This window comes from Anoxybacillus sp. UARK-01, from assembly GCF_002075365.1.
In the GTDB taxonomy this organism is placed as follows: Bacteria; Bacillota; Bacilli; order Bacillales; family Anoxybacillaceae; genus Anoxybacteroides; species Anoxybacteroides rupiense.
The window spans coordinates 1-57,671 of record NZ_NASY01000041.1 but is presented as its reverse complement, the minus strand read 5'-3'; the positions used below and the strand labels follow the sequence as shown (position 1 = coordinate 57,671).

Sequence of the window (57,671 nt, the reverse complement as noted above, 5' to 3'; positions counted from 1 at the left end):
CTTTGCAAGCGGTGTTTTCACAATTTACAATGGATACTTTTAGTTGGAAACCTGCGCTAATCGGACTTATGTTTTCCATTATTGGCATCCAAGACATCCTTTCACAAGGTTTCATCATGCCAAAGCTTTTGAAAAAACGCAGCGATAAACAGATAGCCATTCTTGGAATGGTTTCAGAGATGATAGGCTACATTCTTATCGCGTTATCTGCTTTATTTTCATTCTATCCTCTATGTATCGCCGGAATGTTTATATTCGGTTTTGGCGATTCGATCTTCGGCCCTTCCTTCAATGGGATGCTCTCGAAGTCTGTCGATTTTAGTCAACAAGGAAGGATCCAAGGTGGCAGCCAATCTATTCAGGCTTTAGCAAAAATAATTGGACCTATTATTGGAGGGCAAATCTATGTATCACTTGGGCATGCCGCACCCGCTTTTATGGGCATGATCCTTATAGCAGCGGCAATACCCGTTTTGTATAAGGGTACGCATATAAATATGTAAACGACCACCTGCTTTATGGAGGCAATGCCCTACCTTCATTTTCGATGATAGAAAGGAACGCAAATGCGCCATATACATCTTCACGTCGAGACAAAGTCGTCTGAAACGCGAAGCTTTTGGTATCAAATGGTTTTCGAACCATTATACTCTTTTTTCATTGGACACGATAAAGGGAAAATTGTGTTGATGGAACTATACTCAATCTAACTCTTCCACGTTAATACTCCTTGAGTAAGTTCCTTTTATTTTTTCCATAACTGACAACATACTGTTTACTCCAACTAGAATTAGTGAAATTTCCCGTATAATTAAACGTAATATTGCTCCCATTCGACCAACTTCTCCAGAAGTTTTATATATTGATTAAGCGATAATTTCCCATGGTTAAAAAAGTTTTTCAAAATCTTTAATTCATAATAGAAAGGCTCCATTAGCTCACCATTCCTATCTTGAGGGAAAAGTTGCATGTTTTAAAATAGCGTTCAGAGCGTTTATTGCAAACTCACGAAAACAATTGTAACCGACGAGAAAAATGGAACAGTTTTCGCTAAATAAGAGTGAACACTTTTCTGGAAATTCCAGCGTAATCTCTATCACTTGACATGGAGCCTCTGCGTACAAGATCTTTCCTAAAAAGCGAGCAACAACAAGAATCAGCCGCATGAAACGAGGCTATCATGTATGCCACTCCATGTAAAGTGCACGCTTCTAACTGGTAAAAAACTGTTCAATTTAATCAATCGAATTTTGTTCAGTGTTATTTAGCGGGTCACAACAATCCTCATGAACCTATTCGTCATTGCTAATGTTATAAGCTTCTTCACCTTCATCCATTTCTTCGCGACAATTTTCACAATAACGAATAATAACTTCGTCGTCACAAGGGTTATCGAGTTTCCAACTTTAGTCAGATTCGATTAATTTGGTGTTCAAACATTTCCCAAGCACAGTTCTAATATTTGACCTAATGGTTTCATCAATAGTACCATAATGTTAGTTAGTGGTAACTAACATATTTAGGAGAGGAATGAGGAATGTGCAAAAAGAGATGAAACAATATATAATTTTAATTATTGGATTGCTAGTAATGGGCATAGGGATTGCAATGGTTACGCAAGCTGAACTCGGTACGACACCAATTGCTAGTATACCGTATGTATTAAGTCTTATTTTCCCTTTAACGATAGGACAATTTACGATCTTCCTAACTGTTTTATTTGTATTAATCCAAGTAATTATTTTAAGGGAAGATTTTCCTAAATTTCAATATCTTCAGTTGTTGATTGGTTTTATATTGGGTTACTTTATCGATTTGGGTATGTTGATTTTTTCTTATTATCACCCTTCCTTATATATTGAAAAGCTAATTTTATTAGTTGTAGGGTGTGTCATGATCGCATTAGGAGTGATCCTTCAATTAGCAGCAAATACGATTCTTAACCCTGCAGATGGGATCATAAAAGTTATTTCCATGAAGTACGAACGGAACTTTGGGAGGTTGAAAATAGCGTTTGACTCATTACAAGTAATCATTGCTGCGCTTATTTCGTTTTGGACATTTGGGGAAATACAAGGGATTAGAGAAGGAACGATTATGTCAGCTTTTCTTGTCGGTTTTTTTATTAATAGAATTAGAAGGATACAACAGTTATATCTAAAAAAAGACAACATTTAAAATAGTATTATACCAACTTTCTTTTATATTTTTTGGATTTATAACGATTGTGAAACGGGTGATGATATGGAAACAAACGAAAAAATTTTAGATTCAGCTATTTCATTAATGGCTTCAAAGGGATATAAAGCTGTAACGATTAAAGAAATAGCAAGACATGCTTCTGTCAGTGAAATGACAGTATACCGCCAATTTGGGAACAAACAAAATATTTTAGACGCCATTATCGCTAAATTTCAATATGCTTCTTTCATAAAAGAACAATTGGAAAAAGAGCTAACATACGAATTAGAACATGATTTATTACTATACTCGACGATTTATCAAAATTATATGATGAAAAACAAACAAATTTACATGATATCTGTTCTCGAGCGAAACACCATGCCTGATCTTCACCTGACTCTTCACAAAAACGTTGAAGAAATTCAGCAGTTTTTATTAGATTACTTTAAGGAAATGCAAAATCGGGGCAAATTGATTAAAGGCAACATCGATTCATTTGTAGCCTTATTTATGCGGTTCAATTATGGTCACTTTGTTTCAGAAACGTTGCTAGGATTTTCAAATATTCCTATTTCAAACGAAGAATTTCTTAAGGATGCTGTCTCTGTTATAGTAACAGGATTAACTCCTAAAGCTTCTACATAAAATCAAGACGTGAGGCATAGAAGCCCCCATATACCTCCAAAGGAATTTTTCGTGAGCTTTAATTCGAAAAATTTTCTCGCCGACAAAAGAAAGCAGCAAATAAAAAGTTTTTTCTTTCTACGGAGGATGGGAAAGAAACCAGATGCAGGCGATGCTTGTTTATGCGGCCATGAATTTGATAACTGCCTATGGAGAAAGGGCCCCCTCCCTTCTTTTGCATTCGAGTATGCATTTATGTTTGTCGTTTCACCAAGAAAAACAACTACGAAAAATGAAACAAAATAGGTGTAAGACAAAAGTCTTACACCTATTTTGTCAACAGTCTGAAAGAGGGGGTTCCAAGCTGCTTTTGGGACACCCTCTTGCTTATTTTCGAAACTTCTTTAACTGTTCATTGATTTCTTTTGTCTGTGCATAAATTTGCCGATACACATGGAATAGCTCTTGATAGCGCTGAGCTGCGTCCTCTTGAGGCTCAACCAGCTGTTCGACTTGCTTAAACGTAGCTGCACACTCTTCCAGAGACTCAAACCAGCCGCAGCCGCATGCCGCAATCATTGCTGCCCCTAAACCTGGGCCTTGTTCATTTTTCAGTTTTTCAATCGGTGTATGAAAAATATTAGCTTGAATTTGTAGCCACTCATGACTTTTGGCTCCCCCGCCGATGGAAACGATCGACTTCATTTTTTTGCCGCTCCGCTTTATGATCTCCACCGACTCATTTAAAGAAAAAATAATGCCTTCCATCACGGCACGCGCAAAATCCCACTTTGTATGCGATGCATCAATTCCGATAAAAGAGGCGCGAATATGCGCATCGGCATGCGGTGTTCGTTCCCCGACTAAATATGGCGTAAATAACAGTCCATTGGCTCCGATTGGCGATTCTGCTGCTTGGTGAATCACTTCTGAAAACGAGATTTCCGGCATAAATGTTCGTTTTAACCAATCAAAACTATATCCGGCAGCCAAGGTAACGCCCATAATATAATACGAGTTTGGCTTCGCATGGTTAAAATAGTGCACCTGTCCAGCAAAATCTTTGGTCGCCGTTTGCTCATATGCTAAAACAACACCCGATGTGCCGATGCTGCACATCGTTGTTCCTTCTGATAAAATGCCAGCTCCGATCGCTCCACACGCATTATCCGCTCCACCGGCAAACACCTTGACATTCGCGGAAAGCCCGATCTGTTCGGCAATATCGGAAAGCAGTGTGCCTACATAGCTAGTCGATTCCACAAGAGGTGGACACAATCGCTCATCAATGTCCAGAAGCTCGCAAATTTCTCGGCTCCATGCTTTCTTTCGTATATCCAGTAATAACGTGCCAGCAGCATCGGAATACTCCATTGCCATCTGCCCGGTCAGCCGAAAACGAACATAATCCTTTGGCAACAAAAATGTGTAGGCTTGTTGGTATAACTGAGGCTCATGCTTTTTCACCCACAATATTTTCGGTAAGGTAAATCCTTCTAACGCGCGATTTTGCGTAATAGATAGCAATCGATCCACTCCGACCCGTTCTTCAATTTCACGGCATTCATTTGCCGTTCTTGTATCATTCCAAAGAACGGCCTTTCGCAGCGCCTCTCCTTTCTCATTTAAGAGCACCAATCCGTGCATCTGTCCGGAAAAGCTTAATCCGCATACGGAGCGCGGATCGATATTGGCTGTTTGTACTACTTGTCTTAACGCAACCATCGTTTTTTCAACCCAATCCTCCGGGTTTTGCTCACTATATCCAGATTGCGGCTGATAGAGAGGGTAAGGCTCCGTCCACTCCCCTCTCACCTGCCCGTTTCGGTCAACAAGCAACACTTTTACCGCACTTGTCCCTAAATCAATTCCGATAACGTATTCCATATGGACCTCTCTCTTTCATTAACGGGATACGCTCAACACGCTGACTTCAAGCAAATATTGGTTGAGCAACGTCTTAAGACGCTCGAGACGGCCGGATGTATTGCGAATCTCACCAAGTTGCAGCGCATATTTTTCTAATTTTTTAAAATCAGCAGTTTCTTCGACAATCTCGCGACCAATGCCTTCCGTATAGCTCTTGTACCGCTCTTCGATCAATTGTTCAAATACGCGGTCTTCAAGCAAACGATGGGCCACTTTCAAGCCGATCGCAAAGCTGTCCATGCCGGCGATATGGGCATAGAACAAATCTTCCGGTTCAAATGATCCTCTTCTCACCTTAGCGTCAAAGTTCAAACCGCCTTTGCCAAGACCATTGTTTTTCAAAATTTCGTACATGGCTAGAGTAGTAGAATACAAATCCGTCGGAAACTCGTCCGTATCCCAGCCTAATAGCGTATCTCCTTGATTCGCATCGACCGAACCAAGCATGCCGTGAATGCGGGCGACTTGTAATTCGTGCTCAAACGTATGGCCAGCCAACGTTGCATGATTGGCTTCAATGTTGAATTTAAAGTAGTCTTTCAGTCCATATGTTTGCAAAAATGCAAGAGCAGTTGCCACATCGAAGTCGTATTGGTGCTTCGTCGGCTCTTTTGGCTTCGGCTCAATCAAAAATTGTCCATCGAAACCAATTTCTTTCGCATAGTCCACCGCCATACGCAAGAAACGGGCCAAGTTGTCAAGTTCCAGCTTCATATCGGTGTTCAGCAGCGTCTCATAGCCTTCCCGTCCTCCCCAGAAGACGTAGTTTTCCGCTCCGAGCCGTTTGGCAATCTCGAGCCCTTTTTTCACCTTCGCTGCTGCATAAGCGAACACATCAGCGTTGCACGACGTCGCCGCTCCGTGGACAAAGCGCGGATGGCTGAACAAATTCGCCGTATTCCAAAGCAGCTTCGTTTTGCTCGTTTTCATGTACTCTTCGATCATGTCGACAATTTCATCAAGGTTTTTGTACGTTTCAGCAAGCGTATCTCCTTCTGGAGCGATATCGACATCATGGAAGCAGAAAAACGGAACGTTCAACTTTTCAAATAGTTCAAACGCCGCCTCGACGCGTGCTTTCGCCAAATCCATGCCGCTGTAATGGTCCCACGGGCGAATCATATTGCCAGCGCCAAACGGATCCGACCCATTTCCGGTAAATGTATGCCAATATGCAACCGAAAACCGCAAATGCTCCGCCATCGTCTTGTCGCCGACCTTTTCTTCCGGATTGTAAAACTTAAACGCTAATGGATTGCGTGACTGTGGACCTTCATACGCAATCGAGCCAATATTCGGAAAATAAGCCATATTCAAATCCCCCTTAGCGGTTAATTGATATCAACACGCAAGAATCATATTGCTTCAGTTCCATTATAGCGCTTTCATATTTGTTTGTCTATCAGATAAACAAAGTTTTATCTTTGTTTTCTTATTCGTTTTTCAATGGTGATTTTGAATAATAAACCTCTTCGCATCTCTGTAAAGGCACCTAAAACAGAGTTATTCACCCTCTGTCACACGAATACTTGACAAAGAGATTCACAGGATTTCCTTCTATTACCAATGCTCTACATCTTCAAGCTACGCGTTCATTGGATATATTCTTCTTTTTTGTCCTCATCCCCATCCATATATTCTTTCAGATGGAGATTAGTCTGCTTTTAAATGATTTTTCCATTCGAAACGGATGAACTTGTTTCATTTTGTAAATGATGAATTACTCTCTGATTTTCTTGAATTTTTTTGAAAACTCCACAACGCTCCTGACATGAGAACAAGCGAAAACGCACTTGCTCCGAAAAATGGAAGGAAGCTAGGAACGTAAAGAAAGAAGATCGTCAGCAAAATGATTCCTGTTAGCATTGCCAGTGTAATAAATGGATTGGCTATTCCGATGAAAAAAGCGCACTTCATATACTGTCTAAAACGCAATTGATAATGAACATAGACAGGAAAAATATAGACAGCCGTAATGACATAAAAGATGAGCGCTATAAAGAAAAACAGCGAAAAGATTGTCTGCAGCCATTCTTCAGCGTTTACTATAAACCAAAAATCTATATATAAAATATAGGCAGTGCCGCCCAACAGCAGCCCGATCATATTGGAAGGGAGAAATTCTTTTTTATAAGTAGCAAAAAATGTTCGAAAAACAGGGAAATCCATCTTCCCCATCATCCATTTTCTCACCACCGTAAATAGAGCAACAGAAGCGGGGGCTACTCCCGCAACAATCATTCCTATGCATGAAAAACAAATCCATAATAGATTAAGATAGGCTAACTTTACAATCCAATCACACGCAGAATACAGCCAATCTTCTCTTCTATTCATAATCCTTTCCAGTCCCTTCTTCCTCAACGATCAATACAATAAGCACCTTTTCTTTTTTAAAATATTCAAATAGTAATAATGAAGAACAAAGAACTTATTCTCCCTCGTTTAACCATAAAATACTCGTCACGCCGCGCGGGTAATATTTGCTGCCGCTAATTTCACCGGCAATTATTTGGTCGCTCCAGCTCCAAATCGATAGCTCGGGATGTGTGAGCCATGCTACATGCGCCGCATCGGCTTTCTTTCCTAATTCATCCCATTTCCATCCTAAAAGATGCCGCGCAATAAATTGGCACAAATAGATTTTGCTGAGCCATGAATTGTTACTTGTTGATGAAATTTTCCATCCGCCATCCGGGAAGAGGCAAATTCCTTCTCGTAACACATAACGCAAATGTTTGCGCAGCGCTTGAATATATCCCCCAAAGCGGCCGTCGTCTTTTAAAGCCTCATGGCAATTCGTGAAATAAGGGAATACAAGCCCCTCAATGGCCGGAATGATTTTCGAATCATTTCCTTCTCCCATTACGGCCGGAATATACCCGTCATCGGTCACATAGCTGACGATCGTCGCCGCGCATTTTTCCGCCTGCTCCCCAGCCAGTGCGGCTCCTTCTTCCTTGCCGACATCACGGAACAATTTCTCAAGCGCTACATAGGCCGCCCAACATTTGCCCGCCAAATATAAGTTGTTGCGTGCTTGGCCAAGAGAAACGTCTAAACTATCATATGTCGTGATTTCCGCTCCCCCCATCGTACGGCTGCTATCAAGTCCCATTATTCCATTCCGCTTTTGCGGCTGGGGATGATCGCGGCGAATCATGCTTTCCAAGCATTGTTCTAAGATGGGGAGCCGCTGTTGGCGCCATGCCCAATCTTTTGTTTGCTCGATGTATACCGCGGCGCAAAGCACCCAGTTGACGAGTTGTTCGTGCGTCATATGCGAAAAGCAGCCGCTGATTCCATATAGCTCATAAGAAGAATACTGGGGACGGGAAAACGTATTGGCCACTCCCATATCATGAGTGAAGCTGATGCCTCCCGGATATTCTGTTTCCTCTCCCGGAAAGCGGACGCGATCCTCATAGCTATACCGTTCAACATATAAATCAAGCACATTTTTAACTGTCCACGGATTCATTTTCAACTCAAAAAACAGCTGGTCAACGGTTAAATCAAAGGTATTCATCATGCGATATTCGCCTTCATTGACGACCCAAATCGGCTTCCCTCCATGCTCAAGCAGCTGGGTGTTGCCGTAATAACTTCGAATGGCATGAGCCATCATAAATTTTTGATCGTCGGAGAGCCATGCTTTTTCAATGAGCTCGTTCGAACGGAACGACTGTTCTTTCAACACCTCCACCTGCTCTAACGCATAAAGGCCCACTTCTTCGATATTGTTGAAAAAACGGGTATAGAAATAAGAAGCATCCATTCCCGCCGTTGCATAACCGCCACGGTAGAAACAAACGGCAAATTGATATGTTTTCTTCTCTCCAGCTGGCACATCCGCAATTAACGCGCCGATTTTCCCAAGTCCGAACGTCCAGTTTTCTTCGAGCGGAGTCGTCAAAATATCTTCCATACTAAAATGCAAAGCAGAGCGGACGCCTTCATCTTTTGATACAATCCCAACAATCCGGCCTTGGCCAACCCCGCACAGCTCCTGGCACGTTTCATCGATTCGTCTCATCGACGTATACGGATCGGTGCCTTCAAATCCGAAAAATGCCCGTCGCGCTTTTGTTCCGTTTGTATTGTCAATCGTCATCTCGACGATAACGGCTGGGACTAACGCCAGCTTCAGCTCTTCAGTGGTCGCCGTTTTTGGATCCGGCACCGCTTTCACCGGAGAATAAATCGTAAACGTTAAATCTTCCGCTTTCCAGGTATCGGTCGCAACGCGAAATTCCCGTTCGATGGCCTCTTTGGCAAACGGAAGGAGAATGTTCGGCTTTTGTGGATTCGGATCCGGATTTTCAATATCATATCGTTTGCTTTCATCTTCTCCTGACATTTCTAAAAACGGTAGGACATGATACAAGCCCGGTTTACTTAACGATTCTATCCCAATCCATACGTTTTGCAGCGGCGGTCGGCCAATTTCAAGATCCAAGCCCCCGCTCTTTCCTGGAAATCCCAACGTAAAGCTGGCAAACGCTCCAACGGGCGAATGATGGGCGTTAAAAAAGATATTTTTAGGCATTGAGCATTATCTCCTTTCTCCCCTAAATGACCTTAAAGCTCGAATGTGAATCATCGACAATCGAGAGCAAATCTATAAAACTGGTTTTGTCGAACAACCAAGATTCAGACAACAGTGATCCATAGCTCCATCAACGAATGTGTGAAGCGCTTCGTTGGCCAATCACTTCTCGATCCCCGAAAAACCGCACACTCCCTTTTAAGCGGAAAAGGCTAAAAAGCTTCGTTTGCTTGCTCAATCGTTTTCAATCTATTCGTTCTCTTATGCCATCAAACTCTCTTTATCCCTTAATGGCACCGGCCGTAATCCCTTCGACAATTTTGTCACTGAGAAAAAAGAAAGCGATTAAAATCGGCAAAACACTAATCATCAGCGTGGCACCAATGGCTCCCCAATCGGTCGTATATTGCCCAATAAAGTTTTGAATTCCTACAGTCAAGGTTTTATATTGCTCAGAGCTAATAAATGTATTAACAAACACAAATTCATTCCAGTTGTAAATCATATTAATAATGGTAGTCGTGACAATAACAGGGGATGTCATCGGCAAAATCACTTGGAAAAACATCCGATGGACAGAGCAGCCGTCAATAATAGCCGATTCCTCCAATTCGCGCGGCAAGGAATGGTAAAATCCGAGTAAAATCATGATCGTAATCGGCAAATTAAACCCGATATTCGTTAAAATGATCGACATTGGATGGTCAATTAATTGAAGTTTAGTAAAAAAGCCGAATAATGGAATTAGTGTGGAATGCACGGGAATCATCAACCCAACGATAAACATCCCTAGCACAACATGTTTCAGCCTCCAATGCATGCGCGTCAGCGCGAATGTGGCAAAGCTCGCCAACAAGACCGTAAAAATGACTGATACGGTAGTAATCCAAACACTATTGAAAAAATAACGGCCAATGTCTCCCTCCACCCATACTTTCACATAATTTTCCCAGCGAGGTGGAGACGGAAGCGCCAATAACGGCGTATTAAAAACCTCTTGATTATTTTTAAGCGAAAAGAATAACAGCCAAACAAGAGGAAGGATTTGAAAAATAGCTAAAATGATTAAGATGGCATAAAAAATGGACATCCCTATTCTTTTCCCTAGGGCTCGAAAGGATGATAACGAAGCTTCCGTTTTTCCTGACACTAGTGCTTCCCCCTTTTGTGCTAATACTGGATTTCTTCATTTGAACGGGTAAGTTTTCTAATCAACCATGTCACTAAAACGCAAATCAGCAGCAATGAAAAAGCGACGGTGCTTCCATATCCGAAATTAAAACTGCGGAATGCCTTTTGGTACATATAAGAAGCGATGACTTCACTCGCGCCGTTTGGCCCCCCGCCCGTCATCACATAGATTAAATCAAAGTATTTTAACGAACCGACAACAGCTAGCACAATCGTGACTTTAACGACTCCCGCAATTAACGGAAGCTTGATTTTATAGGCGAGCTGCCACGGATTAGCACCGTCGATTATTGCCGCCTCCATAATCGATGCGGGAATGCTTTTTAAAGCAGCATAATAAATCAAAATATAAAATCCGGCATATTGCCATATAATCGGAACAAAAATGGAATATAGGGCAATCGAAGGATCAGCCAGCCAGTTTGGCGGATCATCTATTCCTAGAAACAGGAGAAAATGATTTAACATCCCGTTCGATGGGTGATAAATCCGTAACCATAGCTGAGCAATGGCAACTGAAGACAACAGCATCGGAATTAAATAAATTTTTCTTAATAAATGGGCTCCCTTGATTTTTCCTGACAGTACGAGAGAAACCGCCAAATAACCGGCGAGGCTGATCACGGAAAACACCGCCAGCAAAAAGGAGTGGTATACGCTTTTCCAAAACATCTTATCTTTTAGCAGCTCTTTATAATTATCGAGCGCGATAAACTCCATGCGTCCGATGCCGTCCCATTTCATGAAACTGTAATAGCCCGTCATCACGATCGGAATGTACACCAATGTCAAAAGCAGCAGCAAAGACGGCAAAATATAAAGCGCAATGATTTTTTTATCGGACATCATTTTATTCATGCTGTCTCCTCCTTTCGCATTGGACAAAAAGGACATATATGACATATGCCCTTTTTGTCGCCCTTCTTTTCCCTCATCATTGCGTCTTAGACAGCACTTCTTGATGCTGTTTAGCGAAGTCTTTCGGTGTCACTTCTTCACCAAATAACGATTGGATTAAATTTAAATGTGTTTGCGCTGCTTCCGGGTTCATTTGCACATCGGCAAATAATGTAATATTGCTAGCTTTGTTTAATTCATTGAGCACATCGATATACATTTGTGGCAGATCGACATTAGCCGTGTTCACTTTTGTTGCTGGAATGACACCCGCTTTCGTGACTGACTGCTCGCCCCATTTTTCAACGAAAAATCTTACAAACTTTTTCGCTTCCTCCTTTGCTTTCGAATTTTGCGCTACAAACAATCCGACTCCCGGTCCTCCGACCCAGCTATCCACATTTCCTTTTTCGCCTTCAACAACAGGAAACTTAAAGAATCCGACTTTGTCGCGAAACTCCTTTGGAATATCTTCATTTGTTGTAAACTGCGGCAAATCCCATGTTCCCATTAAATACATAGCTGCTTTTTCGTTGGTAAACTCCGCTTTTGCTTCATCGTTCGATAAACCGTTAAATCCCTTGATAAACGCTTTCATTTTGACGAGGTTTTGGACTTCTTCCGCCGCTTTGATTAATCCTGGATCTGCAAATGTACCGCTTCCGTTTATCGCGTTTTTTAACGTGTCAGCGCCGCCGATTCGGTCGGCTAAATACATATACCACATCGATCCTGTCCAGCGATCCTTATTGCCTAACGCGATTGGGGCTACGCCATTTTTCACAAGCGTTTGCACCACATGCTTGAATTCTTCATATGTTTTAGGGACTTCTAAATGATATTTCGCAAAAATTTCTTTATTATAGTACACAGGAGTGATGTTAAGCTCCAATGGAAGGGCATACGTTTTGTTGTCAACCGCATATGCTTCTGTTGTCCCGGAAACAAACTGATCTTTAAGACCACCGTCTAAAACATCATCTAAAGGTGCAAATAAATTCCCTTTCACGTATGGCTCTAAAAATCCTGCCGCCCAAGTCATCCCAACATCAGGAAGCTCATTGGAAGCTGCTAATACTTTTAGCTTGTTTTTATATTGTTCGTTTTCGAGAATTTCCGTTTTGACTGTTACATTCGGATTTTCTTTTTCAAACTCTTTAATAATGTCATTAACAATCATATGGTGCTGCTTTGAGCTTCCGGCAGGCCAAAGATGCATAAATGTAAGCGTCACTTTTTTCCCGTCTTCGGGTGAAGCTCCATTTTCATTGCTTGAGCTGGAGCTAGAGCAGCCTGTGACGGCTAGCGCCAATACGAACATCATGCTGATCAGCCATGAATGCGCTTTCTTTTTCAACAAAGCCATTTCCCCCTTTGAATCTTTTTGGTTTGCTAAGATTATATCATTGGCTGATGGGGAAATAAGGCCACACTCATTGCCTAAAATTCTACTTTTTTTAGATGTTGCTTTCTGAAGCGATAGGGAGTCATTCCTTCAAATTCTTTAAATACTTTAATAAAATATTTCGCTGTTTGATAACCGACAGATTCGGCAATTTCTTCAACAGATAAATCGGTTGCCACCAGCAAGCTCTTGGCTTTCTGTATCCTGCATCTTGTCACATATTCACTAAAGGTCATATCTGTTTCTTCTTTAAAAAGGACACTAAAATAGCTTGCATTCAAATGTACATGCCTAGACACATCGCGCAGGCTCAATGGCTGATGCAAATTTTTATGAATGAACTGTATGGCTTCCCTTACGGAAGAAGAGCGGATATGTTCTTGAATTTGAATGACTTGATGATCGATCATCTGTGCCAGCATTTCTGATTTTTTTCGCTCTTCCAATATCGCCAGCGCCTGTTCCACCGCCTCAATGAGTTTATGTTTGCTGACCGGTTTGAGAAGATAATTGACCACTCCTAATTTGATTGCTTTTTGGGCATAGGCAAATTCAGAGTAAGCGGAAATAATAATCACAACTGGCTTATGCTTGTGCTCCGCAAAGGCCTCGATCAGCTGAAGCCCCGACATTTGCGGCATGCGGATATCTGTTAAGATTAAATGAACGGGGCGCTGTCTCAGAAGCTCGATTGCTTCATCCCCGCTGGCCGCACAAAGAATCTCGCATGTTCCCATCGCCCAAGCATCCAGCGTTTTTTTCAGTCCGATTCGCGCTCTCGGTTCATCATCGACGACTAAAATCGTCTTTACATCCATCATCTTTGTTCACCACGCTTAGGGATTTTCATAGAAACGTGCGTTCCTTTTCCTAATTCACTATGAATGAACAGCCTTCTATCTTCTCCATAATAAAGCTGCAAGCGCCGATTGACATTGATGATCGCCATGCCGCTCCCTTTCAAAAGGGAAAACTCTTTATCATAGAGACGCTTACGGATCTCTTGAACGGTTTGTTCCTCCATTCCATGTCCATTGTCCGTAACTTTAATGATTAAATCAGAGGAATCGCTGTCTTCCTCGATGGTGACCCAAACAGAACCCGGCTCCGCCTTATTGCCGATGCCATGCAAAACAGCATTTTCTACTAGAGGTTGAATCAGTAGCTTAGGAATAGGAATCTCTAAATATTGAAAAGGAACAACCATATTCCATAAAAGGCGGTCTCCCCACCTTAATTTCATGATCTCAAGATAGCGGCGAATATGTTCAATTTCCTCGCGAAGCGTTACCCATTCATCGTTCTTTGAATGGCTAATCGTATAGCGAAACAACTCGGACATATTTAGCACAAATTGCGATAATTCCTCTTCTTCTTTATCGACAAGTGACCAATATAGAGCATCGAGCGTGTTAAAAAGGAAATGAGGGTTAATTTGCGCTTGCAGCGCCTTTAGTTCAGTGCGGTTACGTACCAATTCTTTTTCATAAACAACTTGAATCAAATGATTGATGTTGTCTACTAATGAATTGTACGTATTGTTTAATTCATTAATCTCAATAGTAGAAAAAATAGGCGGACTCGGCTTTAATGTCCCGTTTTTTCCTCGCTTCATGATTTTGGTTAGGCTTAAGATCGGCTTGGTGACTATGGTCGAGAGAATAAAGGAGAAGATGAGAAAAATGAGAAAGCCGATAGCTCCTGAAAGTAGGATCGCATTTTTTAAGATCGAGAGGCCGCTTGTCAGCACCTCTACTGGTGTCATCATAACAAGCAACCACCCGGTCAGGGGAGATCGCTGTTTGACCACAATATACTCCTTTCCATCCTGCTTGATCACCCGCTGTTGGGTATGCAAAATAGGAGTAGGATCTCCTTGAAAATTAGAAAAAATAGATTGGAAATCATGATCGACAAGCAGCATATAGCCTTTTTCCTCTGTTTCATTGCTATAAACGTCCGTTAGTTGAAAATAGTCGCGATTCACACGTACTAATAAATACCCTCCTGGAGAAAACCAGCGGTCCATTAAGCGAATTTGCCGAATCGCTAAAAAATCTGAAGAGGCTGGATCTCGTCCAATCCAAACAATCCTCCCCTTCGCATCATTCGCTCTTTGAATCGATAAAGCTCCTATGCGATTGACCAAATCCATTTCATTCAGCGGGAACACTCGTTTGTAATGATTCGTATAAAGTTCAAAGGAATGAATACCTTGGGAATACGTTTGGTACGAATTGACGATTTGCATTAAATATTGCCGTTCGCTAAACCCAAGCAAATGGCCTCCAGCCTCTTTTAAAAGCAATTTTTGTACATACGCGTCTGTCGCCACTTGATTGGTCAATGCATCCAGTTGTCCATAAAGCGCTTCCAATCTGCCGTTTGCCTGAATGGCTGTTTGGCGAATTTGCTCCTCGGCATTTTGTTTTAATAACACCGATACGAAATGAAATGTCATCATTCCTACGAAGAGCAAGACAAATGTCATGACGAATATAAAAACGATTAGAATTTGGTTGCGAAGAGTATTAAAGCGATTCAATTTTTCTCTTATCTTCATATTCAGCAAGACACCTACCATTTATGACGCACATATTACATAGATGAAAGATCGCTCGCAGGATCAGAGCAAATTATAGATGTTTGCGACGGTAGGAGACAAATCACAGACTTGTCTCCTACCGTCATACCTGCATATTGGCGTAGGAAATCGTAACACGGGATGATGCCGCTAACAGAAAGATTCACTCCGTTCTATATCGATGCAGCCCATGGATTCACTCCCCCCGTCGACAGCTTCGTTTTTACAAGCTCACCTATTCTTTCATCCAGCATTTTGAGCAAAAAAGTCGTTATTGCTGAACAAGTCTAAATGTTGCAAAATTTAATTTTATTATACCTTTTGTTTGTTTATGTGACAAACAAAGTTTGCCAACCATCTAGAATTGCCGTATAAATTATGATACATTGGTACATAGGGTGATTCATTTGACAAAAGTAACGGGAAATCCACATCTAATTAAAAAAATTAATAAGTCGCTAGTGCTTGAGATGATAAGAACACAGGGTCCTTTGTCGCGAGCTGATATAGCACAGCGTTCCGGACTGAATAAAGGGACGGTTTCTTCCTTAGTCAAAGAATTAATCGAGGAAGAGCTCGTATATGAAATAGGCCAAGGAGAATCAAGCGGCGGACGGCGGCCTGTTCTGCTGCTGTTTAATGAAAAAGCCGGCTTCTCGATCGGCATCGATTTAGGGGTTCACTACATTTTGGGAGTGTTAACAGACCTCCAAGGAAACGTCATAGCCCAAAAGCGAGTGTCTTTTCAAAATAAAGGGTATCAAGCGGTATTGGTTCTTATCAAAGAAACCGTTCTCTCTCTGCTTGAACATATGCCAAAGAGCCGCTACGGATTGGTCGGTATCGGAATGGGCGTACCAGGAATTGTTGATAAAACAGGGACGGTGCTGTTTGCTCCGAATTTATCGTGGAAGGATATCCCTTTAAAACAGGAAATGGAGGCTGTCTTTCATGTTCCTGTCGTCATTGATAATGAAGCCAATGCGGGAGCATATGGAGAAAAACGCCTCGGCGCCGGACAAGAATTCGACCACATTCTTTATGTGAGCGCTGGCATTGGTATCGGTGTCGGTTTGGTGCTTAACGGTGAGCTTTATCGAGGAACGAACGGCTTCGCAGGCGAAAGCGGCCATATGACGATTGACATCGACGGACCCGTTTGCCGCTGCGGAAATAAAGGATGCTGGGAGCTGTACGCCTCAGAACAAGCCATTTTGGAAAAAGCCAAACAGCAGAATGTTGTTTCTGAAACAAAAGAAGTTTCTTTGGAGACTTTATTAAGCTTGGCCAAGCAAAATGATCAAAAAGCCATTCAGTTATTTGCTGAAATTGGCCGCTATTTAGCGATTGGAATCAATAACCTTCTCAACACCTTTAATCCACAGCAAATCATCATCGGCAACCGCCTTTCGATGGCAAAACAGTGGATTAAGCCGGCGATTCAGCAAGCGCTCTCTTCTCGCACTTTGCCGTTTCAGCCAACCCATTTAAGCCTTCATTTTTCTAAGCTATCCATTGATTCAACGGCACTAGGAATGGCTTTGTTTGTCATTGAAGATTTTTTGAAAAAAGGAGAAAAAATACAAGTGTTTCTATAACCAGCTCTCATCGACCGTTGAGAAGCAAGTGACGAGCTGATAACAAACAAGGGGATCCCAGCATGTTTTATGGGATCCCCTTTCTTTTAGTTAATACGCCCCTCGAATAAACGGATGCACTTCGTTTCGATAAAACTCGGCTAATTTTTCCTTTTCCTCTGGGCTAAAGGAAGGAACCATGGCAGCTTGCAAATTGTCCTCCACCTGTTTAATCGTCTTAAATCCTGGAATGACGCATGTAATTGAGTCATGATCTAAAATCCAGCGAAGGGCTGCTCTTGTCATATTTCCTCGGCCATTGGCAATCCACTCTAGCTGTTCGCTGAGCTCTACCCCTTTATGGAACTCAAGGCCGGCAAATGTTTCTCCGACATTGAAATGCTCGCCATTTCGATTAAAGTGGCGATGGTCACCTTCTGCAAACGTTGTCGTTTTTGTAAATTTTCCTGTCAGCAATCCGCTGGCCAGCGGCAGCCGCGCCAATATGCCTACTCCCTGCTCTTTCGCCTGTGGAAGCAGCTTTTCTAAAGGCTTTTGCCGGAAAATATTAAAAATGACTTGCAGCGCTTTGACGTTCGGATTGGCCAAACAAACGAGCCCTTCCTCTACCGTCTCAACACTGACGCCGTAATAACGGATCTTCCCTTCTTGCTGCAATTGATCAAGCACTTCAAACACACGCCCATCCTTCAGCACTTCCAGCGGCGGGCAATGAATTTGATAGAGATCAATCCGCTCACGCTGCAGGCGCTTTAAGCTTCCTTCACAATACTTGCGCACCTGTTCCGCAGAATATGTGCGGAAATCATGAATATCGCCCGCCCGGCAAAATTTTGTGGCGATGTAGATGTCGTCTGCTTTTCCTTTTGTCGCTTTCGCTAGAAGTTCTTCACTGCGTCCATCTCCATATACATCGGCTGTATCGAAGAAATTTACACCAGCTTCAATCGCCCGCTGCAACCCTTTTAGTGCTTCTTCTTCATCCGTCTGTCCCCATGATCCGCCAATCGCCCATGTCCCAAAGCTAATTTCACTTACCTCAAGCTCGGTATTTCCTAAACGGCGATACTTCATGACTTTCTCCCTCCATATGTAAGCATCTATTTTTTTAATCAGCTACGCCAATCTTATACTTCGTTACAGAAGAATAGGTGTCACCTGCACGCAAGATCGGGCTAGGAAAATGCGGATGATGAACAGCGTCCGGCAGTCCTTGTGTTTCTAGGCAAATGCCAAGATATTTCCTTGACGGCACGCCGCCCAAATCCACCCCTTCCGGCAACTGGTTCGACGTGTACACAACGACGCCGACTTCATCCGTCTCAACCGTCAATACCCGGCCGCTCTCTCTGTCATAAAGCACAATCTCGTTGTCATGATGCCGATCCAACCAAAACGGGTGGTCATACCCCCCACCAACCAACTCGATTTGCGGATGTCCGGATGCGACAGCCTCTCGTATGCTCTTTCCTTGCCGCAAGTCAAACGGCGTGCCAGTGACATCTAAGACGCGGCCCGTGGGAATCAGCTCCTCATTCAACTCCAGTACGCGCGAGCTTTGGATCATCAACATGTGATCCAAAATATCACGTTTGCCGTTGCCGCTTAAGTTAAAATACGTATGATTGGTCAAACTCAACGGGGTATCCTGATCGGCGACAGCCCGATACGCAATGCTCCATTCGTTCGCATGATTCAGCGTATAAGTGACTTGGACATGCACTTGGCCCGGATATCCTTCTTCACCATCAGGACTCGTATAAGAAAATTGCACTCCGGCCTCATGATCAGCTTCAATGACTTTCGCATCCCAAATCACGCGATGAAACCCGTTGATCCCCCCATGTAAATGGTTTCCATTCTCATTTTTATGAAGCGCATAGGTTGTTCCATTCAACTCAAAAGACGCTTGATGGACTCTGCCTGCTACCCGCCCGATGACAGCGCCGAAATACGGTTCATTTTTTATATAAGGAGTAAAGTCATCAAAGCTAAGTACGATATTTTCATAGTTTCCATGACGATCCGGAGCGATTATTTTCGTAATAATACATCCATAATTAAGGCACGTCACCTCTACGCCGTTGTCATTGATTATCGTAAAAGCGACAATAGGGCGCTCTGACAGCTCTGCCCAATTTTTCTCAATGATTTTCATCGCCGCAGCCCTCCTCCTCTATTAGTAAAAAACGCTCGACACTCATCATGCTAGCGGTACTTTTCGTCCCGTCTCTGCCGATATCCGGCATGCCTCCAGCACTCTAGCCTGCTGAAGCATCGCCTGATGGGAGTAGCTTGGCTGCTTTCCTGTCAAAATACATTCAGAAATGTGTTCAACCTCAAGCACATATTGATCTCCCGCCACTATTTCCTCGCGCACTTCGCCAGAAGCGGTTTGCATGACAATCAATCCCTTGCCATCGTGCAAATCGGGCCGATATGCCCGCGGCACGGTCAGCTTTCCCTTTGTTCCAATGATTTCATATTCATTGCGCCAAACGGCTTCAAAACTACAGTCAAATAAAGCATGAACACCATTGTCCATTTTCATCCATCCGCTTGTCGCTACATCAACCGAATGCTGGTTGTCATAGCTGGAATGAACGGCTAATTCAACCGGCTCCGCATTTAATAGATAACGAATGGAATGGACGCAGTAGCAGCCAATATCGAACAGGCTTCCGCCGCCTAATTGTGCATTCATCCGGATATTATTTTTGCGTTCCTGAAGATCAAACGAGAAGCCCACTCGAATGGTCTTTATCTCTCCTATTTCATCTGAAGCAAGAATATCTTTCACTCTTTGATGCTGCGGATGAAACTGATACATAAATGCTTCCATCAAAATGACTTGATTCTTTTCACAAGCCGCTACCATATTGCTGACATCTTTCTCACATAAAGCGGCCGGTTTTTCGCACAGCACATGTTTTTTATGTTCTGCTGCTTGAATGGTCCATTCGGCATGCAGACTATTAGGAAGTGGAATATACACAGCATCAATATCAGGATCGTGAAGCAAAGCTTCATAGCGATCATAAGCCTTTGCAATTCGCAGTGGACGCGCCACTTCATGCGCTTTTCCACTCTCGCTTGCAATCGCTACCACTTCAGCATTTTGCGAACGCTGAATCGCAGGAATCAACGTTTCTCTTGCAATCGCAGCGGTGCTTAAAATCCCCCAGCGGACTTTGGAACTCATCTTCCTTCACCCCTTTTACTAATCAAGACCTATGGTTAGCAGTCGCCTAGCCAACAATATCGCGTTGTTTGAAATTTCTAAAAACGAATCGTAATACTTCCATCATAGCAAGGTTTAGTTAGTTTGTACAGTAAACAAACTAATATATTTATCGACAGGTTCTTTCAACAAACAAAACTAAAAGATCTGCAAATAAACGACCCTTCCCCTTGCTTTATCTGTCTTATTTTTCTAATTCTGTTCAAAATATCAATCTTTATTAATCTCCACCTATTCTCTTCTAATCATCAATTCCCCAATCAATGAGCCCTGGACTGATGAATAAAAAAGACATGAGAAGCAATTTCCTCCCCCATGTCTTTTGATTGCGTTCACTTCAACATCTTAGCGATACCGCCATACTACTTCATTCCACATGAGCTCATTTTTGATCGTTTGCGGTGAAGTGCGCTCATCGATAACTACACATTCAATGCCGCCCATTTCCGCAAAATCTTGCAATTGCTCCGTTGTGACGGCAAACGAGAAGCATGTATGGTGAGCGCCTCCGGCTAAAATCCATGCTTCTGCGGAATCGCGAAGTGACGGGCGTGGTTTCCATAAAACTCTTGCAACTGGGAGATTAGGTATTTCCTTTTCTATTTTAACCGCATCCACCTCGTTCACAATCAATCGGAAACGATGTCCAAGATCAATTAGGCAAGCATTCACCGCTGATCCCGCATCACCATCAAAAACAAGACGGGCCGGATCCTCTTTTCCTCCGATCGACAGAGGATGAACTTCAATTCTCGGTTTTGTTGCGGCAATCGTCGGGCACACTTCAAGCATATGGGCGCCGAGAATCATTTCGTTGCCCGGCTCAAAGTGGTACGTGTAATCTTCCATAAATGACGTTCCTTTGCCATTGGCCATCACTTTCATAAGCCGAACAAGCGCAGCCGTTTTCCAGTCTCCCTCGCCGCCGAAGCCGTATCCTTCCGCCATAAGCCGCTGAACTGCGAGCCCTGGAAGCTGCTTCATGCCGTGCAAATCCTCGAACGTCGTCGTAAAGGCAGTAAAGTTCCCATCTTGTAAAAAGGCTTTTAGTCCAAGTTCAATCCGCGCCTGTTCACGGATCGACTCGCGAACAGGCCCTTCTTGGCGGCCGGCTGGTACAATGTTATACAGCTCCTCGTATTCATCAAGCAGCTCGTTCACTTTTTGTTCGGAAATATCGCGGATGTATTGGACTAAATCCCCAACGCCATAGCCGTTGACCGACCAACCGAATTGGATTTGCGCTCCAACTTTGTCCCCTTCAGTAACTGCTACTTCGCGCATGTTGTCGCCAAAACGGGCCACTTTTAGATTTCGGCTTTCCGCAAAAGCGACAGCCGTCCACATCCATCCTGCCATTTGCTTACGAACATCCTTCTCCTCCCAATGACCAACGATCACTTTCCGGGCGATCCCCATTCTCGCGCCGATAAATCCGTATTCCCGATCACCGTGGGCTGATTGATTTAAGTTCATAAAGTCCATATCAATGCGATCCCATGGAATGTCACGGTTAAATTGAGTGTGGAGATGCAATAGCGGTTTTCTTAGCTGCGACAGACCGCCAATCCACATTTTCGCTGGAGAAAATGTATGCATCCATGTGATCATCCCCGCACAAGCGTCATCGGCATTCGCTTCTATACAAAGCCTACGAATGCCATCTGCCGTTGTAGCAATTGGTTTCAACACTATTTTAAATGGAAGGGCGCTATCCTGATTGAGCCCTTCCGTTATTCTGTTGGCATGAACCTCCACTTGGGATAATGCCTCTTCCCCGTATAAATGTTGGCTTCCTATGACAAACCAAAATTCATATGGACGTAACTGTAGCATCCAATCTCTCCCCTCATTGATTAAACATTGGATTCTTCTAATCTTGCGTTTTCTTTCAATGCTTTTAATCGCTTCATCACATGATTTCCGCCGCGCCCAAAATAGTCATGAAGCTTTACATACTCTTGATAAAGCTGCTCATAAATAGCCACATTTTCCCGTATCGGCTGAAATACTTCATCGCGGACCCTTCCCATTTTTTGCGCCGCCTCTACAATCGATTCATATCCGCTGTTTTCTTTGCCGGCAGCGACGGCTGCAAACATCGCTGCTCCAACAGCCGGGGTATGCTTAGAAGCTGCCACTTTAATAGGACGATTCGTTACATCGGCATAAATTTGCATAAGCAATTTATTTTTTTGCGGCAGTCCACCGCACGCATAAAGCTCCTCCACTTTGACACCGCTTTCAACAAAAGCATCGATGATTCTCCGTGTGCCAAATGCCGTCGCTTCAAGCAAAGCTCGATAAATTTCTTCAGGTTTTGTCAGCAATGTATAGCCAACGATGAGCCCCGTTAAATCGGCATCGACCAGCACCGAACGGTTGCCGTTCCACCAGTCCAAGGCAAGCAGCCCGGTTTCTCCCGGCCGATAGGCAGCAGCCCGCTTTTCGAGCCATTCGTGGACGTTGACCCCTTCTTTTTCCGCCGCTTCTTTGACATATGCCGGAACGCCTTGTTCGACATACCAAGCAAAAATATCACCGACCGCTGATTGTCCTGCTTCATAACCGAGATAGCCAGGGATGATTCCGTCTTCAACGACACCGCACATTCCTTCCACATGTTTCTCTTCTGTTCCGAGCAGCATATGGCAAATAGAGGTTCCCATCGCCATGACAAGCTTTCCGGGTTCTACCACACCAACTCCAGGTACAGCGGCATGGGCATCGACATTTCCTACGGCGACCGCTGTTCCTGGAAGCAATCCCATCATTGCCGCCATTTCATTGCTCAGTCCGCCCGCTTTAGTTCCGAGAGGAATGATTTCGCCGCGCAACTTCGTTTCTGTTAAGTGTTCCAGCCGCGGATCAAGCGCTTGGAAAAACTCCTTGCTTGGATAGCCGTCTTGTTTATGCCAAATCGATTTGTAGCCTGCCGTGCAACTGTTCCGCACGATTTGTCCCGTCATCTTGAAAACAACCCAGTCAGTCGCCTCTAAAAAGAGGTCGGTTTGCTCGTAGATGTCCGGCGCCTCATTTAAAATCTGCCAGATTTTCGCAATCATCCATTCGGATGAAATTTTCCCACCGTATCTCGGCAAAAATGCTTCTCCTCTTTTGGCAGCGATCTCATTTAACTTGTTCGCTTCACCTTGAGCCGCATGATGCTTCCATAATTTGACCCAACTGTGCGGCCGATGCTTAAAGTTCGGTTGGAAACAAAGCGGCTCGCCGAAAGCATCAACCGGTAACATTGTACATGATGTAAAATCAATGCCAACACCAATCACATCCTCAGGGCGAACACCCGACTTTTGCAAAACGGCAGGAACCGCCGTAGCTAATACTTCGATATAGTCTCCGGGATGCTGGAGCGCCCAGTCTGGCTCCAGCTTTATATTCGATTCTGGCAGTGCTTCATCGATCACTCCATGAGCATATAAAGTAACATGATCGGCGATTTCGTTTCCCTCTAAATCGACAAGAACCGCTCGCCCAGACTCCGTTCCATAATCAATGCCAATCACATATTTCATCATGATATCCCCTCCGTCATTGCCCATAGTAAGCGTTTACTCCATGCTTCCGAAGATAATGCTGATCTAATAAAGATTGATCTATTGTCTGGACATTTGGATTCAGCTGATATGTTCTCGCTGCCATTTTTGCTACTTCTTCAAGAACGACGGCATGATAAACGGCCTGATTAGGATCTTTCCCCCAAGTAAAGGGACCATGGCCATGAACGAGCACTCCAGGTACTTGCATCGGATCAAGAGAATGGAACGTCTCCACAATGAGGTTTCCCGTCTCTAGTTCATACGCTCCTTTAATTTCCGCTTGCGTCATTTTTCTCGTGCAAGGAATTTCTCCGTAAAAATAGTCGGCATGTGTCGTTCCTAACGCCGGAATCCCTTTTCCAGCCTGTGCCCAGATCGTCGCCCAAGGAGAGTGCGTATGGACAATGCCGCCAACCTGAGGAAACGCTTTGTATAAGACTAAATGCGTAGGAGTATCAGATGAAGGCTTTAAGTTCCCTTCGACAACCTTTCCTTCTAAATCAACAACAACCATATCCTCTTTTGTCATTTTTTCATAAGCGATGCCGCTTGGCTTAATGACCACAAGACCTTGCTCACGGTCAATGCCGCTGACATTTCCCCATGTAAACGTGACCAATTTCTGTTTGGGAAGCTGTAAATTCGCTTCCCAAACAAGCTGTTTTAACTCGTCAATCATCTTCCCCACTCCCTAATAAAAATGATGTCACCTCCATTATAATTTTGTACGTACAATTTCTCTATAGTTTTTTGAAAATTTTATTCAAATATTTTAAACTCTTTTCGTCGAATCACGAATAATCAGTTCAGGCTGGTATACAATATCCTCTACTTCTTCATGTTGCTTTTCAATCATTTTCACGAGCATTTCAGCTGCCCTCACCCCCATGTCCACTTTTGGATGGCGAATGGTGGTCAACTTCACTTCTGTCGCTGTAGCAAATGTCGAATCATCAAAACCAACGATGGAAATGTCGTTAGGGACACTGAGCCCTTGCTGCCGAATGACATCTAATAGTTTGACCGCCAGTTCATCATTGTAGCACACAAACGCAGTTGGCCTTGCTTCTTTAGGCTGCTGCAAAAAAAGGCGTGCTGCTTCTAATGGCTTCGTGTCTCTTTCCTCTGTCATATAAGAGATAAGATGGCCTGTCGTCAGCGGCATGCCATGCTCTTGATGTGCTTGAATAAAGCCTTTGAGTCGATTGACACCTTGCAAATCATCCGTTTTGAAAAACCCCGCAATCCGTCGATGCCCAAGCTGGATTAAGTGATCGGTAAGCAAATAACCACCACGCGCATCATCCATTTTTATGTACGGACAATTCATTTCCAAATATCGCTCGTTAATCATCACGTAAGGAATGTGCAGATTGTTAAGCACTAAATAATAGTTTAAATTAGGGTTCCCTTGGGCGCTTTTTGTCGGTTCGATGATGAGGCCACTTAGCGGCTGCTGAATCATCGCCTCTAAATGTTCCCGTTCCTTATCCTTATTATTGCCTGTGCTGGCTAAAAGCAGCCGATAGCCTTTTTCATAAAGGGCTTCCTCCGCTCCTCGAACAATGTGGGGGAAAATATAATCAGAAATATACGTCGTTAAGATCGCTACCGTTTTGGTGGTTTCTTGTTTTCCTATTGATTTGGGCTTAGAAACAAACGTTCCGCTTCCTTGGATTTTATATAGCCATCCTTCATGCTCAAGTTCCCCCAACGCCTGGCGAACGGTATGGCGGCTTAACTGAAATTGGGTTACAATTTCATATTCTGTCGGTATTTTTTCATCCGGTTTTAATTTCCCTGACTTTATCCAAGATAAAATTTCATTTTTTAACTGCAAATACTTTGGTATATTTTTATCCTTCATATGTTCACCGCCTTATGACCAAATATCGATTTGCAAATGGGCTCATTCACTATCCAGATTGTCTTGCTTAGTTTCAGCATTCCGTTTCATTTTGCAACGGTCGAAGCATCGGCACCATCTATCATTCATTATAACAGTTTTTATTTGTACGTATATATAACATGGAATTTTTTTCATAATAAAAGAGGGGGCTCCCCCCTCTCTTTCACACACTTGTCCCTAAGCTGATTTGTTTTTATTATAAATATCGAAAGCGACAGCCGCGAGCAGCACAAGTCCTTTAATCGCTTGCTGCCAATCAATTCCTAAGCCAAGCAGCGACATCCCATTGTTCATGACGCCCATTACCAAACCACCGATAATCGCTCCGCTTACACTTCCGATTCCCCCGTATGCCGATGCTCCGCCAATAAAACAAGCAGCAATGGCATCTAGTTCAAATAAATTCCCAGCTTTCGGAGTGGCTGCGTTTAAACGGGCAGCAAAAATTAATCCGGATAATGCGGCTAAAACTCCCATATTGACAAATACCCAAAAAGTGACTCTTTTCGTCTTTACACCTGACAGCTGTGCCGCCTTCTCATTGCCGCCGATGGCATATATATGACGGCCAGCAATGGTCTTGTTCGCAACGAAGGAATAGACAGTAATCAAAACGGCTAAAATTAGCAAAATATTAGGAATTCCCTCATAGGTAGCTAGCACGTAAGCAAAAAGATTAATAACCGCCAGCACCCCAATTAACTTCGCGATAAACACAGCTTGATGTCCTACTTCAAATCCGTATTTCTTCTGCTCGTTTCTTTTTCTTATTTCAAGCCATAAAAATAGCAGGGACAATAGAGCGGCCAGCACCATTGTGAAAATATGAAGGCTGTCTCCATGAAATACGTCTGGAATAAAGCCAGAGCTTATATTCTGAAACGATTTTGGAAACGGGGCAATGGACTGTCCTTCTAAAATAACCATCGTCAATCCCCTAAATAATAGCATGCCCGCAAGCGTAACAATAAAAGCAGGAATTCTCACATAGGCGATCCAAAAGCCTTGCCACGCTCCAATCAATGCTCCCAGCAGCAAACAAACCAGCACCGTCGCCGTCATGGAAACATGATGTTCAACCATTAAAATGCCAGCTAAAGCCCCTACAAAAGCTGCTACCGAGCCAACGGATAAATCAATGTGTCCGGTAATAATGACAAGCATCATGCCGATGGCTAAGATGAGAATATAGCTATTTTGGAGAATTAAGTTGGTTACGTTTAAAGGACGCAATAAAATACCGTCTGTTAAAATTTGAAATAAACCGATAATAAGTACAAGTGCTACGACCATGCTGTAGCTGCGAATATGATTTTTGATTGTTTGTGCAAACAGCCTTGTTTTGCTTTCATTTGCGGCTGAATGATGTGAAGACATTTTTTGTGTTGGTACTTGCATGCTGTCTACCCCCTCACCCTTGTTTTGGTCATGAGTTTCATCAAGCCTTCCTGTGTCGCCTCATATCGATCTACTTCCCCGGTTATTCTTCCTTCACTCATCGCATAGATTCGATCACACATGCCAAGAAGCTCTGGCAGCTCCGATGAGATCATTAAGATCCCCTTTCCTTCTTGAGCCAGCTGGTTCATGATCGTATAAATCTCATATTTCGCTCCAATATCAATCCCGCGTGTCGGCTCATCTAAAATCAAAATGTCCGGTTCCGCAAACATCCATTTTCCTAATACAATCTTTTGTTGATTTCCGCCGCTTAGCTTTTCCGCTTTTTGAAAAACACTCGGTGTTTTAATTTTCAATCTGTTTCGGAACTTTTCAGATTCGATGATTTCCAGATTCTCATTGACAATAAACCACTTCGCGATTTTATTTAGACGAGACAAGGTCATATTTTTACGAATATCCGCCATTAAAATCAGACCGTTTCCTTTCCGATCCTCTGTTACATAAGCAATGCCCTGCTCAATGGCCTTGCTAACATTCCGAACATCAATTTCCACGCCATTTTTAAAAATTTGTCCGCTATTTTTTTTTCCATAAGATCGCCCAAAAAGGCTCATTGCGAGTTCGGTTCTCCCTGATCCCATCAAACCAGCAATGCCGACAATTTCTCCTTTACGGATATATAAATGAACATCATCAATTACTTTTCGTTCATGCTGAAAAGGATGATAAACGTTCCAATTTTTCACTTCAAATATGACTTCGCCAATTTTTGATTCCCGTTTGGGATAACGGGCTGTTAAGTCCCTTCCAACCATTCCTTTAATAATCCGATCTTCTGTCACATGATCTTTCTTCATATCTAGCGTTTCGATCGTTTTTCCATCCCGCAAAATCGTAATGGAGTCAGCAACACGTGCGACTTCGTTTAGCTTATGAGAAATAATAATCGCGGATACTCCTTGCTTTTTCAATTCTAATAAGAGATTTAACAAGTTCTCGCTATCAGCCTCATTTAAGGCAGCAGTTGGTTCGTCTAAAATGAGCAATTTCACTTTCTTTGCTAACGCCTTAGCAATTTCCACAAGCTGCTGCTTCCCCACTCCGAGAGTCCCCACTAACGTATGAGGCGATTCATCTAATCCGACTTTACTGAGCAATTCTTTCGTTTTAGCAACCGTTTCATTCCAGTTGATGATCCCTCTTTTTGCCTGCTCATTTCCTAAAAAAATATTCTCTGCAATTGATAAGTACGGAATTAAGGCCAATTCCTGATGAATAATCACAATTCCTAGCTGCTCACTCTGCTTAATATCTTTAAACTTGCATACCTCTCCCTTAAATAAAATCTCTCCATCATACGTTCCGTACGAGTAGACGCCGCTTAACACTTTCATCAACGTTGATTTTCCTGCCCCATTCTCCCCGCAAAGCGCGTGAATTTCACCTTCCCGTACTTTTAAATTCACATTATCAAGCGCTTTCACCCCAGGGAATTCCTTTATAATCCCCCTCATTTCTAAAATAAACTCGGACATATGTCTTCCTCCTTGCGAGAGAGTACGGATATAAGGGGGATCAATGCCCTTGTATCCGCCTTTCTCTTCGATCTATTTCTCTAAGTCTTCTTTTTTGTAATAGCCGCTGTCCACCAATACTTTTTCGTAGTTAGATTGATCCACCGAAACAGGCTCAAGCAAATAGGATGGTACTATCTTTACCCCATTGTTATATGTTTTTGTATCGTTAACCTCTGGCTTTTTTCCTTTTAATACAGCATCCGCCATTTCAACAGCTTTTTTCGCTAGTTCACGTGTATCTTTAAATACTGTTTGCGTTTGCTCACCAGCGATGATCGATTTCACCGACGCTAATTCGGCATCTTGTCCAGTTATAACAGGCATCGGCTTGCTGGTTGTGCCATAGCCAACTCCTTTCAGCGATGAAATGATACCGATGCTGATGCCATCATAAGGTGACAAAACAGCATCCACTTTTTCATTCGTATAATGGGCACTTAGCAAATTGTCCATTCTTGCTTGCGCAGTTGCTCCATCCCATCGTAACGTGGCTGCTTGATCAAATTTTGTTTGACCGCTGCGAACCACCAATTTTCCGGAATCAATATAAGGCTTTAATACAGACATCGCCCCATCAAAAAAGAAATAGGCATTATTATCGTCAGGCGAGCCCGCAAACAGTTCAATGTTAAATGGACCTTTCCCTTCCTTCAATCCTAGTTTTTGTTCGATGTATGTCCCTTGCAATACTCCAACTTTAAAGTTGTCAAATGTCGCATAGTAATCGACATATTTGCTGTTTTTAATCAGACGATCGTAAGAGATGACTTTAATTCCTTGTTTATGCGCCTTTTCAAGAACATCCGTCAATGCCTCGCCGTCAATCGGAGCAATAACTAAAACATTGACTCCTTTTGTAATCATGTTTTCAATTTGCGATACTTGATTTTCAACGACATCTTCGGCGTATTGCAAATCGGTTTTATAACCAAGCTTTCGAAATTCCTTTTCCATATTTTTTCCGTCACTAATCCATCTTTCCGATGATTTCGTCGGCATTGAGATGCCTACAAATCCCGCTTTGCCATCGCCTGCTCCATTTCCACTACATGCAGTCAACGCAAAGGCAAACATAAATAAAATCATGAATGACAACCATTTTTTCATAGCTTTTTTCTCCCCCTTTTATAAAGTGATTGAATAATTACCTAAAATATAGCACCAAGATAATTTTCAGTCTTTTCAATAAAATAACTATTTTTATAAAAATTTGACTTACTTAAAGCGCTTTCAAAAAAAAAGAAGAGCTATTAATAGCTCTCACTTAACCAATGGAAACTTACGCGGATCCCTTATAGTAAGTTTTCATGAATTTCTTTAAAAAGGAAGGCCCCCTTACGATATTGATTTGGAGGGATTCCAACTGTTTTCTTGAAAGCTGTGCTAAAATAATGCTGTGTTTCATATCCTACTTGTTCGGAAATTTCATAAATAGGGAGTTCGGTAGAAGTCAATAACTGAATAGCCTTTTTCATTCGGGCTTCTGTTACTAAATTAACAAATGATACTCCAAGCTCTTGTTTCATCATGCGGCTTAAATAAACAGGAGACACGTTTAAAAATTGAGCAACAGATTCCAATGTTAGCTTTGGATTCGAAAAATGCTCTTGAATATATTGTTTGGCGCGGCGCACAATCGGAGAAATATTCGTTTCTTTATAAATTAGTTCTTTACAATGCTGATAGGCCTCAGCTACCTTTCTCATCCCTCCCTCGATGCTTTGTATGTAAACGTTAGTCTGTACATTCAAATATTGTTTCAGTGTTTTTTCAATGGTTCGGATCATCCCTTCATCAATTTGCCCCCAAATACAAGCGACGATAAATCCAGCAGTATCTCGAAACATTACATGACAATCAGTAGACAGCAATTCAGACGCAATGTTTTCGATTGCAAAAAAGAGCAGCTGCTTATCCCGGTCATTGAGCAATGGCTGATGATTAAAAAAATCTTGCCAATAAATCATTGCTAATTGATTCGGGGCAGATGAAGGAAGCTGGAAAAAGGAAAGTTGCGCCATAATTTCTTTCTCTGTCAGCTCGCCATGGATCCATTTTAAACAAAATTGTTGCCGGATGAGCGAAAAGTTTTTTTGAACCTGCTCCGACAGCATCCTGATGTATTCGTTTTGCTTGAACCCTTGTTCCAGCGCTTGTTTTATTTTCATTACGACCTCTCGCAAATGCTGAGGATGAGTCGGCTTCAATATATAATCGTCAACCTGCAAACGAATCGCTTCTTGTGCATAAGTAAATTCATCGTATCCGGTAATAACCACCATTCTGCATGCAGGCAGTTTTTCACGAATCTGCCTCATTAATGTAATGCCATCCATCATTGGCATATTCAAATCAACAAAAAGAACGTGAATCTCATGATATACAGCCAGTTCTAACGCTTCTTCTCCATCCTCAGCTTCCGCGATTATCTCCATGTCAAATTCTCTCCAATTGATTGCCTCTCGTATTCCTTCGCGAATAATCGGTTCATCATCAGCAATTAACACCTTCCACATCTCTCTTTCCTCCTACATCGCTTGTCTAACAATTGGATGGATCATCGTCACGGTCGTTCCTTTTCCTTCTTCACTGTCGATCCATAAACCGTAAGTACTCCCAAAGGTTAATTGCATTCGCGCTTGCACATTCAACATTCCATATCCCTGCACCTTTCCTATCTCCTTTTCTTTGTCACGAGCCGTAAAATCAACCGTTAAGTCTTCACGCAAAGATGACAATAATTCTTTTGACATTCCGACACCATCATCATGAATGCGAATGATCAGCTTTCCATCCTGTTCCTCAGCTTGAATCAAAATATGGCCAGGTCCTCTCCGCTGCTTGATACCGTGATAAATCGCATTTTCTACTATCGGCTGCAAGACAAGCTTTAAAATATATAAATCTTGAACGTTAGAAGCGATGTCAAATGTATAGTTCAACTTGTCTCGATATCTCGTTTTTTGAATGCTTAAATAGCTTTGAATATGTTCCATTTCTTCCGCAAATGAAATGATATCCCTTCCTTTGCTTAATCCGATGCGAAATAGCTTTGACAACGCTTCCACTACTTGGGCTACATCCTCGGCTCCTCTTTTTCTAGCCAGCCAATGAATCGTATCTAACGTATTGTAAAGAAAATGAGGTTTAATATGCGCCTGCAAGCTCCGAAGCTCCGCTTCCCATCTTTGTCGTTCCTTCCACTCTACAAGAGAAATGAATTTTTGGATTTGATCGAGCATTCGATTAAAACTTCTTCCTAACATACCGATTTCATCTGCACGAACACTGTGATAGCGACTCGTTAAATCGCCTCCCTCTACTTTTTTCATAAATGAGATCAATTGTCTGATCGGTCGTGATAGCGAATGAGCCAAATAGTAAGAAGCGCCGATACCAATAAGACAGACCAAAAATACAAAACAAGTGACATAAAAACGGATTTCCATGATTTCTAACGCTGATTCTTGATTGGAGAAGACCCCAATCGTTGTCCAGCTTGTAAACGGTGAACGCTGATAAATAAATTGCAAATATTGTCCATCTACCTTCTTGCTAAATGTTCCGGAATCCCGATTGCCAAGCCATTGAGCCGGGATATTCGCGATAAGCGGATGGGCAGGTGAATAAATATTTTCGCCGCAATGATCGATAACCATTAAGTATCCTGATTTTCCTAAACGAACACTTTTCACGGCTTCCGCAATAACACGCAGCTTTAGGTCGATTAAAATCACTCCTTCTACCTGCTGAGTTTCTGGATTTAAAACGGCTCTAACAACTGACACCACTTCCTCTCGTTTATAATTCGTGTGTGTTGTTACATTACGTTTCTCCGGGTGGCCAATAATTTTAAAAATGCCTTTATTTTGTACAGCCTCCTGATACCATCCTTCCTCTGTGAGCGGCTTAGCTGAACGGGTATACATTTCGTTGCTGATATACTCTCCTTTATGATTAGCAACAAGAATACCCGCAACTTCAGGATACAATGTTGTTAATCCGCGCAGAAATTGACGAATTCGATATTCATCGCTCGTTTCACCAATTCCTTGCATCCTCTCGTTTCCTTCTAAAAACTTTTTTATTTCTGGATTAAATGCTGTTAAATAGGTAATATTTTGCATATTATTCAAGTAAAACTCGAGCGTTCGATTTACTTGGTTAATCACTTGAAGTGTATTTTGATTAATTTGCCGATCAATAATCCGATCAACTGTCCAACCTGTTACGCTCCCAAGTCCGATGGAGGGAAAAATGATAATGAATAAAAAAAGGAAAATCAGCTTATAGCGAATAGGTACATTATTAATCTGAAAATATTTCATTTGCTTCAATCCTGATCCCTCATTTCTAGCATCCGCATTCTTTCCCTTATTTCGCATAAAAGCTATCCACGTTTTCTTTCGTTACAACTGTAATTCCAGTGTCCATATACGCAGGCAATAAAGGATAGCCAGATGGCAAAGAAGGAGTTAAGCGATGGTGAAGGTGAAATAAAAATTGCAATGACCAATATCCCATATTCCATGTTCCTTGAGCCAATGTGGCTTCTATCATTCCTTGTTTCACCATATCCAATGTTCGTTTATCGGTATCAAAGCTAATAATTTTTACTTTCTTCGCTGTTGCAAACGATGCAACGGCTTCACCCACTCCGACTCCTCCATTGGCCTCGGTAACAAAAATACCTGATAGCTCTGGATATTGTTTTAACAGCTCTAGAGCGGCTTGCTTCGAGGCAAGGGCATCTCCTTTCCCATCCTTTACTATTACGACTTCCATTTCCGGATATTCTTTATCAATCGTTTCAATAAACCCTTTTGTCCTTTGTTGGTGATTTAACTGATTGGGAAGCGTAATAACCGCTACTTTCCCTTTTTTTCCTAACAGCTCTGCCATTTTATGCGCCGCTGTCACTCCGGCATTATAATTATTCGTTCCTAGGAATGAAAACGCTTTACTAGAAAGAGCATCGGAATCGAATAATACAACTGGAATTCCCTGTTCCACAGCTTTATTAATCGTTCCAGTCAGTTTATTTGGATCTATTGCAGAAATCGCAATGCCAGCTGGTTTTTTAGCAATTACTTGCTCAAGCACCGTCACCTGTTCATTTACGTCATATTGTGTCGCCCCCCGATACTCTACTGAAACATTGAGTGCTTGAGCCGCATCCTCAAATCCCTTTAAACAATTTTTCCAATAGTCAATTCCAGATAAAAAAGTGACCATTACATACGTCTCCTCGATTTTTCCTTGTAAAGTTTGCTCTTCTTGATTAACAGTCCGAATACGGGAAGCTTGCAAATGATAGTTATATACATAAATGAGAAAGACACCGATTAAAAAAACATAAACCAATAACAATTTTTTCATGGCAATCCCCCTGCCTACCATCACTGTAAAATAAAAAAAATTACAAAAAAATGGATTATTCCCACCTTTTTTATAAAATTGAATCAGTGTCTAAAAGATAGGAAACTTTCTGTATATTTATATGGCCATAAGTTTTTATAAATGTAGCGATCAGGCGCTAAATAAACCCAAAACAAAAATATGGTTTCGCATTCGCTTTAATTTGTACGCATCAATAAACAAAATAGAAAATTCGTCCCTTTCCGTCTCCTTATAAAACATAAAATCCACATATTTTTTGTTCGTACAATTTTATTGTACCATGAATAGAGAATAGTTAACTATTGAATTTCAAATCGTTTACGATGTAGCTTTAGGAAGAAACGTGAAGAATCCTTTTGATTTGGAGGGAGCCATCTCTCAAGCAAACATATTCCGAATCAAAAAAATGAGCTGTTTAGGACAGCTCATTTTTTACATACAACTTACCGATGGCCCAGGCGACGAAATAAAGAGAAATTTGTGGATTTTCCTTCATCATGAAAACGAGTGGTAAAGGTTCGAATGCGTTGCTTTTCCACCGTATTGATGAGGACGTTGTTCCGGCAGACGCCTGATTAAACTCCCAACGTTAACCTCAAAGCTCTGGAAATACTTTCGCTCATCAATAAAGAAAGCTGACACATTCAACGGTGATAAATTTTCCTCATGAAAATTTATCACCGTTTATTCCCTCACTTCAATTATATGGATTTTTTTGAGATGGGAATCCATATTTCGCTCTTGAAAGTGGGCGAGTGGATATTTTTATTCTCATTCCACAAAATTTCCGGCCCCTCAGCCGCTTCATAATGGGTTGAAGGAAACCATTCAGAATAAATACGTCCCCATCCTTCTTGCAATGCTTGGGGAAAGGGTCCCACTACTTCAAATACAGCCCATGTCGAGGCAGAAACCTCAAGCTTCGTTAGATGATCTGGGCATTCTTTCGTTGTCGCCACGCCAATATAATGGTCCAATTCTCCCTTCTCTTCCATTCTTCCCTCAGAAAAGTTCACAGAGGCGCTAAGCAGCCCTAAAGGTTCCACATTTGAAAGCCGCTTCAACTCATTGATTGTGTCATCATCTAAGCTTTTCCACATGGAGGCAATCTCCGGATTGACTCCATGAAAAATCAGCGGAACTCGTCTCATGATGCCAACGATGCGAAACGGTCCTTTTTCTTCAATGCGATAGTTCATTTCATTTCCTCCTCTTACAGATAACTGGAAGGTCATGGACGGATAAGCTTTCAATGAACAGCCGCCATTCCTAGCTTCCGATGGTGTGATCCCATGCAGCCCTTGAAATGCTCGGGCAAATGAATCCGGGGAGCTGTATCCATATTTCAGGGCTATATCAATAATCTTTGCCTTGCTCTCCTTGAGCTCCAAAGCGGCAAGCGTCAGACGTCGGCGCCGGATATATTCGGATAACGGAATCCCCGAAAGAAAAGAAAACATCCTTTTGAAATGGTATTCTGAGCAAAGTGCCAGCTTTGCTGCTTCTTTAAAATCAATTTCTGCCGTCAAATTGGCTTCAATGTACTTCATCGCTTCGTTCATATTCTTAAGCAAATCCATCTTGATGACCTCCTTGCCCATAGAATAACAGGAATGAAGGAACGCCGCCCGACATTTCGTGCCCAATCATGCAGGGAGCTTCCCGGATGGATCCATTGTCCCCTTTTCGCTGCAGACACGGCTGATCATGTTCAGAGCCGCCAAAATCGATCGAGCTTCGCTGCTTTTTTCCCATGTTTATAATATGGGAGCCAATACAAGCATTCATTCAAACCTGCTATCAAGCAAGCTGTCCTACCGCTTTTTAAGCAAAAAAACTGTGCCGTCTAAAAGAAACGGCACGGTTGCTCCTTACTGATTGCGATTGAAAATCACAAGTTTTAACTCTGTCATTTCTTCGATTGCATAGCGGATGCCTTCACGGCCAAATCCGCTTTCCTTGACGCCTCCATATGGCATATGATCCACCCGGAACGTCGGAATATCATTGACAAGCACTCCGCCGACATGCAGCTTTTCTGCTGCTTTCCACGCGACATGGACATTATCTGTATAGATGCCGGCTTGCAAACCGTAACGTGAATCATTGACCAATTCAATCGCTTCATCAATAGATGAAACTTTATTAATCAAAACAATCGGCGCAAACACTTCATAGCACGATACTTTCAACGTAGGCGCTGCATTTAAAATGACCGTCGGCAGCAAAATATTTCCTTGCCGCTCGCCGCCGATTGCTACTGTCGCACCGCTTTGTTTCGCTTCTTCAATCCACTGCAATGACCGCTCGACATCTTGAGGTGTAATCAATGCTGAGACATCTGTACTAGCATCAAGCGGATCGCCGATTTTTAACTGCTGAGCAGCTGCAATAAATTTTTCTACAAATTCGTCATATCGTTTTTCATGAACATAGATGCGCTGAAGGGAAATACACACTTGTCCTTGGAAAGAGAAAGCCCCAAAGACACAGCGCGGGATCATCCGGTCGATGTCTGTTTGTTCATCGACAATGACGGCCGAATTCGATCCAAGCTCCAGCGTCACACGCTTAAGCCCGGCCTTATTGCGAATGCCAATCCCTACCTCTGGGCTTCCCGTAAATGTCACCATACTGACGCGCGGATCCGTGACGATCTGATCGCCTACAGTTCGGCCGCTTCCCGTTACTACATTGAGCGCTCCTTTTGGCAGTCCCGCAGCTTCAAACAGCTCAGCAATAAAATAGGACGAAAGCGGAGTTTGGCTTGCCGGCTTTAATACGACCGTATTTCCGGAGGCAAAGGCCGGTCCGAGCTTGTGCGCAACAAGATTCATTGGGAAGTTAAAAGGAGTGATCGCCCCGATGACTCCAATCGGCTCTCTCGTCGTAAATGCGATTCGGTTTTCCCCACCCGGCGCCGCATCTAACGGAATGGTTTCACCATGAATACGCTTCGCTTCCTCCGCAGCAAATTTATAGGTTTGAATGGTGCGAGCCACTTCCGCTTTTGCTGTTGTCAGCGGCTTCGCAGCTTCTGTTGCGATGATTCGCGCTGCCACCTCTGAACGCTCCTGCAAAAGTGACGCCACCTTTTCTAAAATAGCCGCTCGTTGGTAGGCTGGCATTTGCTTCATCTTTCCCCGCGCTTCATATGCAGCCGCAATCGCTAAACGAACCTCTTCCTCCGTCGCAGCTGGAATTTCGGCAAGCGCCTCGCCAGAATAAGGAGACCGCAATGTCGTATACGCTCTTGCTTCCACCCACTCCCCATCAATATATAGCTTCTTTTTTTCAAAAGTCGTTTTCATCGTACTCCCACCCTTTCCTTTTAATTGCACAAACGACAGGTTGCCTCTAACACCCTTTCCGTTCTCCTCAATAGCCATAACATGCTAACACAACCACCATTATCTTTATTCGTCTTTTTGACGGAAAAGTCCTGCTGTTGATGATTCTCCACTTCTAAGGATATAGGCAATTTTTAACCTCACATTTTCTCTTTCATCTTTTTATTCACTATTTTCAATAGGTGTTGTACAATTACAATCGAAATAAGTAAACGTTTACTTCTCAAACATCCATTCACCAATCATTGAATTCACCGTCAGGAAGCCCCGTTTGCTTATTCCTTTTGGATCATGTTTTATAGCATATTTATACTATTTTTACATTTATTATAGTTGCAAAGGGAGCGAGCACACATGAGCTTTTCAATTTTTATGAGAAAAAAGGCGCAGCCCGCCAGCACAAGCCATATCAATCCAAACGTTCCAACTAGGCTGGTCCGTCTTCAGAATCCTTCCATTAACAAACAAATCGAAATGGTTGAGCTAACCGAACGGGATCTGGCCATACTTCAAGCGTTAAAGCCGTTTATTGAAGAAAAAATCGATACCATTGTCACCCGCTTCTATGATGTGCTTCAAACAGAGCCTTCACTGCTCGCTATTATTCAACAGCACAGCTCTGTTGAACAATTAAAACAAACGTTAAAGGTCCATGTCATTGAAATGTTCAGCGGAAGAATTGATGATGAGTTCATCGCGAAACGCAGGCGCATTGCGATCGCCCATTTGCGCATCCAGCTTCTCCCAAAATGGTATATGTGCGCCTTTCAGCAATTGCTGTTGGCTCTATTAGACGTCATTTTTCCTCATATTTCTGAGCCGCATGCGCTAATGGAGGCCACTAAATCGATGACCAAAGTACTAAGCCTTGAACAGCAAATTGTGTTAGAGGAATATGAAAAAGCAAACGAAAGAAACCGGATGCAAATGGAGCAAATAAAAAATGAAATGAAAGAACAGCTTAAAGCGATGGTTCAAGAGCTTTCCACTGTATCAAGCGAAGTCAGCTCCTCGGCTAATGGATTAACAACTCAAGCCAAGGATATTTTGCACTTTGCTAAAGAAGCCGTTCAAATTGCGGATACGAGCGAACAACAATCGGTCAAAGGCCAAGAAAAACTACAGCGCCAGCAATCAACGATTCGTAATTTTCAACAGATGATGAAAAAAATTCAGACGGAAGTACATAGCCTCCAACAATCAGCTGCGAAGATCGAAAATATCAACAGCCTTGTCACGGCCATCGCCGACCAAACCAATATGCTCTCGCTTAACGCTTCGATCGAGGCTGCCCGGGCTGGAGAGCACGGAAAAGGGTTTGCGGTCGTTGCCAACGAAGTTCGCAACCTTGCCTCGCAAACGAAACAGTCGGTTTCGAGTGTAGCGGACATTTTAAACGAGCTCAACTCAAAGGTTCATACGATCTCGCAATCATTGGATGCCATGGCTTCATTAATTGCGGAAGGTACAGATGATATGGAGAAAATCAATCAATTTTTCAATGAGTTCGGCTTGTCCTTAAAGCAAATTCGCGAACAAAATCAACGCATTGATCACGAAATGAAGCAATACGTTCATGTTGTGTCAGAAATGAGCCAAGCCATCGCCGATGTCGCTGCATCTGCTGAACAGGTGGAGAAAGTGGCCTATGATCTGTAGAGAAGCCAAATCGGTGCTACCGAAAGATATCGGTGCGCTCCGCCATCTGGCAGCCAAAGCCCCGATTACCCGAACCCTCGCTTCGAATAACGGGGCTTTTTCCTATATGACCGACACTGATAAATCCACACCTACTACACCGACAATTTGCTGCTGATGCAAAATAGGCGCAGAAATCGTCAGGCACGGCTTCTTCGTTAACGCTGAAATATAAACGTCTGAAATAAACGTGTTTCCTTTGCTTGCCTCGATAAACCAAGGACGTGCCTTCGCGTTGACAAGTCCCGCGGAAGGATTGGAATAAACGAAGGTCCCATCTAAACGATTCGACCAGACCGCTTCAATATTAGAATGAGAGCGCAAAAATTCGTTCAAATATTTTTGGTGCTGCCGCTCGTCCAGTTTATATAATGGGCACGCCTGCAAAAACGTAAACAGCCGCTTTTTCGCTTCTTCGATCATTTGTTCATCAAGAGAAGCAATCGTTATCGCATGATCTTTTTTCATCATGCCTTGTAATTCATTGGAGGTTTGCTCTAAAGCTTCATTGATTCGCATGATTTGCTGGACATTTTGGTGCTGACGATCCATATCCTTTGCTACTGCCTGAGCATATTCTTTATTTGCTACCGACATATTGGAGATTTCATCAAGCAATAACGCGATTTCTTGAATGCTTTCCGTTTGTGCCTCTACCGCTTGTGTCGAATCCGATACCATGCCTGTAATTCCGCTTAGCTTCCCCTTAAATGTATCAAGAATGTAAAGCACATCCGTCATTTCTTTTGAGCCATGTTCAATTTGTTCCGTCTCCTTTTTCACCATGTCTGTTGATAAAGCAATTTCTTTTTGGATCAATGATAAAATTTCCCGCGTTTGTTCAACCGCTTTTGATGTTTGTCCAGCTAAATTTCCGACTTCATTGGCTACTACCGAAAACCCTTTGCCGTGCTCCCCTGCTCGCGCCGACTCAATGTTGGCGTTTAATGCCAAAATGCTCGTTCTTTGTGAAATAGCACCAATCGTCGCAAGAATTTGATTGATTTCCTGCGATCGAGTGACAAGGCTATCCATTTGCCGCAGCAGCATTTGGTGACTGCTCCGAAGTTCCGCCATTTCTTCCTGTAATTTTTTGAGCGACTCCCATGAATGAGCCAGCTCTTCATAAAACAATTGGCTGCTGGAATGAATTTCTTGGGAAACAGCGGAAATTTGCACAGCCGCCGCTTCGATTTTTTTTATTTTTCCCGCCACACTTAACACATCATTCACTGTTTTTTCAAGGTGCGCCGTTAATCCAACCGTGCTTTCCTTGCTTGACGAAGATGTTTCATCGAGAGAATGAGCAGCCAGCTTCATTTGTTCAATAATTCCTTTTAACTGATCAGCTGCTACTTGGATCTGTCCCATGACATGTCGATCATCCGCTTCACCGGAATGATGTAACAAATCGTTTTCTTTCAAACGCCGCTTTAATAAAAACATACAATCTCCCCTTCGATGTTATATTTTATAACAAAATTATAACATTGATTTTAAAAAACAACCGAATCCTTTTTGAATATTCTTTATTTTTTGTTTAGTATCCATTTTCCATCACTCGATGAACCTTCCTGTCTCACTGATGATCCACTATTCTTTTCCATACATGATTTCTCTTGATTCGTACACATTAATAACTGTTTAAACCGATTCATTTAACCGTTTGTATATATTGATGAAAGAGGAGTGTAAACAAAATGAACCTGTTACGTCTATTTAATTTCGGACGTAATCGCATGATGTGGAAGCAAGCATTACGTCTAATGGGGCGGCGAAACAATAACCGCATAGCGACTTGGAGCATTCTTAGCTTCGGTTTAGGAATGGCGTTAACGGCTGTTTTGAATAGGAGAAAAGCTCGAATCTCTGCATTTTCCCTCAAACAGCCACTTCAACAAGCCATGAATAAAATGAACAGCTTAATGAACCGAAATCGAGGAATGAAACAGCCGAGTTTAGCAACGGTGGAGCTTTCACAGGAGCTTATGCAAAACCAAACGAGCACGACGCCGACAAATAACCAACCGTCTTAGCAATCCCTCTTATTCCGCGCAAAATCTCTCCTGCCTTTTATGAAAGAGGCGGGAGGTTTTTCTATACGTTAATTAACCATTTGCTTCTTAACCGTTGTGATATATGTCAAAATAACCGCTTGATGACGGGAATATACTAAAAAAATCCCCCGTCTTTGCATGGTCTAAACTCCTTCTACCCCCAGGTTTGCTGACGTTTTTCTAACTGAATTCACATGATTTTATTAAATAAAAACCTTCACAGGAATCCTTTTTGCTAATGTTTTCGCAAAATCCAATAAAAAGACTTTTCATCTCTACGGAACTCGTTAGCCAGACAGCAAAGCTCTGATAGATAAAACTTGTGATTCATCGATATTTGATATGAGCAAGGGCATGCCCCATTTTCTCCGGTCGAAAGGCACATGTACAGACTTGTGTTCTGACCATGAGTTTTTATACCTTTCTCCTATCGATTATCGCCTAAGGATAATCGATGGATCGATTGCATCGCCCACCAAGTCCAATCATAAAAAAAGAACCAATACATTGGTCCTGGTTTCCATCAGCGATTCATCTTCGATACAACGCCATATAAATATGACGCTTTTTTCATCCTTTCTCTCTACCCTTTTTATCGCGCCACTGCCGTCAGCTTTTAAATGAAATAGCTAATCGATCATTGCGCGGATTTTGCACGAATTTTCCGCCAATCTTGAATCAGGCGCTGCTGAACTTCGCCGTACAATTCATCCACCGTGCTGCATCTTACCATTTCTTTATCAATTAATGCAAATGGACAGCGTTTGCATGTCTTGCATTTTCCTAAACAGTCTTTGCGCTTAATTTTAATGTTTTTATAGGTATCTTTTAAAAACACATAAAGCTGTTTTGATTCAAACTTATTTTTCTTACAAAAACAGATCTTCTTCATTTCTGCCTTCCAAACCTCCGCAATGATAAAAATTATCATTTTCATCTACTCTAATAATACCAAAAAATTTTCATCGCGAAACAACAAAATTATTTTTTCTCGTTGTTTTTTGTAGATTTCAGTAGATTGTTCTTTATAGTTTATTCAGAAAAAAATAAATTTTTCAAAATCGTTTTAAAGGGGGGAAATCATTGATTCATTTTCGTCAAGTGAACAAACATTACGGCAGCTTCCACGTTCTAAAAGATATCAATCTTTCCATTGAACAAGGAGAAGTTGTCGTCATTATCGGTCCATCTGGCTCAGGAAAAAGCACCTTAGTCCGCTGCATTAATCGTCTTGAAACGATCACAAGCGGCGAATTAATCGTTGACGGTGTGAAGGTGAATGACAAGAATGTCGACATTAATAAGCTTCGCCGCAATATCGGCATGGTCTTCCAACATTTTAACTTATACCCGCATAAAACTGTATTGCAAAATATTACGCTCGCACCTATTAAAGTTTTAGGCGTTTCAGAAAAAGAAGCAAAAGAAACAGCTATGTATTATCTCGAAAAAGTGGGGATTCCAGATAAAGCAAACGCTTATCCCGCTGAATTATCCGGCGGTCAGCAGCAGCGGGTCGCCATTGCCAGGGGCCTCGCCATGAAGCCGAAAATTATGCTGTTTGACGAACCGACATCAGCGCTGGATCCCGAAACCATTGGCGAAGTGCTAGATGTAATGAAAACATTGGCTACAGAAGGAATGACCATGGTCGTTGTTACGCACGAGATGGGGTTTGCTCGTGAAGTGGCAGACCGAATTGTCTTTATGGACAAAGGACAAATTCTCGAAGAGGCCTCGCCGGGAGAATTCTTTGCCCACCCGCGCGAGGAGCGAGCCCGCTTGTTTCTGAGCCGTATTCTTAGTCATTAGATAACAAATAGGGGGAATTTTTATGAAAGCCAAAAGAATGTGGAAAAAAGGAATCGGACTTGTATTGGCAGCCATACTCTGTTTATTCGCTTTAGCCGGCTGCAACAGCAGTGAAACAGCAGCCACAGACAGCAAAGGAGACGGATCGAAGCAAACAGAATCAGCTCAAAGCACCCTAGACAAGATTAAAGAAAGAGGAAAGCTCGTCGTCGGAGTAAAATATGATTTGAATCTTTTTGGGTTAAAAAATCCAGAAACTGGTGAAGTGGAAGGTTTTGATATTGACATCGCCAAGGGTCTCGCCAAAAAAATTCTCGGTGATGAAAATAAAATTGAATTAAAAGAAGTAACATCGAAAACGCGAATTCCGATGTTAAATAATGGCGAAATTGATGCCATCATCGCTACGATGACGATTACAGAAGACCGGAAAAAGGAAGTCGATTTTTCTGATGTTTATTTTATGGCTGGACAATCCTTGCTTGTCAAAAAGAACAGTAAGATTAATGGAATAAAAGATATCAAAAAAGGAGTTACCGTTTTAACCGCAAAAGGGTCCACTTCTGCGCAAAATATTCGCGCCAAGGCTCCAGAAGCAACCGTCTTGGAGTTTGAAAATTATGCGGAAGCCTTTACAGCATTAAAAGCTGGACAAGGCGATGCCCTCACCACCGATAATGCATTGCTTTTTGGCATGGCGAAACAGGATCCGAATTTCCGGGTTGTGGATGAGACATTTTCTGAAGAGCCTTACGGAATTGCTGTGCGCAAAGGAGACAAAGAGTTTGTCGATCTCATTAACGAATATTTGCGCGAAATTAAGGAGAATGGCGAATACGATAAAATCTATGAAAAATGGATTGGAGAAAAGCCAAAGCAATAATAGCCATTTGAACGGATGAGCGGGCATATTCCGCTCATCTGCTATTCTATAGAAAGACCATTGGGAAACGGAGCGAATGAAGACAACAACCAGAGGTAAGCCACAAACTCTCCTTCTGCCACGCAAGTTGTGCGACAAAAGCCTAGCTTGCCATCTATTCGCATATCAAAAACAACCTTGTATCAAGCATAACGAGGAGGTGCAATCATGCCTGATTATTCAATTTTAATCGAACATTGGGATCTGTATATGCAAGGTTTTCTTCATACGATAAAATCCAGTGTTCTTGCCCTAATCGGCAGTTTACTTATTGGAACGGTGATGGCCATCTTTCGCATTGCGCCGGTGCGTCCATTGAATTGGATTGGAGCGGCATATGTTGAATTTATTCGCAATATCCCGCTCATTTTAATTGTATTTGTATTTTTCGTCGGGTTGCCGGCTCTTGGCATTCGTTTGGACTCCTTCACCGCCGGAACATTGGGATTAACCGTTTACACAGCTGCCTTTATCGCCGAAGTCATCCGTGCCGGGATTCTTTCTGTGCCAAAAGGACAGATGGAAGCCGCACGATCATCGGGATTAACTTATTTGCAAGCCATGTGGCATGTGATTTTGCCTCAAGCTATTAAAATTGTCATACCGCCTATGGGCAACCAATTTATCAATCTCGTTAAAAACTCTTCTGTTCTAGGCGTTATTGCAGGATTAGATCTGATGTATTTTGGTGATTTAATTTCCTCCGAAACGTTTGTCACTTTTGACGTCTATATTTTTGTTGCCATGTTTTATCTAGTGTTAACCATTCCGCTTAGCTTAGGCGTTGGCGCGCTCGAACGCCGCTTAGCAAGAAGTCGATAAGATGATAGAAAAAGGTGGGGTGAGAAATGGACTTTATCGGCGCCTATTCTCCAGTTCATTTTAAATTTTTACTTGAAGGATTTGCCGTCACGCTTGAAGTAGCTTTTATTTCTATTGCGCTTAGCTTTGCGATCGGCATTATCGTTGGGGTATTGCGTTATGGGCAGATTCCTGTCGTTTCCCACATTCTCGCAATCCTAGTTGAAGTCATCCGCAACTTGCCGTTATTATTGATTATTTTCTTTACTTATTTCGCTCTTCCTGAGATCGGCTTTAAGCTCGATAAGCTTTATGCCGCGATTTTGGCGCTTGTTATCTTCGAATCAGCTATGCTATCAGAAATTGTGAGAAGCGGATTAAATTCCATTGAAAAAGGGCAAATTGAGGCAGCGAGATCATCAGGGCTGACGTATTTGCAAACGCTATGGCATATTGTCCTTCCCCAAGCGTTAAGACGCATGGTGCCGCCCATTGTCGGACAATTTATTTCTTTATTGAAGGATACATCGCTAGCTGTTGTGATTGCCCTTCCTGAATTAATGAATCATGCTCAAATCATTAACGGAAGAAATGTCAATTATGTCATTCCGATCTTCTTGCTCGTCGCCATCATGTATTTTGTCGTGAATTATTCATTATCACTGCTTTCGCGAAAGCTTGAATATAAGCACCGATAAATAAAAGAAAGGATGAAGAATCAGGAGTGCTGATCATCCAGTAAAACTCAATGAACAGTACTGGATTCCTTGCTTTTTTGCTGAAGTAAACAAGCGGGTTTGCTTGCCTACCGGGCATGCTATAGGCATGCCCTTCAACCATAGATTCACAGACATCGTTCGTTCAATCTTTAAATTTATACGGCCGACTTCTCCACTCTTCTCCCATCGGAAACGTTTTCTGTCACTCGAAATGCTGAGCATAAAAAAGACGATTCTTCATCCTATGAAACAGATTGGAAAATCCATTTAGTTTTATATAAAATATAATGATAAGAAATCCATACATTTTCTTAATACCCTTTTATTGTATAATAATATGATAGAATGGGAGAAGATTTCCTGATAGACAGAGGGGAACATGATGCGTGAACGAATTTTAACCTTATTGCTTCTCATCTCTGCTACAGCTTTTCTTGGAGAGATGAAAGTAAATCCATTTTCCAGTTCTTTCCGATTTTCTTTAGGAAGTGTCGCTTTTTTCTTTGGACTTGTTTGGCTTCGTACGATTCCTCTATGTCTGACTGGCTTTTGTGTTGGGGTGTTTGTCACCGCCTTTCGCGTAATGATTGATTGGTTAACCAAACAGCAGCCATTGGCTGATAGCTTATTGATTCATTTGCCTGCAGGCATTTATTACATTTTCTTTGCTTGGCTTGTATATATGACAAAATTCCGCCAGCATCTGGACCACCCTATCCACGTCGGAGTGCTTGGGGCAGCGATTGATTTTACAGCTAATATCGTAGAACTGTTCATTCGTCAGCTGCTTGGTGAGTCTTTCACCATCGCACACGAAACCGTTTTTATGCTGCTTTTGTTTGCAATTTTGCGAAGCTTCTGCGTAATAGGACTATATAACATTTTAACCATTCAGCATATGCGGGCTTTAGGAGAAGCGCGAAGACAAGAGCTGGAACGCCTTGTCATGATTAATACAAGCCTTTATGAAGAAGCATTCTATCTGCGAAAATCGATGAGCCATTTAGAGGAGATTACGCACAAAAGTTATGAGCTGTATACACAGTTGATGGAGTCTAAACAGGCCGAGCTAGGCACCGCCCTGTATATCGCTGAACATATTCACGAAGTTAAAAAGGACTCGCAGCGAATTTTGGCCGGATTGTCTGATCTGATTAGCCAAGAACAAGCAGAATTGAATTTGCCGATCAAGGAGCTTTGCCGCATGGTCATTCGCACTAACCAAAAATACGCAGAACTTCTCGGCAAATCGATTCATTTTCATGAAGCATGTGACATCGATTTACCGACCTATCATGTATACGCCCTTCTTTCTGTCCTAAACAATTTAGTCGCCAATGCCGTCGAGGCGGTGCCAGATTCCGGATGGGTCTCTCTTCATGTGCAATTTGAGCACAATGAACTGGTGTTTCGCGTAACTGACTCAGGTCCTGGAATTCCCGATGAGGATCGGGATTGGATTTTTCAGCCGGGATTTACGACAAAATATGATGAAAATGGCAACCCTTCCAACGGGATTGGATTGACCCACGCGCAAGAAATTGTTCATAGCTTTAAGGGGCACATACAACTGGCATTTGACGAGCACAACCGAACACAATTTCAAGTCAGAATTCCAGGCAGTCAGCTGCTGCGAAAGGAGGAAGCCGTGTGATGTCCCTTCGTTTTTTTCTTATTGAAGATGATGCTGTTGTCCGAAAAATGCTAGAAAAAATAATTGTAGAAAGCGGACTTGGCGAAGTGGTAGGTCAAGCGGAGGATGGCTTGCATGTATCAATCGATCAGCTCTATGCCGTCGATGTTATTTTGATTGATCTTTTGATGCCGGGCTTAGATGGGATACAAACCATCAAAAAATTAAAAGCGCAAGGATTTACCGGTCCTTTTATTATGATTTCACAAGTAGAACATAAAGAAATGATCGGACAGGCTTATCTTTGCGGAATTGATACGTACATCCACAAGCCGATTAATCGATATGAGGTCATTTCGGTTCTCAGACGCGTAGCCGACTATATGGCGGCTGTTTCTTCCCTGAATTCGATCCGCCGTTTATTGCACACTTTGGATCAAAGCAAAAAACATGACATGTATCCTTCTCCGCCGCAGCATACGGCTCATTATGAAAAAGTGAGCTTGGAGCAAAAAATTGAACAACTCCTTTTAACATTAGGAATTGCTGGCGAATCGGGCGCAGCCGATTTGCTGCACATTATGCAATGGTTTGCTGAAGCGGAACATAAAGGAGCGACTATGCATGATTTGCCACCGTTAAAAGAGCTATATCGGCAAATTATCAAGCGGCTGCACGGCTCAGAAGAGGAGCCATCCCTTCAAAAAGAAATTAAAGCGATGGAGCAACGGGTTCGCCGAATGATTTTTCAAGCTTTTACCCATTTATCCTCACTCGGATTAACCGACTATACAAACCCTACCTTCGAGCATTTTGCGCCGCGTTTATTTGATTTCAAGCAAATTCGCCTTCGCATGAAGGAGCTGGAAGCCGGTAAAAAAACAACGAAATGCCGGATTAACGTAAAGAAATTTTTATCCGCTTTTTATATCGAAGTAAAAGGAGCATAGGCGTCTATGCTCCTAAGCAGATAGCCAAAACCCATTTTGACTTTAGCTATCATCCGAAGTTTCAAAAACGCTTGGCGGATAAGAAACGCAACTGAATGCAGGCACAAATGAAATGAAACCAAGACGTTCATAAACGATCGAGCGAGTTCAGTGACACAGGAAAAAGCAGTGATCCCCCCTCCTCTAAAACTCTGAAGCAAATGCCATTTTAATAGTTAACATAATATTAATTATGTTTGCTAAATGCGATTTGTATTCCAATAGACCCCAATAATACCGCCTTGACTCGATTGATTCGCTTGGCGACCGATGAATGGGCAAGCAACACATGCCGCAGTTTTTCAGCCCCCGCACTGACAGCGACAAAAATAACAAGAGCTTGGATCAGAAAGATCAGCCCCAAGATGAACATTTGCAGCGCTGCATGCCCTATCGATTTATTGACGAACTGTGGCAACAGCGCTAAAAAGAATAGCGAGACCTTCGGGTTTAATAAATTCATCAAAATGCCCTTTTTGTATAGAGCTTTGTATTCTAAAGATTGCTGGTTATCTAAATGAAAGCCTTCTTGCTTTTCGAGCCACGCCTGCCACGCCAAATAGAGCAAATAAGCAGCACCGGCATATTTTACAACAGCGAATGCTAGAGCTGATTGATAAATCAATGCCGAAACGCCAAGCGTAGCGGCTGTTATATGGACAATGAGTCCTGAGCATAGACCAAACGCTGTGGCTATTCCCGCTTTCTTATTTTGTGAAAGGCTTTGAGCGATCACAAATAAAATATCCGGTCCCGGCATAAGCGTCAATAAAACGGCGAATCCTAAAAAAGATAGGATCAACGTCAAATCCACATTCCCCACTCCTTTTCTAATCGCTCCCCCTGCTTATAATTTTGTGCGAATATTCCATAATTCAGGGAAGAAGCGATGATCAAGCACTTTCTTTAAATACGTGACACCCGATGAACCTCCTGTCCCTATTTTGTGCCCGATAATGCGTTCCACTGTTTTCATATGCCGGAACCGCCATTGCTGAAGCCAATCTTCAATATCAACGAGCTTTTCAGCCAGCTGATATAATTCCCAATATTGGTCCACCTTTTTATATACATCTAACCAAGCGGCTTCCACCGTCGAATCTTCTTGATACGGCTCTGAATAATCCCGGTCCAAAAGGGATGGATTAATCGCAAATCCAGCGCGGGCCAGCGCCTTTAAGGCGACATCGTAGATGCTTGGAGCATATAGCGCTTCTTTTAGCTCCTCATACAAAACTGGATCCTTCTCGTAAATTTTTAAAATATAGTCCGTTTTGTAACCAAGAGCGAACTCAATCATGCGATATTGGTAAGACTGAAAGCCGGACGCCTGTCCTAATTGATCGCGAAACTCCATATATTCGGATGGAGTCAATGTCGCCAGTACGTCCCAGGCATGAATGATTTGCGACTGAATTTTCGACACTCTCGCCAGCATTTTAAAGGCTGGATCCATTTCATTCCGTTCAATGGCTTGAATCGCTGCTTTTAGTTCGTGAAGAATCAGTTTCATCCATAATTCACTCACTTGGTGAATGATAATAAATAACATTTCATCATGGTGATCGGACAGACGCTTTTGGCTTGATAGAAGCGCATTCAACTGCAAATAATCACCATAGGTCATTTTATTTAAAAAATCCGTATGAATGCCTTTTTCCGCCGCTAGCTTTTGATTTCTTTCTGATGAACTGTGCATGATAGAACCCCCTTCTTATCTATGTTGCCATCGGCTTAATAACTGCGCGCACCGGGCTTCCGTCAGCATCCTTTAACGGAAGCGGCAGTGCGATAAGCTCATAGTCGCCGCATTCGACATGGTCAAGCATTACATTTTCTAAAATATGCACACCGTTTTTGGCAAATGAATGGTGCGTCTTAAGATCTTTGCTGTCAAGCGGATCGACTGACGGAACATCCACTCCAAGCAACACAATCCCTTTCTCTTTGAAAAACGGGCCTAAATCTGGATCAAGCAGCGGAATCGACTCAGGAAACCGCTCTGGCTGGTTCGGAACATTCGTTTTTAATAATAGACGCTGAACGCCGGAAAGATCGAAGGATTGCAGCACAGCACTATTAATAATGGAGAATGGTGATACATCAATCACACGCGCCGGTCCAATAAAAACATCGATCGCCAAATCGATTATTTTTTGACCATGATCGTCAAAATGAAACGGTGCATCGACATGTGTGCCAATATGGACGCTTGTTGTCATTTTTCCGATATTGACTGAACCCGTTTGTTCTTTTGTAAAAGATACCTCATACGCAAATGGTGTGTCCCCCGGCCAATGAGCAATCGAATGAGAAAGCGGCTGTGAAATATCGATCCATGAAGAGGAGGTTTTTTTTGTCATGCCACCACTCCCCGTTCGTTCGGAAATTTTTTATGCTTTTCTTTCTCCATAATCTCCTTTAAAATATGAACTGCTTGCCAAACATCTTCATACGTGTTGTATAATGCGACCGGAGCCAAACGAATCCCATTCGGCTTACGAAAATCAGGAATGACCCCTTCTGCCTTCAACGCTTGGCAAATTCTCGCCGCTTCTGGATGCTCTAAATAAACATGTCCTCCTCTGCGCTTATCTTCTCTTGGATTCCCTATCATAAATTCGTAGTTTGCCAATTCACGCTCGATCAGCGCCATCATATACTCGGTGAGACGCAATGATTTTTGGCGAATATTCTCCATCCCGACCTCGCAAAATAGAGAAAGAGAGCCAATCAGAGGAGCAGTGCTTAAAATATGCGGTGTGCCGATTTGAAAAGCGCCAGCATGCTCTTCAGGAGTCAGATCCGGCTCCATATCAAACTGCTTGTTTTTCTTTGAGCTAAACCAGCCGCTTAATCCAGGCTCTCTCCCAAAATGCCTTTCGTGAACATACAGAGCCGCCACACATCCTGGGCCGCCGTTCAAATATTTGTAATTGCACCAAAAAGCAAAGTCAACTCCCCAGTCATGGAGCTGATGCGGAATGGCGCCGACGGAATGACATAAATCAAATCCGATCATAATTCCACGTTTATGCGCTTCTTCTGTGAGCGTTTTCATGTCAAAAAGCTGGCCGCTGCGATAAAGAACACTTGGCAGCACAATGAGAGCAATCTCCTCTGTCATCGCTTCAATCAAATCGGCCTCCTCGATGGTTTTTCCATCCCTGCTTTTGACGAGCACGAGATGCTCCTTCGGGTCGTATCCTTTTAGCTTAAGTTGGCTCTTTAATGCATAAATATCCGATGGAAACGTCAGTTCATCGGCTAAAATTTTCGTTCTTGCAGCTGTCGGTTGATAAAATGTAGCCACAAGCTGATGAAGGTTAACCGTCGTGGAACCTGTAACCACCACTTCCTCCGGTTTGCAGCCAACAAGATAAGCCATGCGCTCTCCCAATGCTTCTGATAAATAAAACCATGGATGGTGTCCGTTTGTCCACCCGTCAATGCCGTATGATTTCCATGAATCTAGAATTTCCAGCAATGACCGTTCCGCGCGTTGTGAAAGCAAGCCAAGTGAATTGCCATCCAAATAGATCGTGCCTTCCTGAAGATAAAATTCCTTTCGATACGATGCCAACTTATCTAGTCGATCAAGCTGGCGTGCTTCCTCTCGTGAATACATTTTCCCACCGCCTTGTTTGTTGTGTTTGAATTTTCTATATTTTTAGTTAAAATATATAGGTAAGTTGACACAATGTCAATGACAGATTATCACCAACATACAGAAAGGAAGATAAGCGATGAAAAAGCTTTCTTCAAGACAGCTTCAAGCAATGGAAACAAGACAAAAAATTATCGCTGCATCCTACGACGTATTTTTAGAAAACGGATTTCAGAAAACCACCATTTCGCAAATTATCCAAAAAGCAAATGTGGGCTATGGAACAGCGTATGTGTATTTTAAAAACAAGGATGACATTTTTGTTGAAATGATGGAAAAAACGATGAGAAAATTTTACGAAGTAGCGGAAATCCCGTTTGCTCCCCGAACAAAAGAAGAAGCCCGCCATCTCATTGAGCATCAAGTCCGCCTTTTTTTACAATTGGCCATCCAGGAGCAGCGGCTGCTTCAGCTAATGAAAGAAGCGATCGGCATTTCCGATTTAGTCGCGAAAAAATGGAAAGCAATCCGCGAACAATTTATCACCCGCATCGCACAGGATGTTGCCTATTCGCAGGCAAACGGACTAGCAAAATCACATTTGCAGCCAAGTTTGGTCGCACGAGGTTGGTTTTACGCTAACGAAATGTATATGTGGGAATTAACCGAACAAGAGGTTCCTTTTTCATTGGAAGATGCCGTTTATCATTTAACAGAAATGTACACAAACGGCATATACGAATAATACGTTTTCACAAGAAGGTGAAATAGATGCTTTTAGCAAAGCTAATGCTTGATTCAAAGCATACAGTCATATTGACCGGGGCAGGAATGTCAACAGAAAGCGGATTGCCCGATTTCCGCTCCGTACAGACAGGATTATGGCAACAAAAGGATCCACAGCGCTTAGCAAGTACGCATGCGCTTCAATATCACCGAGAGGACTTTATCTCCTTTTATCAATACCGCATTCGCACACTCCGGCAATGTCAACCCCATGCTGGTCATCGTATTCTCGCTGACTGGGAAGCACGTGGGCTTATTCAAACTGTCATCACCCAAAATGTCGACGGATTTCATCAGCAGGCCGGCAGCCGAAAGGTCATCGAACTTCACGGTTCACTTCGGACGGTCCGTTGTGCGCGCTGTAATCAGTCTGATGAAAGCGAGGCTTATCTTGATGATACCTTTTACTGCACATGCGGCGGCTTTTTGCGCCCCTCCGTCGTTCTGTTTGGCGAAGCGCTGCCGGCGGAAGCGGTAGAACAAGCATGGCGCGCCGCCGAGCAAGCCAAACTGTTCATCGTGCTCGGTTCTTCCTTGCAAGTATCGCCCGCTAATCAGTTGCCGCTCATCGCCAAACGAAACGGCGCCCAACTCGTCATCGTCAACCTAGAGCCGACCGAACTGGACGAATGGGCCGATCTTGTCATCCAAAATCGAAAAATCGGCGATGTACTGGCAGAGACGGATCGGCAGTTGGAACGAAGAATATAAACAACAGAGCGTGGCCTCTATTCTATAAAGAGGACACGTTCATCCTTTTCCTTTGGCGATCGATGCCTAACTCCACTTTTCTCGTTCGAACTGCTAAGCAATCGTTTTGCCATTTCAATATATCAAAGCGATTAGTCATCGCGATCACTATTTTTCCTTCATGATAACACTCCATAATATTCATAGCATGAACCTATCCAAACCAATAACGGTATCGTCACCTTATAGCAATGTCTTTCAATCCATAGTTTTCTATACCAGTCTAAATCATCTGTCTTTTTGCAATATCACATGGTTAATTAATCGAGTATCATCATGATCCACATTCATCCACTACCCGGCTCACGGTAACCATATCGGTGATCAACAAAAAACATAGGGCCCGTTCATATGAATGAGCCCTGTGTGGATACACAATGAATCATATAAATATACTACTTTATTTCTTCAAGCGCTCCCGTCAATGTTTGCACTAAAAAGGCAGCATCCTCGCTTTCAATCGTCAAAGGAGGCGACAATGTTAACACATTATTAAAGCCAGCTACCGTCACACCGTTTTTGCCAATCAACAAGCCGTTGTTTTTGCAAATATTGATGGCTTGATTGACAAGCGACACATCCAGCGGCTCTTTTGTAGCTTTATCTTTCACCAGCTCGATCCCAATCAGCAAGCCCCTGCCGCGAACGTCGCCGACATAAGGATGGTTTTGCAGTTTATGCTTCAACTCATTCAACAGCTGTTCGCCAGCTTCGCGGGACCGGTCAAACAAACGCTCTTTTTCCATAATTTCTAAATTTTTTAAGGCAAGGGCGCATGCGGCCGGATTTCCGCCAAACGTATTTATATGACGGAAATAATCATATTCCTCTTCCCCTTTGAATGCCTCATAAATTTCTTTGCGGACTGCAGTGGCCGATAGCGGCAAGTAAGCGCTTGTAATTCCTTTCGCCATGGTGATGATATCCGGTTTCACTCCATCATGCATAAAGCCAAACGGTTTGCCTGTTCGGCCGAACCCGCATATCACTTCATCGACAATCAGCAAAGCTCCGTGCTTTTCACACACTTCCTTCACCGCTTTCATATAGCCATCCGGCGGAATGAGCACTCCCCCGCCTGTGATCATCGGTTCCATGATGACCGCGGCGATGGTTTCACTTAATTCCCATGTCATCACTTGATCAATCGCTTGAACGGATTTTAAATTGCGCGGATTTTCCGCTGTCTCGTTATCGCGGTAGCAATCGGGAGGAGCGACATGAATAAAGCCCGGTGCCAAAGGTTCGTATTTATATTTGCGCTGCGCCTGTCCAGTAGCCGCGAGTGCTCCCATCGAGTTTCCATGATACGCCCGATAACGGGAAATAATTTTATAGCGGCTATGCTCTCCTTTTTGCTGATGATATTGCCGGGCCATTTTAAAGGCGGTTTCATTAGCCTCGGAGCCGCTGTTAGAGAAGAAAATGACATATTCGTCTCCTAGCAGCTCGTTCAATTTCTCTCCCAGTTCAACTGCCGGTGCATGGCTTTGCGTCAGCGGAAAATAAGCAAGCTTCTTTAGCTGCTCATAAGCGGCCTCTGCTAACTCCTCGCGACCGTAACCGACATTGACGCACCAAAGCCCAGCCATGGCATCTAAATATTTTTTTCCGGTATGATCGGTTACCCAGCATCCCTTTGCTTCCTCGACAATCAATGTTGATTTAGGATTGTACGGCTTCATGGCATGCCATATATATCGACCATCTTTTTCCAATAAATGTTGACTTTGATCTGTTTGAACCATTCTGTTCCCTTCCTTCTGTGAAAATTAAAAATCAAATCGGGAGGTAATCATTTTTTTTCGTGTATAGAAATTCACGCCATCTTTTCCATTGACATGAAGATCGCCATAAAATGAATCCTTCCATCCTGAAAATGGGAAAAAGGCCATCGTCGCTGGCACACCGACATTAATTCCTAACATTCCGGCATCTGCTTCTTCGCGAAATTGACGGACGGCTTTTGCATCCTTTGTATAAATGGTCGCTCCATTTCCATAGCGGGATTGGCGGATATATTCAAGCGCTTCATCTAAATCAGCCGCGCGAAGCAAGCTAAGGACAGGGGCAAAAATTTCTTCTTTGGCAATTGTCATTGTTGGTGTTACATGATCAAAAATCGTTGGCCCGAGGAAATTCCCTTCCGAAAGCTCCGCCATTTCTTTTCGTCCGTCGCGAATCAGCACAGCGCCTTCTTCCACTCCTTTTTCGATGTAACCAAGCACTTTCTCCCGATGTGATTGGCGAATGACCGGGGTCAGCAATACGTCCTCATCCATTCCATTGCCGATCACCAGTTCATCCGCTTGCTTTTTTAACGTTTGGACAAACTGTTCATTATCTCCTACAACAACGACGGCACTGCACGCCATGCAGCGCTGGCCTGCACTTCCGAAAGCGGAGTTGATGATATGCTGCGCAGCAAGCTCAACATTGGCATCGGGCATCACAATATGGTGGTTTTTCGCCCCGGAAAGAGCCTGTACGCGTTTGCCTCTTGCAGCCGCTTGCTCATACACATATTTGGCTACAGGCTGGGAACCGACAAAGGAAATAGCCCGAATATCTTCATGGGCAATCAGCGCGTTGACCACATCGTGGGCGCCGTGCACAATATTTAAAACCCCTTCCGGCGCACCGGCTTGCGTAAATAACTCGGCTAATTTATTCGCTAAAATGGGCGTGCGCTCGGAAGGCTTTAGCACAAATGTATTTCCGCAGGCAATCGCCAATGGAAACATCCAAAGCGGTACCATCATCGGAAAATTGAACGGTGTAATTCCCCCGACAACTCCTAACGGATAGCGAAGCATTTCCGAATCAATGTCTTCCGCAATTTCTGCAAGCGTCTCGCCCATCATTAAAGTCGGAGCCCCCGCTGCAAACTCGACGCATTCAATTCCGCGTTGAACCTCGCCATACGCTTCTTTATATGCTTTTCCGTTCTCTTGCACGATCAGCCTTGCCAATTCTTCATGATGCTCCGTCAACAAATGGTGGAACTTAAACATGATGCGCGCCCGTTTTGGAACAGGAGTGTTCTTCCATGAAGCAAACGCCTTTTTCGCCGCTTGTACGGCACGCTCCACATCTTCTTTTGTAGAAATCGGAACTCTAGCCAGCACTTCCCCTGTCGCCGGATTCGGTACTTCCAGCGTTTCCGCTCCGCTCGAATCTACCCACTTTCCATTAATGAAATTTTTTAAAACAGCGGTTTCGTTTCTAACCAAAGCCATGGCGTTCCCTCCTATTGATTGATGGTGCGAAATATTCATTGATCGCCGCGTTGATGAACCAAAAGATTCGTTGCGGTCGCTTAGCGGCTGGACTTCCTGCTTCCTTAAATAAAAGAGCGGATCATCAACACTCGTCATTCATTTCCATTATCGCTTAGTTCGTTGACGCATTCATTAGACATAATGTAAAAAGTGCGTTCGTTCCCATTCCACAATATGACAACTACTTAGACTTTATGACGCAAAATGAAAAGGGGCTGTCCAAAAAGTCAGGGTAACTGACTTTTTGAAGCCCCTCTCATTTTTTTCATTTTTTAAAAAAGTACACAAAAAAATCGTCCTATCCTGTAAAATGAAGGTACCACCACAACATTCCAGAAAGGACGATTTTTATGAGCAATCAAATGATTACTACTGAAAATTATAACACGCAAATGACACTTTTTCCAGAGACAGAGGAAAAAAAGCCCTCTAAAAGACCATTAGCCCCTACTTTTAAACCCTATGACAATCGTCAAACTCAAGTGATTTTTGATATTGAAGCCCTTATACCAGAACATCACGTCGCACGAGTAGTGGACGAAATGGTGGAATCTGTACCAGATGAGCTATTGTTTTCTCATTATAAAGGTGGTGGCAGAAGTTCCTATCATCCCAAAATGATGCTTAAAATCATTCTGTATAGTTATTCCCAAAAGGTTTATTCCTGCCGTGGAATCGAAAAACTAATAAAAGAAAATCTTCCTGCCATATGGTTAGCTGCGATGCAACAACCAGATTTCCGCACGATCAATGAGTTCCGCGGAGAACGGATGAAAGCCTTGATGGATGAGTTATTTGAAGCCATGATTCTAAAATTGATTGAAGAAAAGTACATCACAATGGAAAACTACTTTTTGGATGGCACCAAGATGGAAGCCAACGCCAATAAGTATTCTTTCGTGTGGAAAAAATCAACAGAGAAATGGGAAGCAACATTAAAAGAAAAAATTCAAGAAACACTTGAGTACATTCATGAATTGACACCATTAGAAGCTGGAACGGGAGAAAAGGAAACCGAACAACGTGAAGAGATCACCGAACATCATTTAGAGACAGTCGCTAAGGAGATAGAAGAAAAAGTTGAAACGCTAACAGAGGAAATAGAAAAGGAACCAGAGACAAAGATTCGTAAGGAAAAGCGCCAAGAATGCAGGAAATGGAAAAAACCTTTAGAGCTGATTCGGGAAAATTTCTTACCACGACTAGCTACATAC

The 57,671-nt window shown here is 42.8% G+C and carries 48 protein-coding genes (1 of these 48 running past the window's edge); 15 read left to right on the top strand and 33 right to left on the bottom strand.

All coding sequences use genetic code 11. From position 1 onward, the window contains the following. The 3 genes from B6A27_RS09025 to B6A27_RS09015 form a co-directional block, all read left to right on the top strand. Positions 1–503: the 3' end of an MFS transporter gene (locus B6A27_RS09025; RefSeq protein WP_080861776.1), read on the top strand. Its footprint begins 733 nt before the window's first position; the window shows 503 of its 1,236 coding nt (coding positions 734–1,236); its start codon lies beyond the left edge, outside the window; its stop codon occupies positions 501–503. A gap of 1,036 nt (positions 504–1,539) precedes the next feature. Next, positions 1,540–2,178: a YczE/YyaS/YitT family protein gene (locus B6A27_RS09020; protein ID WP_236631826.1), complete on the top strand. Its 639-nt coding sequence runs from the start codon at positions 1,540–1,542 to the stop codon at positions 2,176–2,178. A gap of 66 nt (positions 2,179–2,244) precedes the next feature. Then, a complete protein-coding gene (locus tag B6A27_RS09015) occupies positions 2,245–2,829 on the top strand; it encodes a TetR/AcrR family transcriptional regulator (protein WP_080861770.1) in 585 nt (194 codons plus the stop codon). A 366-nt stretch (positions 2,830–3,195) separates the two neighbouring features. On the opposite strand, the gene xylB is transcribed toward B6A27_RS09015, so the two are convergent. The 9 genes from xylB to B6A27_RS08965 all read right to left on the bottom strand — a co-directional run bounded on the left by xylB (position 3,196) and on the right by B6A27_RS08965 (position 15,342). Next, a complete protein-coding gene (gene xylB / locus B6A27_RS09005) occupies positions 3,196–4,695 on the bottom strand; it encodes a xylulokinase (protein WP_080861764.1) in 1,500 nt (499 codons plus the stop codon). 18 nt (positions 4,696–4,713) lie between these two features. Next, a complete protein-coding gene (xylA, locus tag B6A27_RS09000; protein ID WP_080861761.1) occupies positions 4,714–6,048 on the bottom strand; it encodes a xylose isomerase in 1,335 nt (444 codons plus the stop codon). 390 nt (positions 6,049–6,438) lie between these two features. Next, entirely contained in the window at positions 6,439–7,074 is a 636-nt protein-coding gene (locus tag B6A27_RS08995; protein WP_080861758.1) for a YesL family protein, read from the bottom strand. Between the two features lie 94 nt (positions 7,075–7,168). Next, positions 7,169–9,286 carry a glycoside hydrolase family 52 protein gene (locus B6A27_RS08990; protein WP_080861755.1) on the bottom strand — a complete coding sequence of 706 codons (2,118 nt, stop codon included), beginning with the start codon at positions 9,284–9,286 and terminating at the stop codon, positions 7,169–7,171. A 280-nt stretch (positions 9,287–9,566) separates the two neighbouring features. Then, positions 9,567–10,376: a carbohydrate ABC transporter permease gene (locus B6A27_RS08985; RefSeq protein WP_080862006.1), complete on the bottom strand. Its 810-nt coding sequence runs from the start codon at positions 10,374–10,376 to the stop codon at positions 9,567–9,569. Between the two features lie 80 nt (positions 10,377–10,456). Further along, positions 10,457–11,335 carry a carbohydrate ABC transporter permease gene (locus B6A27_RS08980; RefSeq protein WP_080861752.1) on the bottom strand — a complete coding sequence of 293 codons (879 nt, stop codon included), beginning with the start codon at positions 11,333–11,335 and terminating at the stop codon, positions 10,457–10,459. Positions 11,336–11,411: 76 nt separating this feature from the next. Further along, entirely contained in the window at positions 11,412–12,731 is a 1,320-nt protein-coding gene (locus B6A27_RS08975; protein WP_080862005.1) for an extracellular solute-binding protein, read from the bottom strand. A gap of 83 nt (positions 12,732–12,814) precedes the next feature. Further along, positions 12,815–13,600, bottom strand: a complete 786-nt coding sequence (locus tag B6A27_RS08970; RefSeq protein ID WP_066147613.1) for a response regulator transcription factor — start codon at positions 13,598–13,600, stop codon at positions 12,815–12,817. After that, a complete protein-coding gene (locus B6A27_RS08965; protein ID WP_236631825.1) occupies positions 13,597–15,342 on the bottom strand; it encodes a sensor histidine kinase in 1,746 nt (581 codons plus the stop codon). Before B6A27_RS08965 ends, B6A27_RS08970 begins: the two co-directional genes overlap by 4 nt. Before the next feature lie 419 nt (positions 15,343–15,761). Between B6A27_RS08965 and B6A27_RS08960 the strand changes: the two genes are divergently transcribed. Continuing rightward, on the top strand, positions 15,762–16,961 hold the full coding sequence (locus B6A27_RS08960; protein ID WP_311975613.1) for an ROK family protein: 1,200 nt from the start codon (positions 15,762–15,764) through the stop codon (positions 16,959–16,961). A 90-nt stretch (positions 16,962–17,051) separates the two neighbouring features. Here B6A27_RS08960 and B6A27_RS08955 read toward each other — a convergent pair whose 3' ends face one another. The 16 genes from B6A27_RS08955 to B6A27_RS08880 form a co-directional block, all read right to left on the bottom strand. After that, positions 17,052–18,035 carry an aldo/keto reductase gene (locus B6A27_RS08955; protein WP_080861748.1) on the bottom strand — a complete coding sequence of 328 codons (984 nt, stop codon included), beginning with the start codon at positions 18,033–18,035 and terminating at the stop codon, positions 17,052–17,054. 34 nt (positions 18,036–18,069) lie between these two features. After that, positions 18,070–19,119, bottom strand: a complete 1,050-nt coding sequence (locus B6A27_RS08950; protein ID WP_080861745.1) for an aldose epimerase family protein — start codon at positions 19,117–19,119, stop codon at positions 18,070–18,072. Positions 19,120–19,164: 45 nt separating this feature from the next. Further along, positions 19,165–20,163 (bottom strand): Gfo/Idh/MocA family protein, encoded by a 999-nt coding sequence (locus tag B6A27_RS08945; protein ID WP_080861742.1) that lies wholly within the window; start codon positions 20,161–20,163, stop codon positions 19,165–19,167. A 384-nt stretch (positions 20,164–20,547) separates the two neighbouring features. Further along, positions 20,548–22,038 (bottom strand): L-arabinose isomerase, encoded by a 1,491-nt coding sequence (gene araA, locus B6A27_RS08940; RefSeq protein WP_080861739.1) that lies wholly within the window; start codon positions 22,036–22,038, stop codon positions 20,548–20,550. A gap of 20 nt (positions 22,039–22,058) precedes the next feature. Further along, entirely contained in the window at positions 22,059–23,744 is a 1,686-nt protein-coding gene (locus tag B6A27_RS08935; RefSeq protein WP_139788108.1) for a ribulokinase, read from the bottom strand. A gap of 10 nt (positions 23,745–23,754) precedes the next feature. Continuing rightward, positions 23,755–24,441, bottom strand: coding sequence for an L-ribulose-5-phosphate 4-epimerase (gene araD / locus B6A27_RS08930; RefSeq protein WP_066147597.1), 687 nt, complete (start codon positions 24,439–24,441; stop codon positions 23,755–23,757). 93 nt (positions 24,442–24,534) lie between these two features. After that, positions 24,535–25,629, bottom strand: a complete 1,095-nt coding sequence (locus B6A27_RS08925) for a GntR family transcriptional regulator (RefSeq protein WP_080861736.1) — start codon at positions 25,627–25,629, stop codon at positions 24,535–24,537. Between the two features lie 219 nt (positions 25,630–25,848). Next, positions 25,849–27,069: a multiple monosaccharide ABC transporter permease gene (gene mmsB, locus B6A27_RS08920; RefSeq protein WP_080861734.1), complete on the bottom strand. Its 1,221-nt coding sequence runs from the start codon at positions 27,067–27,069 to the stop codon at positions 25,849–25,851. A gap of 5 nt (positions 27,070–27,074) precedes the next feature. Then, positions 27,075–28,610 (bottom strand): multiple monosaccharide ABC transporter ATP-binding protein, encoded by a 1,536-nt coding sequence (gene mmsA, locus B6A27_RS08915; RefSeq protein ID WP_080861732.1) that lies wholly within the window; start codon positions 28,608–28,610, stop codon positions 27,075–27,077. A gap of 72 nt (positions 28,611–28,682) precedes the next feature. Continuing rightward, positions 28,683–29,759 (bottom strand): multiple monosaccharide ABC transporter substrate-binding protein, encoded by a 1,077-nt coding sequence (gene chvE / locus B6A27_RS08910; RefSeq protein WP_044745419.1) that lies wholly within the window; start codon positions 29,757–29,759, stop codon positions 28,683–28,685. A 185-nt stretch (positions 29,760–29,944) separates the two neighbouring features. Beyond that, a complete protein-coding gene (locus tag B6A27_RS08905) occupies positions 29,945–31,168 on the bottom strand; it encodes a response regulator transcription factor (protein WP_044745420.1) in 1,224 nt (407 codons plus the stop codon). 12 nt (positions 31,169–31,180) lie between these two features. Continuing rightward, the gene (locus B6A27_RS08900; protein WP_080862001.1) at positions 31,181–32,980 is read right to left on the bottom strand and encodes a cache domain-containing sensor histidine kinase; all 1,800 of its coding nucleotides are present in this window, start codon (positions 32,978–32,980) and stop codon (positions 31,181–31,183) included. Between the two features lie 46 nt (positions 32,981–33,026). After that, complete coding sequence (locus B6A27_RS08895) at positions 33,027–34,031, bottom strand: substrate-binding domain-containing protein (RefSeq protein WP_080861729.1); 1,005 nt, start codon at positions 34,029–34,031, stop codon at positions 33,027–33,029. 722 nt (positions 34,032–34,753) lie between these two features. After that, positions 34,754–35,632 carry an AraC family transcriptional regulator gene (locus B6A27_RS08890; protein ID WP_044745422.1) on the bottom strand — a complete coding sequence of 293 codons (879 nt, stop codon included), beginning with the start codon at positions 35,630–35,632 and terminating at the stop codon, positions 34,754–34,756. Further along, entirely contained in the window at positions 35,619–35,840 is a 222-nt protein-coding gene (locus B6A27_RS08885) for a hypothetical protein (protein WP_080861727.1), read from the bottom strand. Before B6A27_RS08885 ends, B6A27_RS08890 begins: the two co-directional genes overlap by 14 nt. A gap of 83 nt (positions 35,841–35,923) precedes the next feature. Further along, positions 35,924–37,363, bottom strand: coding sequence for an aldehyde dehydrogenase family protein (locus B6A27_RS08880; protein WP_080861724.1), 1,440 nt, complete (start codon positions 37,361–37,363; stop codon positions 35,924–35,926). Positions 37,364–37,756: 393 nt separating this feature from the next. On the opposite strand from B6A27_RS08880, the gene B6A27_RS08875 reads away from it, so the two are divergent. Beyond that, positions 37,757–39,061: a globin-coupled sensor protein gene (locus B6A27_RS08875; RefSeq protein WP_080861721.1), complete on the top strand. Its 1,305-nt coding sequence runs from the start codon at positions 37,757–37,759 to the stop codon at positions 39,059–39,061. A gap of 102 nt (positions 39,062–39,163) precedes the next feature. Here the strand turns inward: B6A27_RS08875 and B6A27_RS08870 are convergent, their stop codons facing one another. Next, positions 39,164–40,546 (bottom strand): methyl-accepting chemotaxis protein, encoded by a 1,383-nt coding sequence (locus tag B6A27_RS08870; protein WP_080861718.1) that lies wholly within the window; start codon positions 40,544–40,546, stop codon positions 39,164–39,166. 254 nt (positions 40,547–40,800) lie between these two features. Here B6A27_RS08870 and B6A27_RS08865 point away from each other — a divergent pair, with 254 nt between their 5' ends. Continuing rightward, positions 40,801–41,136: a hypothetical protein gene (locus B6A27_RS08865; protein WP_080861717.1), complete on the top strand. Its 336-nt coding sequence runs from the start codon at positions 40,801–40,803 to the stop codon at positions 41,134–41,136. Between the two features lie 658 nt (positions 41,137–41,794). Here the strand turns inward: B6A27_RS08865 and B6A27_RS08860 are convergent. Beyond that, positions 41,795–42,049, bottom strand: a complete 255-nt coding sequence (locus B6A27_RS08860; RefSeq protein ID WP_080862000.1) for a DUF1450 domain-containing protein — start codon at positions 42,047–42,049, stop codon at positions 41,795–41,797. 191 nt (positions 42,050–42,240) lie between these two features. Here B6A27_RS08860 and B6A27_RS08855 point away from each other — a divergent pair, with 191 nt between their 5' ends. The 6 genes from B6A27_RS08855 (at position 42,241) to B6A27_RS08830 (ending at position 47,994) form a co-directional block, all read left to right on the top strand. After that, positions 42,241–42,969, top strand: a complete 729-nt coding sequence (locus tag B6A27_RS08855) for an amino acid ABC transporter ATP-binding protein (protein WP_044745428.1) — start codon at positions 42,241–42,243, stop codon at positions 42,967–42,969. 22 nt (positions 42,970–42,991) lie between these two features. Continuing rightward, the gene (locus B6A27_RS08850; protein ID WP_080861716.1) at positions 42,992–43,852 is read left to right on the top strand and encodes a glutamate ABC transporter substrate-binding protein; all 861 of its coding nucleotides are present in this window, start codon (positions 42,992–42,994) and stop codon (positions 43,850–43,852) included. A gap of 207 nt (positions 43,853–44,059) precedes the next feature. Continuing rightward, positions 44,060–44,713 carry an amino acid ABC transporter permease gene (locus tag B6A27_RS08845; protein WP_066147573.1) on the top strand — a complete coding sequence of 218 codons (654 nt, stop codon included), beginning with the start codon at positions 44,060–44,062 and terminating at the stop codon, positions 44,711–44,713. 26 nt (positions 44,714–44,739) lie between these two features. After that, a complete protein-coding gene (locus tag B6A27_RS08840) occupies positions 44,740–45,390 on the top strand; it encodes an amino acid ABC transporter permease (protein WP_080861713.1) in 651 nt (216 codons plus the stop codon). 403 nt (positions 45,391–45,793) lie between these two features. Next, entirely contained in the window at positions 45,794–47,065 is a 1,272-nt protein-coding gene (locus B6A27_RS08835) for a sensor histidine kinase (RefSeq protein WP_080861711.1), read from the top strand. After that, entirely contained in the window at positions 47,065–47,994 is a 930-nt protein-coding gene (locus tag B6A27_RS08830) for a response regulator (RefSeq protein WP_066147567.1), read from the top strand. Before B6A27_RS08835 ends, B6A27_RS08830 begins: the two co-directional genes overlap by 1 nt. A 226-nt stretch (positions 47,995–48,220) precedes the next feature. Here B6A27_RS08830 and B6A27_RS08825 read toward each other — a convergent pair whose 3' ends face one another. The 4 genes from B6A27_RS08825 to kynU are packed head-to-tail and all read right to left on the bottom strand — an operon-like array spanning position 48,221 to position 51,661. After that, the gene (locus tag B6A27_RS08825; RefSeq protein ID WP_080861708.1) at positions 48,221–48,847 is read right to left on the bottom strand and encodes a LysE family translocator; all 627 of its coding nucleotides are present in this window, start codon (positions 48,845–48,847) and stop codon (positions 48,221–48,223) included. 33 nt (positions 48,848–48,880) lie between these two features. Next, positions 48,881–49,732, bottom strand: coding sequence for a tryptophan 2,3-dioxygenase (kynA, locus tag B6A27_RS08820; RefSeq protein ID WP_066147562.1), 852 nt, complete (start codon positions 49,730–49,732; stop codon positions 48,881–48,883). 19 nt (positions 49,733–49,751) lie between these two features. Further along, positions 49,752–50,396, bottom strand: a complete 645-nt coding sequence (kynB, locus tag B6A27_RS08815; protein ID WP_044745436.1) for an arylformamidase — start codon at positions 50,394–50,396, stop codon at positions 49,752–49,754. After that, positions 50,393–51,661, bottom strand: a complete 1,269-nt coding sequence (kynU, locus tag B6A27_RS08810; protein WP_066147558.1) for a kynureninase — start codon at positions 51,659–51,661, stop codon at positions 50,393–50,395. Before kynU ends, kynB begins: the two co-directional genes overlap by 4 nt. A 118-nt stretch (positions 51,662–51,779) precedes the next feature. On the opposite strand from kynU, the gene B6A27_RS08805 reads away from it, so the two are divergent. Next, entirely contained in the window at positions 51,780–52,385 is a 606-nt protein-coding gene (locus B6A27_RS08805; RefSeq protein ID WP_066147556.1) for a TetR/AcrR family transcriptional regulator, read from the top strand. A 26-nt stretch (positions 52,386–52,411) separates the two neighbouring features. Further along, a complete protein-coding gene (locus tag B6A27_RS08800) occupies positions 52,412–53,137 on the top strand; it encodes an NAD-dependent deacylase (RefSeq protein WP_080861705.1) in 726 nt (241 codons plus the stop codon). Between the two features lie 434 nt (positions 53,138–53,571). On the opposite strand, the gene B6A27_RS08795 is transcribed toward B6A27_RS08800, so the two are convergent. Together B6A27_RS08795 and B6A27_RS08790 are read right to left on the bottom strand one after the other, a co-directional pair. Then, positions 53,572–54,924 (bottom strand): aspartate aminotransferase family protein, encoded by a 1,353-nt coding sequence (locus tag B6A27_RS08795; protein ID WP_080861702.1) that lies wholly within the window; start codon positions 54,922–54,924, stop codon positions 53,572–53,574. A gap of 24 nt (positions 54,925–54,948) precedes the next feature. After that, positions 54,949–56,415 carry a CoA-acylating methylmalonate-semialdehyde dehydrogenase gene (locus B6A27_RS08790; RefSeq protein ID WP_080861699.1) on the bottom strand — a complete coding sequence of 489 codons (1,467 nt, stop codon included), beginning with the start codon at positions 56,413–56,415 and terminating at the stop codon, positions 54,949–54,951. Between the two features lie 392 nt (positions 56,416–56,807). On the opposite strand from B6A27_RS08790, the gene B6A27_RS08785 reads away from it, so the two are divergent. Next, positions 56,808–57,671, top strand: an 864-nt coding sequence (locus B6A27_RS08785; RefSeq protein ID WP_139788105.1) for a transposase, incomplete at its 3' end; no start/stop codon positions are given.

Excerpts from the sequence above, each read along its gene's own strand:
- B6A27_RS09015 (WP_080861770.1), top strand. The coding sequence starts at position 2,245 with ATGGAAACAAACGAAAAAATTTTAGATTCAGCTATTTCATTAATGGCT.
- xylB (WP_080861764.1), bottom strand. The coding sequence starts at position 4,695 with ATGGAATACGTTATCGGAATTGATTTAGGGACAAGTGCGGTAAAAGTG.
- xylA (WP_080861761.1), bottom strand. The coding sequence starts at position 6,048 with ATGGCTTATTTTCCGAATATTGGCTCGATTGCGTATGAAGGTCCACAG.
- B6A27_RS08995 (WP_080861758.1), bottom strand. The coding sequence starts at position 7,074 with ATGAATAGAAGAGAAGATTGGCTGTATTCTGCGTGTGATTGGATTGTA.
- B6A27_RS08990 (WP_080861755.1), bottom strand. The coding sequence starts at position 9,286 with ATGCCTAAAAATATCTTTTTTAACGCCCATCATTCGCCCGTTGGAGCG.
- B6A27_RS08985 (WP_080862006.1), bottom strand. The coding sequence starts at position 10,376 with ATGTCCATTTTTTATGCCATCTTAATCATTTTAGCTATTTTTCAAATC.
- B6A27_RS08980 (WP_080861752.1), bottom strand. The coding sequence starts at position 11,335 with ATGAATAAAATGATGTCCGATAAAAAAATCATTGCGCTTTATATTTTG.
- B6A27_RS08970 (WP_066147613.1), bottom strand. The coding sequence starts at position 13,600 with ATGATGGATGTAAAGACGATTTTAGTCGTCGATGATGAACCGAGAGCG.
- B6A27_RS08965 (WP_236631825.1), bottom strand. The coding sequence starts at position 15,342 with ATGAAGATAAGAGAAAAATTGAATCGCTTTAATACTCTTCGCAACCAA.
- B6A27_RS08955 (WP_080861748.1), bottom strand. The coding sequence starts at position 18,035 with ATGAAGTATCGCCGTTTAGGAAATACCGAGCTTGAGGTAAGTGAAATT.
- B6A27_RS08950 (WP_080861745.1), bottom strand. The coding sequence starts at position 19,119 with ATGAAAATCATTGAGAAAAATTGGGCAGAGCTGTCAGAGCGCCCTATT.
- B6A27_RS08945 (WP_080861742.1), bottom strand. The coding sequence starts at position 20,163 with ATGAGTTCCAAAGTCCGCTGGGGGATTTTAAGCACCGCTGCGATTGCA.
- araA (WP_080861739.1), bottom strand. The coding sequence starts at position 22,038 with ATGCTACAGTTACGTCCATATGAATTTTGGTTTGTCATAGGAAGCCAA.
- araD (WP_066147597.1), bottom strand. The coding sequence starts at position 24,441 with ATGATTGACGAGTTAAAACAGCTTGTTTGGGAAGCGAATTTACAGCTT.
- B6A27_RS08925 (WP_080861736.1), bottom strand. The coding sequence starts at position 25,629 with ATGAAGGATAAAAATATACCAAAGTATTTGCAGTTAAAAAATGAAATT.
- mmsB (WP_080861734.1), bottom strand. The coding sequence starts at position 27,069 with ATGCAAGTACCAACACAAAAAATGTCTTCACATCATTCAGCCGCAAAT.
- mmsA (WP_080861732.1), bottom strand. The coding sequence starts at position 28,610 with ATGTCCGAGTTTATTTTAGAAATGAGGGGGATTATAAAGGAATTCCCT.
- chvE (WP_044745419.1), bottom strand. The coding sequence starts at position 29,759 with ATGAAAAAATGGTTGTCATTCATGATTTTATTTATGTTTGCCTTTGCG.
- B6A27_RS08905 (WP_044745420.1), bottom strand. The coding sequence starts at position 31,168 with ATGTGGAAGGTGTTAATTGCTGATGATGAACCGATTATTCGCGAAGGA.
- B6A27_RS08900 (WP_080862001.1), bottom strand. The coding sequence starts at position 32,980 with ATGAAATATTTTCAGATTAATAATGTACCTATTCGCTATAAGCTGATT.
- B6A27_RS08895 (WP_080861729.1), bottom strand. The coding sequence starts at position 34,031 with ATGAAAAAATTGTTATTGGTTTATGTTTTTTTAATCGGTGTCTTTCTC.
- B6A27_RS08890 (WP_044745422.1), bottom strand. The coding sequence starts at position 35,632 with ATGGATTTGCTTAAGAATATGAACGAAGCGATGAAGTACATTGAAGCC.
- B6A27_RS08885 (WP_080861727.1), bottom strand. The coding sequence starts at position 35,840 with ATGAATGCTTGTATTGGCTCCCATATTATAAACATGGGAAAAAAGCAG.
- B6A27_RS08880 (WP_080861724.1), bottom strand. The coding sequence starts at position 37,363 with ATGAAAACGACTTTTGAAAAAAAGAAGCTATATATTGATGGGGAGTGG.
- B6A27_RS08875 (WP_080861721.1), top strand. The coding sequence starts at position 37,757 with ATGAGCTTTTCAATTTTTATGAGAAAAAAGGCGCAGCCCGCCAGCACA.
- B6A27_RS08870 (WP_080861718.1), bottom strand. The coding sequence starts at position 40,546 with ATGTTTTTATTAAAGCGGCGTTTGAAAGAAAACGATTTGTTACATCAT.
- B6A27_RS08865 (WP_080861717.1), top strand. The coding sequence starts at position 40,801 with ATGAACCTGTTACGTCTATTTAATTTCGGACGTAATCGCATGATGTGG.
- B6A27_RS08860 (WP_080862000.1), bottom strand. The coding sequence starts at position 42,049 with ATGAAGAAGATCTGTTTTTGTAAGAAAAATAAGTTTGAATCAAAACAG.
- B6A27_RS08850 (WP_080861716.1), top strand. The coding sequence starts at position 42,992 with ATGAAAGCCAAAAGAATGTGGAAAAAAGGAATCGGACTTGTATTGGCA.
- B6A27_RS08845 (WP_066147573.1), top strand. The coding sequence starts at position 44,060 with ATGCCTGATTATTCAATTTTAATCGAACATTGGGATCTGTATATGCAA.
- B6A27_RS08840 (WP_080861713.1), top strand. The coding sequence starts at position 44,740 with ATGGACTTTATCGGCGCCTATTCTCCAGTTCATTTTAAATTTTTACTT.
- B6A27_RS08835 (WP_080861711.1), top strand. The coding sequence starts at position 45,794 with ATGCGTGAACGAATTTTAACCTTATTGCTTCTCATCTCTGCTACAGCT.
- B6A27_RS08830 (WP_066147567.1), top strand. The coding sequence starts at position 47,065 with ATGTCCCTTCGTTTTTTTCTTATTGAAGATGATGCTGTTGTCCGAAAA.
- kynA (WP_066147562.1), bottom strand. The coding sequence starts at position 49,732 with ATGCACAGTTCATCAGAAAGAAATCAAAAGCTAGCGGCGGAAAAAGGC.
- kynB (WP_044745436.1), bottom strand. The coding sequence starts at position 50,396 with ATGACAAAAAAAACCTCCTCTTCATGGATCGATATTTCACAGCCGCTT.
- kynU (WP_066147558.1), bottom strand. The coding sequence starts at position 51,661 with ATGTATTCACGAGAGGAAGCACGCCAGCTTGATCGACTAGATAAGTTG.
- B6A27_RS08805 (WP_066147556.1), top strand. The coding sequence starts at position 51,780 with ATGAAAAAGCTTTCTTCAAGACAGCTTCAAGCAATGGAAACAAGACAA.
- B6A27_RS08800 (WP_080861705.1), top strand. The coding sequence starts at position 52,412 with ATGCTTTTAGCAAAGCTAATGCTTGATTCAAAGCATACAGTCATATTG.
- B6A27_RS08795 (WP_080861702.1), bottom strand. The coding sequence starts at position 54,924 with ATGGTTCAAACAGATCAAAGTCAACATTTATTGGAAAAAGATGGTCGA.
- B6A27_RS08790 (WP_080861699.1), bottom strand. The coding sequence starts at position 56,415 with ATGGCTTTGGTTAGAAACGAAACCGCTGTTTTAAAAAATTTCATTAAT.